Annotated in this window: 48 protein-coding genes, 1 other RNA gene and 1 pseudogene; 31 read left to right on the plus strand and 19 right to left on the minus strand. The window is 44.6% G+C overall.

The genetic code is table 11. The features are described from left to right. From AAV90_RS12640 to AAV90_RS12645, 3 genes are all read left to right on the plus strand, one after another. On the plus strand, positions 1–549 hold a 549-nt coding region (locus tag AAV90_RS12640), incomplete at its 5' end, for a M56 family metallopeptidase (protein ID WP_046499774.1). 108 nt (positions 550–657) lie between these two features. Then, positions 658–789, plus strand: coding sequence for a hypothetical protein (locus AAV90_RS15750; protein WP_423229779.1), 132 nt, complete (start codon positions 658–660; stop codon positions 787–789). 193 nt (positions 790–982) lie between these two features. Further along, positions 983–1,258, plus strand: coding sequence for an Arm DNA-binding domain-containing protein (locus AAV90_RS12645; RefSeq protein ID WP_046499776.1), 276 nt, complete (start codon positions 983–985; stop codon positions 1,256–1,258). A 382-nt stretch (positions 1,259–1,640) separates the two neighbouring features. Here the strand turns inward: AAV90_RS12645 and AAV90_RS12650 are convergent, their stop codons facing one another. Beyond that, the gene (locus AAV90_RS12650; RefSeq protein WP_046499777.1) at positions 1,641–2,168 is read right to left on the minus strand and encodes a gamma carbonic anhydrase family protein; all 528 of its coding nucleotides are present in this window, start codon (positions 2,166–2,168) and stop codon (positions 1,641–1,643) included. A gap of 186 nt (positions 2,169–2,354) precedes the next feature. Between AAV90_RS12650 and hslO the strand changes: the two genes are divergently transcribed. Next, on the plus strand, positions 2,355–3,239 hold the full coding sequence (hslO, locus tag AAV90_RS12655; RefSeq protein WP_046499779.1) for an Hsp33 family molecular chaperone HslO: 885 nt from the start codon (positions 2,355–2,357) through the stop codon (positions 3,237–3,239). 31 nt (positions 3,240–3,270) lie between these two features. Here hslO and rpmB read toward each other — a convergent pair whose 3' ends face one another. Beyond that, positions 3,271–3,459: a 50S ribosomal protein L28 gene (rpmB, locus tag AAV90_RS12660; protein WP_046499781.1), complete on the minus strand. Its 189-nt coding sequence runs from the start codon at positions 3,457–3,459 to the stop codon at positions 3,271–3,273. A gap of 125 nt (positions 3,460–3,584) precedes the next feature. Here rpmB and AAV90_RS12665 point away from each other — a divergent pair, with 125 nt between their 5' ends. The 4 genes from AAV90_RS12665 to AAV90_RS12680 all read left to right on the plus strand — a co-directional run bounded on the left by AAV90_RS12665 (position 3,585) and on the right by AAV90_RS12680 (position 8,316). Beyond that, the gene (locus AAV90_RS12665; RefSeq protein ID WP_046499782.1) at positions 3,585–3,950 is read left to right on the plus strand and encodes an Asp23/Gls24 family envelope stress response protein; all 366 of its coding nucleotides are present in this window, start codon (positions 3,585–3,587) and stop codon (positions 3,948–3,950) included. Between the two features lie 13 nt (positions 3,951–3,963). Continuing rightward, on the plus strand, positions 3,964–5,586 hold the full coding sequence (locus tag AAV90_RS12670; RefSeq protein ID WP_052729784.1) for a DAK2 domain-containing protein: 1,623 nt from the start codon (positions 3,964–3,966) through the stop codon (positions 5,584–5,586). Positions 5,587–5,668: 82 nt separating this feature from the next. Continuing rightward, positions 5,669–7,711, plus strand: coding sequence for an ATP-dependent DNA helicase RecG (recG, locus tag AAV90_RS12675; protein ID WP_046499786.1), 2,043 nt, complete (start codon positions 5,669–5,671; stop codon positions 7,709–7,711). Positions 7,712–8,043: 332 nt separating this feature from the next. Next, entirely contained in the window at positions 8,044–8,316 is a 273-nt protein-coding gene (locus AAV90_RS12680) for an alpha/beta-type small acid-soluble spore protein (protein WP_084691599.1), read from the plus strand. Positions 8,317–8,372: 56 nt separating this feature from the next. Here the strand turns inward: AAV90_RS12680 and gpr are convergent, their stop codons facing one another. The 3 genes from gpr to AAV90_RS12695 form a co-directional block, all read right to left on the minus strand. Further along, on the minus strand, positions 8,373–9,332 hold the full coding sequence (gene gpr, locus AAV90_RS12685) for a GPR endopeptidase (protein WP_046499787.1): 960 nt from the start codon (positions 9,330–9,332) through the stop codon (positions 8,373–8,375). 61 nt (positions 9,333–9,393) lie between these two features. After that, positions 9,394–10,104 carry a formate dehydrogenase subunit gamma gene (locus tag AAV90_RS12690; protein WP_242847565.1) on the minus strand — a complete coding sequence of 237 codons (711 nt, stop codon included), beginning with the start codon at positions 10,102–10,104 and terminating at the stop codon, positions 9,394–9,396. After that, positions 10,085–11,092 (minus strand): 4Fe-4S dicluster domain-containing protein, encoded by a 1,008-nt coding sequence (locus AAV90_RS12695; RefSeq protein WP_046499791.1) that lies wholly within the window; start codon positions 11,090–11,092, stop codon positions 10,085–10,087. The genes AAV90_RS12690 and AAV90_RS12695 overlap by 20 nt, the downstream gene beginning before the upstream one ends. 519 nt (positions 11,093–11,611) lie before the next feature. Between AAV90_RS12695 and rsmD the strand changes: the two genes are divergently transcribed. Then, positions 11,612–12,184, plus strand: coding sequence for a 16S rRNA (guanine(966)-N(2))-methyltransferase RsmD (gene rsmD, locus AAV90_RS12700; RefSeq protein WP_052729785.1), 573 nt, complete (start codon positions 11,612–11,614; stop codon positions 12,182–12,184). After that, entirely contained in the window at positions 12,181–12,648 is a 468-nt protein-coding gene (locus AAV90_RS12705) for a hypothetical protein (protein WP_052729786.1), read from the plus strand. Before rsmD ends, AAV90_RS12705 begins: the two co-directional genes overlap by 4 nt. A 12-nt stretch (positions 12,649–12,660) precedes the next feature. Here AAV90_RS12705 and ylbJ read toward each other — a convergent pair whose 3' ends face one another. Next, positions 12,661–13,893 carry a sporulation integral membrane protein YlbJ gene (gene ylbJ, locus AAV90_RS12710; protein WP_052729787.1) on the minus strand — a complete coding sequence of 411 codons (1,233 nt, stop codon included), beginning with the start codon at positions 13,891–13,893 and terminating at the stop codon, positions 12,661–12,663. A gap of 58 nt (positions 13,894–13,951) precedes the next feature. Between ylbJ and AAV90_RS12715 the strand changes: the two genes are divergently transcribed. After that, positions 13,952–14,743, plus strand: a complete 792-nt coding sequence (locus AAV90_RS12715) for a patatin-like phospholipase family protein (RefSeq protein WP_242847566.1) — start codon at positions 13,952–13,954, stop codon at positions 14,741–14,743. A 28-nt stretch (positions 14,744–14,771) separates the two neighbouring features. Here the strand turns inward: AAV90_RS12715 and AAV90_RS12720 are convergent, their stop codons facing one another. Then, positions 14,772–16,073, minus strand: coding sequence for a nucleotidyltransferase (locus AAV90_RS12720; RefSeq protein WP_207642071.1), 1,302 nt, complete (start codon positions 16,071–16,073; stop codon positions 14,772–14,774). Between the two features lie 92 nt (positions 16,074–16,165). Here AAV90_RS12720 and pta point away from each other — a divergent pair, with 92 nt between their 5' ends. The 3 genes from pta to fdhD all read left to right on the plus strand — a co-directional run bounded on the left by pta (position 16,166) and on the right by fdhD (position 19,365). After that, positions 16,166–17,158 (plus strand): phosphate acetyltransferase, encoded by a 993-nt coding sequence (pta, locus tag AAV90_RS12725; RefSeq protein WP_046499800.1) that lies wholly within the window; start codon positions 16,166–16,168, stop codon positions 17,156–17,158. Between the two features lie 51 nt (positions 17,159–17,209). Further along, positions 17,210–18,403 (plus strand): acetate/propionate family kinase, encoded by a 1,194-nt coding sequence (locus AAV90_RS12730; protein WP_046499802.1) that lies wholly within the window; start codon positions 17,210–17,212, stop codon positions 18,401–18,403. A gap of 170 nt (positions 18,404–18,573) precedes the next feature. Further along, complete coding sequence (gene fdhD, locus AAV90_RS12735) at positions 18,574–19,365, plus strand: formate dehydrogenase accessory sulfurtransferase FdhD (protein ID WP_242847567.1); 792 nt, start codon at positions 18,574–18,576, stop codon at positions 19,363–19,365. An 83-nt stretch (positions 19,366–19,448) separates the two neighbouring features. On the opposite strand, the gene AAV90_RS12740 is transcribed toward fdhD, so the two are convergent. Further along, entirely contained in the window at positions 19,449–20,798 is a 1,350-nt protein-coding gene (locus AAV90_RS12740; protein ID WP_046499804.1) for a hypothetical protein, read from the minus strand. A gap of 196 nt (positions 20,799–20,994) precedes the next feature. Here AAV90_RS12740 and AAV90_RS14230 point away from each other — a divergent pair, with 196 nt between their 5' ends. The 6 genes from AAV90_RS14230 (at position 20,995) to AAV90_RS12765 (ending at position 25,365) form a co-directional block, all read left to right on the plus strand. Continuing rightward, positions 20,995–21,501, plus strand: a complete 507-nt coding sequence (locus AAV90_RS14230) for a YceD family protein (RefSeq protein WP_052729789.1) — start codon at positions 20,995–20,997, stop codon at positions 21,499–21,501. Positions 21,502–21,519: 18 nt separating this feature from the next. Beyond that, positions 21,520–21,696: a 50S ribosomal protein L32 gene (gene rpmF, locus AAV90_RS14555; protein ID WP_076982659.1), complete on the plus strand. Its 177-nt coding sequence runs from the start codon at positions 21,520–21,522 to the stop codon at positions 21,694–21,696. Between the two features lie 511 nt (positions 21,697–22,207). Beyond that, the gene (gene plsX / locus AAV90_RS12750; RefSeq protein WP_046499806.1) at positions 22,208–23,164 is read left to right on the plus strand and encodes a phosphate acyltransferase PlsX; all 957 of its coding nucleotides are present in this window, start codon (positions 22,208–22,210) and stop codon (positions 23,162–23,164) included. A gap of 34 nt (positions 23,165–23,198) precedes the next feature. After that, positions 23,199–23,444: an acyl carrier protein gene (locus tag AAV90_RS12755; protein ID WP_046499807.1), complete on the plus strand. Its 246-nt coding sequence runs from the start codon at positions 23,199–23,201 to the stop codon at positions 23,442–23,444. After that, a complete protein-coding gene (gene rnc / locus AAV90_RS12760) occupies positions 23,441–24,145 on the plus strand; it encodes a ribonuclease III (RefSeq protein ID WP_046499809.1) in 705 nt (234 codons plus the stop codon). The genes AAV90_RS12755 and rnc overlap by 4 nt, the downstream gene beginning before the upstream one ends. Positions 24,146–24,333: 188 nt before the next feature. Continuing rightward, the gene (locus tag AAV90_RS12765; RefSeq protein ID WP_046499811.1) at positions 24,334–25,365 is read left to right on the plus strand and encodes an elongator complex protein 3; all 1,032 of its coding nucleotides are present in this window, start codon (positions 24,334–24,336) and stop codon (positions 25,363–25,365) included. 74 nt (positions 25,366–25,439) lie between these two features. Here the strand turns inward: AAV90_RS12765 and AAV90_RS12770 are convergent, their stop codons facing one another. Continuing rightward, the gene (locus AAV90_RS12770; protein ID WP_046499812.1) at positions 25,440–26,819 is read right to left on the minus strand and encodes an acetyl-CoA hydrolase/transferase family protein; all 1,380 of its coding nucleotides are present in this window, start codon (positions 26,817–26,819) and stop codon (positions 25,440–25,442) included. Positions 26,820–26,999: 180 nt separating this feature from the next. Here AAV90_RS12770 and AAV90_RS12775 point away from each other — a divergent pair. After that, positions 27,000–27,971 (plus strand): annotated as a pseudogene (locus tag AAV90_RS12775) (urease subunit alpha); the annotation flags it as partial. 199 nt (positions 27,972–28,170) lie between these two features. Here AAV90_RS12775 and AAV90_RS15300 read toward each other — a convergent pair. Continuing rightward, positions 28,171–28,338, minus strand: coding sequence for a 2-hydroxyacyl-CoA dehydratase (locus AAV90_RS15300; RefSeq protein WP_207642072.1), 168 nt, complete (start codon positions 28,336–28,338; stop codon positions 28,171–28,173). A 372-nt stretch (positions 28,339–28,710) separates the two neighbouring features. Continuing rightward, positions 28,711–29,112: a transposase gene (locus AAV90_RS14235; protein WP_052729790.1), complete on the minus strand. Its 402-nt coding sequence runs from the start codon at positions 29,110–29,112 to the stop codon at positions 28,711–28,713. Between the two features lie 516 nt (positions 29,113–29,628). On the opposite strand from AAV90_RS14235, the gene AAV90_RS12785 reads away from it, so the two are divergent. From AAV90_RS12785 to mobB, 9 genes are all read left to right on the plus strand, one after another. Further along, entirely contained in the window at positions 29,629–30,408 is a 780-nt protein-coding gene (locus tag AAV90_RS12785; RefSeq protein WP_046499814.1) for a helix-turn-helix domain-containing protein, read from the plus strand. 20 nt (positions 30,409–30,428) lie between these two features. Further along, positions 30,429–31,124 (plus strand): L-2-amino-thiazoline-4-carboxylic acid hydrolase, encoded by a 696-nt coding sequence (locus tag AAV90_RS12790; protein WP_052729791.1) that lies wholly within the window; start codon positions 30,429–30,431, stop codon positions 31,122–31,124. A 1,087-nt stretch (positions 31,125–32,211) separates the two neighbouring features. Beyond that, positions 32,212–35,793 (plus strand): chromosome segregation protein SMC, encoded by a 3,582-nt coding sequence (smc, locus tag AAV90_RS12795; RefSeq protein ID WP_046499816.1) that lies wholly within the window; start codon positions 32,212–32,214, stop codon positions 35,791–35,793. 217 nt (positions 35,794–36,010) lie between these two features. Continuing rightward, positions 36,011–37,198: a signal recognition particle-docking protein FtsY gene (gene ftsY / locus AAV90_RS12800; protein WP_076982660.1), complete on the plus strand. Its 1,188-nt coding sequence runs from the start codon at positions 36,011–36,013 to the stop codon at positions 37,196–37,198. A gap of 160 nt (positions 37,199–37,358) precedes the next feature. Further along, complete coding sequence (gene mtnP, locus AAV90_RS12805) at positions 37,359–38,150, plus strand: S-methyl-5'-thioadenosine phosphorylase (RefSeq protein ID WP_046499818.1); 792 nt, start codon at positions 37,359–37,361, stop codon at positions 38,148–38,150. After that, a complete protein-coding gene (mtnA, locus tag AAV90_RS12810; protein WP_046499874.1) occupies positions 38,150–39,160 on the plus strand; it encodes an S-methyl-5-thioribose-1-phosphate isomerase in 1,011 nt (336 codons plus the stop codon). Before mtnP ends, mtnA begins: the two co-directional genes overlap by 1 nt. A 62-nt stretch (positions 39,161–39,222) precedes the next feature. Further along, the gene (locus tag AAV90_RS12815) at positions 39,223–39,867 is read left to right on the plus strand and encodes a class II aldolase/adducin family protein (RefSeq protein ID WP_242847568.1); all 645 of its coding nucleotides are present in this window, start codon (positions 39,223–39,225) and stop codon (positions 39,865–39,867) included. 69 nt (positions 39,868–39,936) lie between these two features. Then, positions 39,937–41,229, plus strand: a complete 1,293-nt coding sequence (locus AAV90_RS12820; protein WP_242847569.1) for an amidohydrolase — start codon at positions 39,937–39,939, stop codon at positions 41,227–41,229. 50 nt (positions 41,230–41,279) lie between these two features. Then, positions 41,280–41,783, plus strand: a complete 504-nt coding sequence (gene mobB, locus AAV90_RS12825; protein ID WP_084691603.1) for a molybdopterin-guanine dinucleotide biosynthesis protein B — start codon at positions 41,280–41,282, stop codon at positions 41,781–41,783. A gap of 28 nt (positions 41,784–41,811) precedes the next feature. Here the strand turns inward: mobB and AAV90_RS12830 are convergent, their stop codons facing one another. The 6 genes from AAV90_RS12830 to rnpB form a co-directional block, all read right to left on the minus strand. Beyond that, on the minus strand, positions 41,812–42,195 hold the full coding sequence (locus tag AAV90_RS12830) for a DUF4363 family protein (RefSeq protein ID WP_046499822.1): 384 nt from the start codon (positions 42,193–42,195) through the stop codon (positions 41,812–41,814). Next, positions 42,182–42,895, minus strand: a complete 714-nt coding sequence (locus AAV90_RS12835) for a DUF421 domain-containing protein (protein ID WP_046499823.1) — start codon at positions 42,893–42,895, stop codon at positions 42,182–42,184. Before AAV90_RS12835 ends, AAV90_RS12830 begins: the two co-directional genes overlap by 14 nt. A 330-nt stretch (positions 42,896–43,225) precedes the next feature. Next, a complete protein-coding gene (locus AAV90_RS12840; RefSeq protein WP_046499826.1) occupies positions 43,226–44,365 on the minus strand; it encodes an acyl-CoA dehydrogenase family protein in 1,140 nt (379 codons plus the stop codon). A gap of 40 nt (positions 44,366–44,405) precedes the next feature. Beyond that, the gene (locus AAV90_RS12845; RefSeq protein ID WP_242847570.1) at positions 44,406–45,605 is read right to left on the minus strand and encodes a thiolase family protein; all 1,200 of its coding nucleotides are present in this window, start codon (positions 45,603–45,605) and stop codon (positions 44,406–44,408) included. 429 nt (positions 45,606–46,034) lie between these two features. Next, complete coding sequence (locus AAV90_RS12850) at positions 46,035–47,450, minus strand: sigma-54 interaction domain-containing protein (RefSeq protein ID WP_242847571.1); 1,416 nt, start codon at positions 47,448–47,450, stop codon at positions 46,035–46,037. Positions 47,451–47,673: 223 nt separating this feature from the next. Then, positions 47,674–48,090, minus strand: an RNA gene (rnpB, locus tag AAV90_RS14240) — RNase P RNA component class A. A gap of 266 nt (positions 48,091–48,356) precedes the next feature. Between rnpB and AAV90_RS12855 the strand changes: the two genes are divergently transcribed. Next, positions 48,357–48,650 (plus strand): hypothetical protein, encoded by a 294-nt coding sequence (locus AAV90_RS12855; protein ID WP_046499832.1) that lies wholly within the window; start codon positions 48,357–48,359, stop codon positions 48,648–48,650. Between the two features lie 933 nt (positions 48,651–49,583). Here AAV90_RS12855 and AAV90_RS12860 read toward each other — a convergent pair. Next, positions 49,584–50,534 carry a helix-turn-helix transcriptional regulator gene (locus tag AAV90_RS12860; RefSeq protein ID WP_046499880.1) on the minus strand — a complete coding sequence of 317 codons (951 nt, stop codon included), beginning with the start codon at positions 50,532–50,534 and terminating at the stop codon, positions 49,584–49,586. A 353-nt stretch (positions 50,535–50,887) separates the two neighbouring features. Then, positions 50,888–51,604: formate/nitrite transporter family protein (locus AAV90_RS12865; protein WP_157609581.1), on the minus strand; the 717-nt coding region annotated here is incomplete at its 5' end.

The raw sequence follows: 51,604 nt of genomic DNA on the forward strand, positions 1-51,604 counted from the left end.
CTAAAATATTTTACCGCAGCTTGGCATTATTTCTCCTACTTGTTTTTGAGTACATTTTTCCTAATCCCTTATTATGCCTTGTTATCCAGGTTTGATTTGCATTTTATCCCAGACGTTGATGAATGGGTATTGCTTTCCAAAACGCTATTAAATCCATCTTCTCCTATTAACTCTGCTGCCGAGAAGATTCCAGCAATACCTGGAGAGAGTTATATAACCTATTCTTACCTTGAATTGCTCCCTTATCTTTTAATGGCCGGGACAGTGATCTTCACATTGATTATTATTGTTCAGAATTATAGGCTAAATCAGCGTATTTTCAGAGCGTGCCGGTTAGCGGATGATAAAGAGATTTTGGAGACATTTGCAAAGTGCAAACAGGAATTAGGGATAGGAAAAGAGATACCGGTATACATTTCCGCTTATATAAACACACCATTTCTCAGTGGTATCCTCAAACCCCGTATTGTATTGCCGAACATCGAATTGCAAGCAGAAGAATTACGCTATGTTTTTCTTCATGAGCTGACCCACTGGAAGAGAAATTAATTTGTTGGAGGTAAATTCCTTGCAGAACTACCATAATTAGCTTTTATGCAAGAAAATTGAATATGCTGTTTCAAGAGATGTGAGGCTCTCAATTCAAAGGACAAGCAGTTGCTTTACCTGAAATATTACGAGGACAAGACCGATTATCAGCTTTCCCTCATATTCGGCGTGACGCAGCAGAGCATCACCGAACGGAAAAACCGGATTTTGAAAAAGCTGAAAAGTCGGTTTCAGATATGAACCACCACTTTCTATTTTATCCACGCTCCTCCTGCTTCCGTAAAGGCTAACCACTTTTACGGAAAGGAGGAAAGGCTATGCCGGAAATACTGGATTTAATCGAAGCCGCCCAGCAAGGAAATGAACGGGCAATGGAAAATCTAAGCGGGACGCCGAAGGCGCACTGACAGGCCGGGCCGGAACTGTTTACGATGTGTTCATTCGATACAAAACCGACGAGGGCTATAAGACCTACGGCAAACGGGGCTTTACCTCCAAAACCGAAGCTATCCAGCATGAAGCTGAAATGCAGGTGAAACACCGGCGGCCCGGCTACCAAGCCATAATGAAAGCGGAAAACAAGAATGGAAGTGCTTGCCCCTTATCACAAGGCGGTACACCAAAGCCACAAGGAACCTTCTCAGCCGGAGAAAAAACGGCGCGGCAGGCCACCGAAAAAGAACAGGGACATGGAACGGTAACACCATGAAAAGTGTTATCGTGTTGCAATATTGTTATCAAACCTTACAAAGCGACCCCGTAAAATCTTATGGGAAGAAGAAAACGGCGAAAAGCCTGATATATAAGGCTTTTCGCCATGTAGTTATAAAACCTTATACGGCTTTGTGAGGGCAAAAGGCTGCGGAAAGTAATTAAAAAATTAATATCCAAAATTAATCTGGTTTATCCGCATCCATTACCTACAACCCCATGCCCGCAGGACACAACCACCTTTTAAAAATAGGTGCGTGATTTTACATTTAGACACTTCGCTTTCCCGCAGAAACTAAAGCAGTACCCTGCGGTTAATATTTATTTGCACTTCGTTCATAATAAAGGTCGTAATCTGGAGTAGTTTTTCTTGTTAATTCCTAATCTATAAGTTTAAGACCGGTTTTACAGCGTTGTGCCAGATCCTGATATAGTTTAACCGAGATTAAATTGTATTGAACCATTTCTTCAGTAGTTTCCCGTATAGCTTTTGCCGGATTCCCCATTGCCAACTGCCAGGCAGGTATGGTACGTCTAGGGGGAAGAACGCTTCCGGCTGCCAGAAAGCTGCCTTCCTCTAAAACACAATGAGTGGAGACGATTGCTCCCATACCGATGACTACACTGTTATGCAGGGTGCAAGGGCCATGAACGATAGCAGCATGTCCAATCAGGACATCCGCTCCAATATCGGCAACAGTTTCCGGTTCGCTGTGCAGGACAGAATTCTCCTGAATATTGGAGCCGTTTCCTATAATAATAGTTCCATAATCTCCGCGTAAGATCGTTCCGGCACCCACATAGCAATGTTGTCCAATGCGGACGTCTCCAATGATGACCGCTTGGGGATGGATAAAGCTGGTCTCATCAATTTGTGGTCTCTTCCCTTCATACTCATACAATGGCATGTTTAATTACCCCCTTATGCTTGATTATAATACATTATATAAAATTGTAATATAATGTATATGATACCACTTCAAGCTTAAACTTGGGAGCTAACGATAAAAAAGTTTTTTCCTCCAACGTGTATGGCTTTGATTTTAATGATATTGTGGGTATAATTACGTTGAAGCCATAGAAAGGAATTTATTATGAATAACCGTGACTATCTGCTAAAGATAATGGATGAAGGGCAAAATATTAGGATTTTTTTAGCCAATACTACGAACCTGGTTGAAGAAGCGCACCAGCGTCATAATACTTCGGCAACTGCTTCCGCAGCTTTAGGGAGGGTGCTAACGGCTGCAGTTATGATGGGCAGTGATTTAAAGGGTCAGGAGGATATACTAACCCTGCGTATAAATGGCAACGGCCCAGCTGGGACTGTCTTGGCCACGGCTGATTCCCAGGGAGGGGTCAGGGGTTTGATTTCGGAACCGCAGGCAGATCTTCCCTCGCATGAAGGTAAACTGGCGGTAGGAGAGCTGATAGGCCAGGAGGGTTTTTTGGAAGTGATTAAAGATTTAGGACTTAAACAGCCCTTCGAAGGCAAAGTTCCGCTTCATAGTGGCGAAATTGCCGAGGATCTGGCCCATTATTATATGCTGTCAGAACAGATACCGGCTTTAGTATCCCTGGGGGTTTTGGTAGCCCCGGATCTACATATTAAAGCGGCCGGAGGCCTGATTGTGCAAGCCTTGCCGGGGGCCAAGGATGAGATTTTAGCTCAGGTTGAGGGGAATATTCTGCAGCTGGGAAATATCAGCCAGCTTATTAACGAGGCCAGCGATCTTGAGCATTTGGCAAAACAGATTATGCAAGGAATTTCTTATACCGTCTTGGCCCAACAGGAACTTGATTTTCGTTGCTCATGCTCCCGTGAAAAGTTAGGGGCGATTCTGTCCACTCTAGGTGAAGAAGAACTGAAAGATGCCGTTGACAAAGATGAGACTATTGAAGTGGTTTGCAACTTCTGCAAAGAAGCCTACCATTTCAGCCCCGGGGAAATAAAGGCCCTGGAAGTCCAAAAGCCTTAGATATAATATCCAAGGCTTAATTTATAAGGATTTATAAAGCTCTTTGAACTTTGCCGGAGCGCAAACAACGGGTACATACATTCATCTTGGTCGGTGTATTGTTTTGAATAACTCTTACCCTCTGAACATTGGGTTTCCACTGACGGTTGGTTCTTATATGGGAATGGCTGTATTTCTTACCAAAGGTAACGCCTTTTCCACAAATTTCACACTTAGCCACAAATTTGCCCCCTCTCTATTGCAGTTGCACTTAAACATTTTATCAAAAGCAAATAGAAAGGGCAAGAAGAAGGAATAAATATTGTACTGTAGAATTAAAATGGTGTTAGATTGGAGGGATTTAGGTTGTACAAAATCAAATCTAATGAAATAGGAGATATCACGGTTGATAAAGAGGTCGTGGAAACTATAGCTGGTTTAGCGGCTTTGGATTGCTACGGATTGGTAGGTATGGTAGCACATAATATTCAAAGCGGGATTACCAATATGCTGGGTATGGAATCAATCCGTAAAGGTGTGGAGGTTAAAAACAGCAGTGAAGGGCTAATCGTAGATGTTCATGTCGTAGTCGGCTATGGCATAAAAATATCGGAAGTAGCATCCAACGTTATCCAGAAAGTAACCTATGTACTGGAAAAGAGCGCAGGAATACCTGTGGCCGGCGTTAACGTCAATGTAAAAGGGGTCAAGGTGGTTAGAGACTTATTATAGGAGGATAAACGAGTTGAGTTTGCATAGTATTACCGGGAATGACCTGGTACGGTGTGTTAAAGCAGGTTGTATTAAACTTGAACATAACCGCGACCAGGTGGATGCCCTTAATGTATTCCCAGTGCCTGACGGCGATACAGGAACAAATATGTATTTGACCCTTTTGTCGGCTGTAAAAGAAGGCGAAAAACATAGTTCAGAACCTCTGGGCAAAGTGGCCAAAGCGATTTCCATGGGTTCTTTGATGGGGGCGCGGGGTAATTCGGGGGTTATTTTGTCCCAGATATTCAGAGGTATTGCCAAGGTATTGGAAGGAAAAGAAGAAGCCAATGCCCAGGATCTGGCACAGGCTTTGAAGGCCGGTTCCGATACTGCTTACAAAGCGGTCATGAAGCCGGTGGAGGGAACTATTTTAACAGTTATTCGTGAGATTGCCCGGGCCTGTGAAAAAGAGGCCGAGGTTGGCCGTGATATTATGGAAACATTGCTGGCAGGCTTGCAGGAAGGGCATAGAACCCTGGAAAAAACGCCTAATATGCTGCCGGTTTTGAAAGAAGCGGGTGTGGTGGATTCAGGCGGTCGGGGACTGCTTTATTTCCTGGAGGGTGCCATTGACGGTCTGGCCCAGGAAAAAGAAATCCAACTGGATACCTATATGGAAAAATTAACGATGAGCCCAGCGGGTTCAATTATTTCAGGTGATATAGACCTGGATTTCCAATACTGTACTGAGCTTTTAATCAAGGGCGAAAATCTTGATCCGGATGATGTTAAGGATCATCTTAAGCCCCTAGGTGATTCGATGCTGGTGGTAGGTGGGGATGAGATCCTTAAGGTGCATATTCATTCCAATCATCCGGGCAAGGTTTTGGAAACTGCCCTGCAATTTGGGCACTTAAGTGATATAAAAATTAACAATATGTTGGAAGAGGTGCACGAGAACCGGCATAATTTCGCTGCTGAAAAGCCTGATTACGCCAAAAAAATAGGTATAGTGGCAGTAGGAGCCGGTGATGGGGTTATCGGTATTTTAAGCAGCTTAGGTGTCGACATCGTGGTTCAGGGGGGACAAACCATGAACCCGAGTACCGAGGATATCTTGATTGCCTGTAACGAGGTTTCTGCTCCGGAGGTCATAGTTTTGCCAAACAATAAAAACATAATTATGGCTGCGCAGCAGGTTAAAGATATCTGCTCCAAAAAAATTAAGATCGTTGCTTCCCGTTCGGTGATGGAGGCAATTAGTGCCCTGATAGCGTACAATCCGGAAGGCGATTTGGAGGAGGTAGCCGCAGCCATGGCTGCGGAAATGCAAAAAACCAGTTATGCTGAGGTGACCCAGGCCGTTAAAGACTCTGCCATCAACGGTCTTAATATTGAGGAAGGCGATATTATCGGCATGGTCGACGGTAAGATCCGCTTAAAGGGTGTTACTGCCGATGATGTAGTTTTAGATCTGCTCAAGGAAATGGCAACCGAGGAGAGCGAATTGATCACTCTGCTTTATGGCAACGGCGTGGAAGAAGCTGCAGCCGAAGCCTTAAAAGATGAAATTTCCAGGTTATATCCGGATTGTGATGTGGAAATGCACTACGGGGGCCAACCCCATTACACCTACCTCCTGTCAGTGGAATAACTGCCAAGAGGATGACTTGTTGACAACTTGGGATATTGCATAGACAGGGGGCGGCCCCTGTCTATGTGTGTAGGTGAGGAATATGGATCGACTTTGGGAGGAAATCCAGTACGTTAAAGGTGTGGGACCGCAGAGAAGCCGGGATTTGCATAGGCTGGGAGTTGAAAATGTTTTCGACCTTTTGTGGCTGATTCCGCGCGCTTACTTTAACCGCTCCCGGATTGATCCTATTGCCAGTCTGCCTCTCGATGTACCAGTCAACATCCGGGGGCGGGTGATTAATACTTCCCAGAACAGAACCGGGCGCGGTTTCCATATATTTAAGGCAGCGGTTGAAGACCAAAGTGGAGTTATAGTAGCCACGTGGTTTAATCAGCCTTACCTGGGAAATGTAATCAAAACTGGTCAGGATATATTCCTTTCCGGCAAGGTTAAGGACAGCTACCGTATTAAGGAATTACACGTTAGCGAATACGAAATTATGGCCGGCGGCGACCTGGATATAAATGTGCTGCCGATCTATCCGCTTACCGGAAGCCTGAACCAAAAAATACTGCGCAAAACCCTGCATGGTGTGCTTGAGCAGTATCTGAGTCATTATCCGGAGCTGTTAAGGCCGCAGATCAGAAATCAATTGGGTTTTATAGGAATTGACCAGGCTTTCCAGAACATACATTTCCCGGAAAACACTGAGGCGTATCTTAAGGCCAAAAAGCGGCTTGCTTTTGAGGAGCTTCTGCTCTTTAGACTCTTATTAAACAAGGAAAAATCCTGGTTAGAACTTAACCAACAATATATCATTCATCAAGAAAAAACCGAATTGGTTAACCAGGTACGTCAAAAATTGGATTTTGCACTAACCTCGGCCCAGGAAAAAGTGTTGCTGGAGATATTTCGGGATATGGAGTCGGCTCAGGTGATGAACCGCTTGCTGCAGGGCGATGTGGGTTCGGGAAAAACAGTGGTGGCGGCATTGGCTATGGCCAAAGCGGTCGGCAGTGGCTACCAATCAACTCTGATGGCGCCCACCGAAATTCTGGCTGAACAGCATTATAATTATTTGCAGCGTTTTTTTGCCGAAACTGATATCGTCATCGCCAGGTTGACAGGAGGAATCAGTCCGGGTGAAAAAAAGTTGGTTTTGGAAGCCGTTTCTTCCGGGGAGATAAATATAGTAGTCGGGACTCATGCCCTTATTCAGGAGGAAGTTAAATTTAACAATTTAGGGTTGGTTATTATCGATGAACAACATCGATTTGGGGTGCGCCAACGGGCGTTACTAAGCCAAAAAGGTCAATCCCCGGATGTACTCGTCATGACCGCCACCCCCATACCACGAACCCTGGCTTTGACGGTGTATGGAGATTTGGATATTTCCATTATTAATGAAATGCCCCCCGGCCGAAAACCGGTAAAAACCCGCTATCTGCCGCGATCATACCGTCAGCGGGCGTATGATTTTGCGCGTCAGCAATTGATTGCCGGTGCACAAGTCTATGTTATTTGTCCGCTGGTGGAAGAATCAGAAAAACAGGATTTGCTGGATGCCGTTTCCCTGTATGAAGAATTATCCACCACGGTTTATCCGAATTTTAGAGTGGGCTTACTGCATGGACGTATGAAATCTACCGAAAAAGAGTATATCATGCAGGCATTTAAGGGTGGACAAATACAGGTTTTGGTTGCCACAACGGTCATTGAAGTAGGTGTGGACGTTTCCAATGCCACGGTAATCATCATTGAACATGCAGAACGTTTCGGCCTTTCGCAGTTGCACCAGTTGCGAGGGCGGGTAGGACGCGGTTTACGCCAATCATATTGCCTGCTCCTGGGAGAAGCTCGAACCAACGAAGCGATAAGGCGATTTAAAGCCATGGAGGATAGTAAAGATGGTTTTGAATTGGCCAATGAGGATCTTAATATCAGAGGGCCAGGTGATTTTTGGGGAGTAAAACAGCATGGACTGGATGAATTAAAGGTAGCCAGTTTAATAAGGGATGGAGATTTAATAGAACTAAGTGCCAAGGTAGCCCAAATGGTGGAGCCTGAGCTACTGGAAAGCAACCTCTTAAGCTCGTATATTGCAAATAAATTCAAAAAAAATCAGGAAATCGCCAGGAACTGAAATCTAAAGCACAATTTCAGATTTTTGTACCACTTAGAATAAAGTTTTTTAATAAAATTACTAAAATTATTTATCCTAATACTGCAAGCCTAAATGAGTTTGCAGTATTTTTTCGTTAATTAATAAAAGGAAAGGAGACAGGATATTGAAGAAGAAAGGCGCCCCAAACAGCCAAGGTAATAAGGTTATTGAAAAAATAAAATACGAAGTCGGTCAAGAAATGGGTATCAGTCCCAAAACAAAAAATAAAAAGTCTTGAAAATACTTCTAGCATATTCATTCTTCTCAGGGAAACAATAAGACTACACCAAGCAAGAAGGAGGTGAAAATAAATGGCAAGTAGAGGCAACCAGATATTAGTTCCTCAGGCAAAAGCTGCAATGGATTCCTTTAAATTTGAAGCTGCCCAGGAAGTAGGGGTTAACCTGAAACAGGGTTATAATGGTGATCTTACTTCTCGTCAGGCTGGAAGCATCGGCGGTCAAATGGTAAAGAAAATGGTTTATGATTACCAGGCTAAACAGGCTGGCGGTTCTGCCCAGAGTATGAACATGACTCAGGATCTGAACACCATTAAGCAGCAAAACCAAAGTTCCAAGTACTAACTGAAATAATAATCAATTACCAATAATAGACAAGCGAAAAATCGCTTGTCTATTTTTTAGGTCGCATAAAGCTCCAGCTGTTCACTCGATATTCCCGGGAAAAGCGATTGGGCAACACCCATAGCTATTATTCGGGACGTGTTTTCAATAATATCATCGATTTCTTTCGGTGTTACCTGTAAGCTGCCGCCAAAAAAGGAAAGCACTTCTTTTACAGAATTACTGGCTTGAGCGTCATTAAAAAAGGCCCCTTCTTCACGACAGTATCTTTGTACGGCCTGATGAGCAATTATTGCGGCATTAACAATGGTAGGACAGCCGATGGCAACAACTGGAATCCCCAGGGAATCTTCATTCAAAGCCTCCCGGGCGTTACCGATACCTGCCCCGGGCTGAATACCGGTGTTAGACATTTGGATGGTGTTGCCAATGCGTTCCACGTTCTGAGCCGCCAGGGCATCAACTACAACCAGCAAGGCCGGTTTTACATTATCAACGATGCCTTTGACTACTTCATAAGTTTCCAAGCCGGTTATCCCCAGAACGCCAGGTGCTATGGCGGATACAGGACGCATCCCTTCTACCAGGGCTTCAGGTGCATATTGAGCGTAATGACGGGTTATGGGACTGTACTCGATAAACTTGGGGCCTAATGCGTCAGCGGTAGCATGCCAGTTGCCTAATCCTATCAACAAAACCGTGTCCTGGGGGGATAGCCGCTTATTGAGTAAAATCTCCATGCTTTTAACGATTGCCTCGATAATCTCATCCTTGACATACGGATCATTGATTTTTAATGGGGGTGATTCGATGGTGACGTATGTTCCGATCGGTTTGCCCATGATCTGGACGGCCTGGGGATCTTTAATCGTAATAGTAGTTATTTTTATATGTTCCATTTGTTCTACCTGTTCTTCTACGCCCTGAATCTCCTGACCCGTATCTCCACGAACCAAATCACGCGCTTCCACAGCCAGATCAACATTAAGATTAAAATGTTTAATTAAATCATTCACAGGCTGACAACCTCCTTTAGGATATATTATCAGCAATATCCATGGATAATATTCCCGCCTGTTAAATCACTTCTCGATTTTCTTCCGCAGATGCAGATAGGGGGATATCAATTTGTTCATCTGTTAAATCCAAATTCAGCTTACTCCACCATTTACCATGTCTTTGCCGTACGTAATCAGCCGATATCCAGCCCGTAAACATACTGGCAACTAAAGGCCGGTTAGCTTTGATTAAAAAGGCACCCAGGTGAGCAATAATTGTCAGCAATAAAATAACCGTGAACAGGTTGTGAATCTGGGCGGTCCAGAAAACCACTTCCGGTGGTAAATAATTACCGGGCAGGTTTTTATATACCTTAATAATACCGGTAACGATTAAAACCAGTATGGATAGTGCGGTTACCACAAAAGCCAAGCGCTGCTCCGCCAAATATTTGTCGCTGTCAGGCTCTTCGGCCAGTCCTAATATTGCTGCAAATATCTGCATTGATTCTCGCAGATCGCCTTTTTTGGGGATGATGTCCCATTTTTTCGTTATGCTTAAGTAAGCCGCGTAATAAAACACTACAAAAATCAGCATGGCGGCTGCCCAATAGTGTATATGCAAGGTGATTAAAAAATCGCTGGACCAGCCCAATCCCGGCAACTGATCTACATAGTACCTTTTATAGATCGGCATTTGGCCAAAACCGCTGAAAAATAAAACCAATATAGACAAGGCCGTTACCCAGTGGGTAAAGCGTATGGCTAAATTATGACGCATTATTTTCATCGCTGTCATCTCCCTTCATGATCTGGTAAGCACTAAGTCCCGCCGCCATTAGCCCTGCCAGGGGAGCTATAACCATCCCTTGGGCAATCCCGGCCGGTTCATCCAGGGGGTTTTTAATATCTGTAGACATATGAATTTTGCCGGGTTTTTGATCCATATCCTGGGACATTATGGCTTTATTAATAGCATCAAAGGAAACTGTGGAAATATAATACGTCAGGGTGCCGCCGTTTTCGGTATCACCATATATATGGCCGTTATTTTTTTGTACCCACTGACGAGCATATCTTAGCATTTCTTCCTTAGGGCCAAATGTTATGGCTCCCCGGGGACAAGCACTGACACAGGCCGGTTCCCGGCCCGATTCCAGCAAGTCGTAGCACATATCGCATTTATACATTACACCGCCTCCCACATAATCGGGAGCCACCTTTCTATATAGGCCTACTCCGGCCTGCCGTTGCGGAATATGCCAGGGACATACATCTCGGCATTTGGCTCCTCCAAAACAGCCCTGGCTGTCTATAACCACTGGCCCGGCCGGAGTTTTGTCGTTTACCCCAAAGGGACACAAAGTAGAACAAGGCGGGTTTTCGCAATGCATACAACGGCGGGGAAGGTGTACCTTTTTTTTCTGCCCGTTATACTCTACTACCAGGTTTTGCACATAAGTCCAGTTATAAGGGGTAAGGCGATTAGTCAAGTTCTTTTGTTCAGACCAATCCTCATGCTTTTTTTGAGGCCAGTAATCAACGATGGGCTTTTCCGGGACAGGAAAATTATGCTCATTTTTAGACCGGCAGGCCAGGGTACATAAGGGGGTATCCAGATGAGTGCATCCATCACATTTATCAACATTTATAACGGTAGCCCATTCTGAATCAGCTGCAGATTGAGCCATAACCTGATTAGTTTTGGTTAGAACTGCTGCGGCTGCGACACCCGACAAGGCAGTTCTTTTTAAAAATGATCGGCGAGTAATCTCCAAACCGTTCTCCTCCTTCAAGAAAAATAGAATACGGGGGTAAGGTATATGATTATTTTATATTTCTATCCTGTTCTTGGCAACTATAATTTTTAAATAGGTTTTTGGGTGCTGCCGCAGGGGGTTAACTTAATAATAGAATTTAATAGACACAGATTAACACAGACTCTGCGGGCACTAACGGTTGCTATTAAAGCTGCTGTGTTAATCCGTCTGTTCTATGTTATCTGTCTCTATTGAAGGCGCGTTAATCCGTGAAAATCCGCGTGATCCGCGTCAATTCCTACTAAAACGCCGGAAAAATAAAATGGCGACTTGCGCCGCCATTTTGGGGAGAGGAGAATTTTGTAAAGTTGTTGGGGAGGGTTTGTTTACCAGGTTTTAACCTGGTACTTATATCATTGCCGATATTAGATATAATATACATTAATCAGAAAAAAAAATAATAGATTGGTTCAAAATTGTGACTTAAAAAGAAGGTAATTTAAGCCTAGAATCGAAATTGAAAAGGAGAAATGAATTTTGCGAGTTATTGCAGGATCAGCCCGGGGCAAAAGATTAAAGGCTCCGGCAGGCTTACATACCCGTCCAATAACTGATATGATCAAAGAGGCCTTGTTTAATGTATGGGGACAGGAAATAATTGAGGCCAGTGTATTGGATCTATTCGCCGGCAGCGGTAGTGTGGGTATAGAAGCCCTCAGTCGAGGGGCTGGTCGGGTAGTAATGGTTGACAATGATAAAAATGCTATCCAGGTTATCAAGGAAAACCTGGCTAACTGTGGTATTAACGTTGGCTTTGAAATATTTTTCAACGATGTATTCAAAGCGGTCGACCTATTAAACCGTCACCAGGAGAAATTCGATTTTATATATATCGATCCACCTTTTACAAACGATAAAATTTTTGCTCAGATTATGCAGTTATTAGGTGAAATAAAAGTTTTGGCCAGTGATGGCAGTTTGGTTATAAGAACGAAAAAACAAAAGGAAATGGCCGAAAGTTACGGTCATCTGTACAAATACCGCTCAAGAATTTACGGAGAATCATGTTTGCACTACTATACTTGGACAGAGGAGGATTCTAAGATATGATGGAAATTTATCGTATATTAGATGAACTGGAATTATTGCTCAAAGGCAGCCGGAAAATTCCTTTGACCGGTGGCAAATCCTTGGTGGAAACCAATCGTTTTCTCGATCGCTTGGATCGGATACGGGCAGTGCTCCCCGAAGAACTGGATACCGCCCGCTTAATTATGGCCGAAAAAGAGAGAATTGTAAACGAAGCCTGTGCCGAAGCCGATAAATATCTGGAACATTCCAAGGATCATGTTGCCCGTCTGGTGGATGATAATGAAATCACCAAAAATGCCATGAGTGTAGCTGAGGAAATTGTTGCCCGGGGTGAGGAACTTGCCCTGCAAATGCGCCAGGATGCCAATGAGTATGCCGATGGAGTATTGTCCCATATGGAAATTGTATTACGCAAAGGTCTGGAAACTATTGAGCAGGGGCGGGAAGAAATCAGACAGATTTTGGAAAAAGATGATGTGTAGCCGCGCGTATCGCTAAGAAGATTTGCTGGTTCGCAATGCAGCCGCTAACAGCATTAGCGCAAGAATAATGCCTGCTACGCCTATGGAGATTAACGAGAATGTCCAGGCATTGAAGGCATACAGTATTTTATAATAGGGAATAGAGTTAACCCCAAGACTGCCTATGCCATGGATTAAAGCAATTTTGTAGGCCAGCACGGTAATAAGACAGGATAAGACCACCTGGATCAAGCGGGATAATATATAAAATGATAAGCGTACGGGCATACCTGCCATGATGCTCATAATTTGGGCAATAATTGACAGACCACTAAAAGCCAGTATAGCACTAATGACGATTAAGACTGCCAGCATCTGGTGCTCCGTAATGCTGCTGACAGCAGTCTTGATCCCCAAAGTCATTTCCATGATACCCATACATAGACCGTATGCCTGAGGATAACCAAGGCCAAATGTTCCCAACAGTCTCATAACCGAGGCTGCCATTAAATCGATAACCCCCCCATTGGAAAGCATACGGGTCACTACGGAAAACACCACGATAAAACCACCTACCGCCATAACGTTGCCCAGACTGGATCTGACGGCATCCCCCAGCATTTTGCCTATACTCTCCGGCGGAGCTGGAGAATCTGGGGTTAAAGACCTATATGCTTGACTAAACCTTAACCCGAGTGGCATACCTTTATCTGGGCCTGGTTTTCCCCTGAATCTCCATAAAAACCCCACCATTAGATTGGAAATATAATGAGCCAGGGCTAATAAATATCCTGCGGCCGGATTGCCGAGCATACCTACGCCTACCGCTCCTAGAATAAAGAGGGGACTTGCATTGTTGGTAAATGAAAACAGGCGCTCGGCCTCTTCGCTGCTTAGCATATCCTGTTCATATAATTTCCTGGTCAGCACAGCTCCGACCGGGAATCCCGAAGTAAATCCCATGACCACTACCAGGGAACTGCATCCCGGCAATCTGAAAAGAGGACGCATTATGGGTTCCAACAAAACACCCAGAAAATGAACCAGACGTATTTTTACTAATAATTCTGCCACAATAAAAAAGGGGAAAAGTGCTGGAAGAACGGTCGCATACCATAAAATTATACCTTGTGAAGCGGCCTGTACTGTTGCCTCGGGGTTTATCAGCATAAAAAGTGACACCAAAAGTATTATAATGATAGTTAAGGGTATGGATAACCTGCCCGCCATACGATACTCCAATCCAGAAAATTCAATGAGGGCCATTGTCTTTCCTGTATGTATATGAAAGGGGTTGGGGTTCTTAGAACAAGGAGGTATGCGATTGCTTGAGCAGGATAAACCGGTTGTTGCCCTGGTTTTGGGGGCCGGGAGTGCCCGGGGGTTGGCTCATATTGGGGTGCTTCAGGTATTAGCGGAGGAAAAAATACCCCTTGATTTCATCGTAGGAAGCAGTATGGGAGCTATGGTAGGGGCTATTTATGGCAGCGGTGCGGATATCTATTTACTAGATAAGATGGCCGAATATTTAAATACCAGTAGTATGCTGGATGTTCAGGTACCGCACTATGGATTTATAGCCGGCAAAAGGATAAACGCATTTTTACAACTCTTAACCAAGAATAAAAACTTTGACCAATTAAATCCGCCGGTTTTAGTCGTAGCTACCGATCTGATTTCCGGAGAACGGATTGTATTTGACGAAGGTCCGGTAGCTGAAGCAGTAAGGGCGAGTATTTCTATCCCTGGTGTTTTTACCCCGGTACGCAAAGAGCAGATGGTGCTGGTGGATGGCGCGGTTATTGATCGGCTTCCGGTGGAAGTGGCCCAATCAAGAGGAGCCGATATCGTAATAGCTGTGGATGTGACTTTTGGCCCGGGGCGCAAGGTGGCTATTAATAATACCCTGGATGTTATCCTGACATCCCTGGATATTATGCAAAAATATCATTTTGACATGATCGGCTGTCAGGCTGATATTCTCATACAACCAGCCGTAGGACAATATGCTTCCCAGGATTTCGAATATGCTCGGGAAATAATTGACTTAGGGCGGAAGGCGGCTTTGGATAAAATCGCCTCTATACAAGAACTGCTTAAGGAACGTAAGGGTTAGCCGGGCAGCTCAAAATATAGGTGAAAATCTACGGGATTCGCACCGGTGAAGTGGTAAAATCCTGCCCTCCCCTTCGTTCTCGAGGGTTAGGGTAGAGCAGAGTGTAGATATCCGTGGATCTAATATCCAGATCCAGCATGGCCTGAGTTAACGGGTCACTTTTATCCTGATGTAGTTTTTTAACGTTACTGCCGCGATTTAATACCGGTAGATTAGTTTTGTCTTTTATTTCTTGCAGGATTTTTTGTCCCTGTGTCGAAAAGCCTAAGATATGTAAATAATTGGGGCCCAACTCATCAAATGCAGCTATCTGTCTGGCCTGTACGTCCAGCAATATGTAAAGGAGGGTGCGGTTGATACGGGCCAGGGAATAACGCTTTGACTTTATGTAGTGCTTTAGTTCTTCCAATGTACCATATAAATTTGCTCCCTGTAGGATGCGATTTTCCAGGCCTTCAGTAACTTCATAAATCTCTGCTAGTTCCTGAGCTGAGGAACAGCGTAGTTTTAGCAAGATGGATTGCTCCAGTGCATTCATACTTATTGGCGCGCGTCCTGCCAGAATTTCATGTTCCAGACGGTGCAGACTGGTAAGGGGCATCGTTTCCACCAAATATTCCCTGTCTGCCTTATCCAGCAGGCATGACCTTATAGCACTGGCACTGGCCAGCGGTCCCAGCTCGGTAGAATGATATCCTGTTCCTTGACGCATAATGGTTATTGGTTTGATTGCCGACTGCTCCTCAGCGAGTACATGCAGGTATTCCAGGGCCAGAATGTTGTTGGGCATAAGGAGCAGATGTTTTAATTTGGGATCCGGCAGGAGTGATTGCAGAGCCAGGGAGCGGGCACTCGCGAAACTGATTCCCGTTGCCAAGTGTTTTCTTAAGCATTCCTGATATGCCGGGCTCTCATCCACCAGGTAGTCAGCCAGATTCTGCAGTTCTTCCAGGTTGCCGCTTTCGCTGCCGAAGGCCAGGTGGCTTACCACCCCGGTACGCTGCAGCAATTGGATGGCACCCCGGGCAAAATAATAGGCACTGCGTACCGCAAAGCAAAAAGGCAGCTCAATCACCAGGTCGGCCCCAGCCTTAAGAGCCATTGCCGTTCGCGACCATTTGTTACATAGAGCCGCTTCACCCCGTTGCAGGAAATTACCGCTCATCACTATTACAGTGGCTGAAAAGTGTTCCTGCTGATGGGCTCGTTGTATAAGATGCAGATGTCCGTTATGAAAAGGGTTGAATTCGGCGATTATTCCCAGGACGGCCATAACAAGCTCCTTTATTGGTATTCTAATATCATAAGCGTATTTCGCAAAAATTACCACCTAATGCATTCATTTATGCAATACTTTATGTTAAAATCTAGCTGGAGAAATAACGTTAAAAGAACGGTTTATTAAATTAGGGAGGCTGAAGGATGAGTTTATTAGCAGAGATTAAAGAAAAAGCATCGCAAAAGGGTAAAACGGTGGTTCTTCCTGAGGGAACCGAAGAAAGAACCCTGATGGCCGTCAAGGAAATCGTTGACGCCAAAATAGCCCGCCCGATCCTATTAGGCAATGAGGGCGAAATAAAGGATCTGGCAGGAAAAGTAGGAGCCGATCTGTCCGGCGCAGAAATAATCGATCCGGTTAAAGCTCCTTTTTTTGATGACTTTGTACAGGCATTTTATGAAATGCGCAAAAGCAAAGGCGTTGATCTGGATAAGGCTAAAGCCGCCATGCTGGATCCACTCTTCTTTGCATCCATGATGGTACAAATGGGTAAAGCAGACGGTGAAGTAGCTGGCGCGGAAAACACCACCGGCAATGTTTTAAGACCTGCCCTGCAGATTATAAAAACAGCACCTGGTATTTCTGCTGTTTCCGGTTCATTTATTATGATCGTTCCTAACTGCGAATTCGGAGAACAAGGCATATTTGTATTTGCTGACTGTGCAGTTACCCCCATGCCTACGGCTGCTCAGCTAGCTGAGTTTGCAAAGACATCTTCTGAGACCGCTATTAAACTTTGCGGAATTAAGGAGCCCAAAGTTGGAATGCTGTCTTTCTCAACCAAAGGCAGTGCGAGTCATGAAGTCGTTGATAAAGTCGTTGAAGCAACCAATATTGCCAAAGAGAGATTCCCGGAACTGGCAGTAGATGGTGAGTTACAGGCAGATGCTGCGATGGTGCCCAAAGTTGGTTCTTCCAAAGCTCCCGGCAGCCTGGTGGCTGGTCAATGTAATGTCCTGGTATTCCCTGACTTACAAGCTGGTAATATTGGTTATAAACTGGTGCAAAGACTGGCCAAGGCAGAAGCGATTGGACCTATCCTCCAGGGCATGGCCAAACCTGTTAATGACCTGTCCAGAGGCTGCAGTGTAGAAGATATTGTAAATACTGTAGCCATGGTAGTTATGCAAGCCTAAGACGAAGTTCGTGAATTTTAATTATTTAAATAATAAGGAGGCATATAATTAATGAAGGTTTTAGTAGTTAACGCCGGGAGTTCATCAATTAAATACCAGGTATTTAACATGGAAGATGAATCCGTTCTGGCCAAAGGTTTAGTAGACAGAGTAGGCATACCTGGAACGACCCTGGAACACAAGCCCATCGGCAAAGACGAAGTAATTATAAAAAAGGATCTGCCTGATCATACGGCTGGCATGAAACTCGTATTGGAAGTTTTGACCAATAGCGAATACGGTGTAATTAAAAACATGGATGAAATATCTGCTGTAGGCCATCGGGTTGTTCATGGCGGTGAATCATTTGCTGAATCCGTAGTAATCGATGATAAGGTAAAAAAAGTCATCAGGGATTGTTTTGATATTGCACCTTTGCATAATCCCCCGAATCTTATGGGAATTGAAGCCTGCCAGGAATTAATGCCTAATGTGCCGCATGTGGCTGTCTTTGACACCGCTTTCCACCAGACCATGAAACCGGAAAATTATCTGTACGCTCTGCCCTATGATGCTTATGAAAAATTCAAAGTCCGCAGATATGGCTTCCATGGAACTTCTCATTTTTATGTAGCTCATCGGGCTGCCGAGATGTTGGGCAAAGCCTACGAAGATTGTAAGATCATTACCTGCCACCTGGGCAATGGCGGCAGCATGGCGGCTATCAAAGATGGTCAGGTTATCGATACCACCATGGGCTTTACCCCTTTGGAAGGACTGGTCATGGGTACCCGTTCTGGTGATATAGATCCGGCTATCGTTTGGTTCCTTATGGACAAGCTGGGCATGAATACCTCCGAAGCCAACAACTACTTTAACAAAAAATCAGGTATGTTAGGACTGTCCGGCGTTTCCAACGATCTGCGCGATGTTTTGGAAGCTGCCAATTCCGGCAACGAAAGAGCCAAAATCGCCCTGCAGGTATACTACAACAAGGTTAAAGGCTATATCGGCAACTATATAGCTAAATTAAACGGCTGTGACTGCATAATCTTTACTGCCGGGGTAGGCGAAAATGGTTATGACGTTCGTGAGGCCATCTGTTCCGACATGGATTATCTGGGTATTAAAATGGATGTTGAAAAGAACAAGGTCAGAGGCAAAGAAGTGGATGTCTCCGCTGCAGATTCCAAAGTTAGAATATTTGTAGTTCCGACCAATGAAGAACTGGTTATAGCCAGAGACACCAAGAGACTGGCTAATTAATCATAATTTAGAAATACAGATACTGTTTGCCAATTTTTAAGCGGGATGCAAATCCCGCTTTTATATTATTATCCAAATAATTGCTTCGCCAAAGTTTAATAGTTTTATGCTTAATCACACCTGTCCGGCAGGACAGCGCGGCATAAATGATAGCAGGAGGAATGAATCTGGTGGATTTACCAGCCCTGTATGAGAAAAGAGAATTACGATTATTTGAAGATAATAGTCTGCAAACTGTTATTGATACGGTGGTTATCGAAACCCATCTGACCATCCTGGTCAATGATAATGAATTTGCCACCTTGGTGTGTTCGCCGCAGGCTTATACGGAATTGGCGGTCGGCTATTTACTCAGTGAAGGTATTTTAGAAACCTATGAGGATCTGCGTTCTATAGACTGTGACCAGGAACAGCGTATAGTAAAAGTATATACTGCCCGACCGCTTGACTTACAGTCTAATCCAGGTTATCGCCAGATTAATAGCTGTGCGGGCCGCGGCCAGTCAGGTTTGCAGATAGACAGCCAGGGTCTTGGGGCGGTCTTCTCCCAGGAAACATTTACCCCTGAGCAGCTTCTGGGTATGTTGCAACTATTGGAAAAGCGGGGAGAAGTTTTCCGACTAACCGGTGGGACGCATAGTGCGGCCCTGGGATGTGGGGGGGATCTTTTGATTTCTTATGAGGATATTGGCCGCCATAATGCGGTTGACAAGGTGCTCGGGGCAGCTTTTTTGCAACAGATTGGGTTTAATGACAAATGTCTGGTTTTAAGCGGGAGGGTTGCCTCCGAAATACTTCTAAAGGCCGCCCGTCAACATATACCCCTGGTCTTGTCCCGGTCTGCAGCGACCAGTTTAACCGTTGAACTGGCCCAAAGTATGGGTATTACCGTAGTGGGATTTGCGCGGGGCACACGTTTTAATATATATTCTTGTCCAGGTAGGATAAAGTTTAATTATTAGCAAACCCTCTGCCCAGGACTTGAATTCCTTTTTTAAAAGCTACTTTTTGGCGGTATGGATCGTTTCTTTGCTGACCGCCAGTATTATTTAATGCCAGCCTCTGTCAAGAAGCTCTCAAAATCCTCTGCCTGATAAAGCTGATGGGCAGCCAGCATAAGTTTGGGGGCATGGGTAGTACGCAAATATTTGGGGTTAAGATCATTTATTCTGACGCGATCCAAACCATCGGCATCCTTAAAGATATGAAAAAGACGGATAGTATCATCGGTCGATTCCAGTTCGTATTTGTCTAGTTGTTTAATAGCGCTTATATCAGCAACCGCATGGTTTTCAATAATGAATCTAAGGTTTTCGGCTCTGGCTTCTTCAATCGGGTTAAGTAGTTTTTTGTCAAGCATTTTGCGGTAGCTGGCCAGGCCGTGTTTTGTATCATAACCATCCGTTTTACGTCCTATATCATGATAGATAGCAGCCTGGCATAATAAGCGGGTATCCATCTGGGAGCACTGCTCAAGATAGGCGAGCATCAAAACTAACAACAAAACCCTTTTACTATGACTGAGGGCGTGAATACCGCGCGGGTTGTGAAACCAATCCGGTTTTATCTGGCGGGCATACAGCTCATATTGCCGGGTAATTCCCGCCGAATGCATCTGGGGAATAAACTCGTTAATTTTTATTAAATCCAGTTTTTCAATATGCTTAACCTGGTAAGGATCTACAAGGGCCTGATTATTAAGCCTGTCATCTACAAAGCTATGGATATACTCCGACTGCACCCGACCTTGATAAATATCTCCGACCGGTTTATTTTTTAATGCATTCTTAACTGCCGTATTTATATCTGTATGCCAGGTATTTACTTTATGGGGGGTCAATTGACCCGCAGCCTGACTGACAAAGACCGCAACATACCCTTTTTCATCGGCTAACGGCACACCGGCCTTGGCCCCCTTGTATTTACCTGCCTTTTTTTTGAATTCCGCCGGGAACACTTTAGAAGCCAGCTCATTCGTTTTTAACAGGTATTCATAGAGAGGGTATTTGTCAGTGTCGGCTATAAAATCGAATACCTCCATAAAAGCATTCGGTGCCAGTTTGGGATTGATCAGGGTTATAAATAATTTAAAATCTCTTTGGGCAACTGCAGCATTCAAACCGTTTTCGATAAGATTGATCTGTTCTTTGAGTTCGGCCGGATTATGGGGGATTCCTTGCAATTCCAGAAAAATGAAATTTTTATAATAACAATAAGGACAGGTGGCGTTCAACGGATTATAATATAAATCATCTGCTGACAGATCTGCCGCCTCGATAGAGGCTTTTATCGGCTGCCAGAAAAAATCATCGGGCCGCACTGGGCTTGATTCCAGCTTACTAATAGGTATAAGCGAATTCCTTAAGATGAAGTCATCAGAGAATTGAATGTCCAAAATACTCACTCCTGCCTGGCCTTGATCCTTGATTATATTGTATTCGGTACCCGCTAATCTTATCCTGCCCTTTAATAGGGGTATATTCAACCAATATTTTAACATAATAGTGTTTTTTATATTAGGCAAGTCGTTTATTGACAATAATAAGACGGTAAGACTATAATTAATCTGGTGTTTTTATGAGGTGTTAAATATGAAGATTAACCTAGCAAGGCTAAAATTTCGGCCCCAGGAGAGTGAAACATTTTTTTTGCATGCTCCCGGGCCAAATGAGATCCTCCAGGATCTGGGGGGGAAGTTTCTTGATCAGGTTACGGTTGAACTGGTAGTAGAGAATACCGGACGATTATTTTTAGCACATGGTAAGGTTCAAACCCGGGTTCAACTGCAGTGTTCACGTTGCTTAAAAGAATGCAGCTACCCTATCTTTACTGATATTGAAATGGAACTGGTAAGAAGCACAAGCACCGCAGCCGAAAATATTAGCGAAGATGAAGATTGCGTTTTTTTTACCGGTGATATAGCTGACATATCAGCTCCGGTATACGAAGCCATTTACTTAGCTATTCCCATAATCCCTTTATGTAAGGAAAATTGCCAGGGACTATGCTCGATCTGTGGAATCGATAAAAACACGGGGGATTGTACCTGTGTCAATGAAGATATTGATCCCAGATGGGAAAAACTCAAGAATTTATAGCCGGAAGGAGGTATAAAGATGGGCGTTCCCAAAAGAAGACATTCACATTCCCGGACGAATAAACGCCGCTCCGAGTGGAGAAAGATAGATGCACCGGGCCTGGTTCAGTGTCCGCAGTGCCACGAGTTAAAAATGCCTCATCATGCATGCTTGAATTGTGGTTACTACAAAGGCAAAAATGTCATAGCAAAATAACTGAAATATCAGAAACCGACAAAAAGTAAGCGACAGCCTACCGGCTAGGAACTTACTTTTTGTTTTTATTAAAACTTTTGCCAACATAGTGCTGGAGGGGTTAATATTAATAGTGCCGTAAGGGTGATTTACTCAGTTTAATTAAACCCGGATTTACATTGAATTATCTTTAATTAACAATACGCTAACTGCGCATCAACGTATATATTCAAAAATCAAGATCATTGTGGGGGAGATTTAGCCCCAATACCGTAGCGGATGCTTTAGCTTCCGCTGGAAAACCCATTATCAGATATGTATTAGAACATACTATTTGCGATCATTTGCCCCGGTAGCCGTAGCTTTAGCTTTCCCATCTGTATCAAGCTATTAAAGTTGCGGCTTGCGGCCATGGGGGGTAATTTAGAAAAATGACCCTAAGCTATGATGAAATCTATTAATAATAAAAAAAATTTGCCTTTTGAGATTATTAAAGATACCCTTTACTAAAGATATATGAGGAGGATAGACGATGAGATTAGCCATTGACGTAATGGGCGGTGATTATGCACCACGGGAAATAGTTGCCGGTGCTTTGCAGTGGGCTGAACAATCAGAGGACACGCTCCTGCTGGTAGGCAATGAATATCTAATTAAAGAAGAACTCCAATTATACCAGTATCCGACCGAACGGTTGGAGATTATACCGGCTTCCCAGGTGGTGGAGATGAATGAATCGCCGGCTTCTGCCCTGCGCAAAAAGAAAGACGCCTCTATTATTGTCGCTACCCGTTTGATCCAAGCAGGTCAGGCTGATGCCGTTGTATCCTGTGGGAGCACCGGCGCCCAGTTGGCTGCTGCGATCTTTATACTAGGCCGCCTGGAGGGCATTGACCGTCCTCCGATTGTGGCCTCTATACCGAACCAGGCAGGAAGCTACTCCCTGGTCGTTGATGTCGGTGCCAATGTGGACTGCAAGGCAACGCAGTTGTTGCAGTTTGCTTTATTGGGTAAAGCTTATGCATCTATTGTGATGCAGCTTGGCAACCCCCGGATAGGCCTTTTGAATAATGGAGAGGAGGAAGGCAAAGGCAATAGTTTGGCTATTGAAGCATACAAATTATTAAAGGATCAAAAGGATCTTAATTTTGTGGGCAATATCGAGGGTAGAGACCTGTTTGCTGATAAATGCGATGTTATTGTCTGTGATGGTTTTATTGGCAATATCGTTCTTAAAAACATGGAAGGGCTGGCAGCCCTGGTAGCTCAGGCCTGTATTGCAGAACTGGGCAGGCTGCCGGCATTTTTCGAACGGTTTGATTATACCCGGGTGGGCGGTGCGCCTCTTTTGGGCGTGAACGGTGTCAGTATCGTTTGTCACGGCAGTTCCAAAAGGGAAGCAGTATTTAATGGTATCAAAACTGCGACTGAATGTGTTAAAAAGGATATAATTAACCAGCAAAAAATAGTACTTCAAACGACTGTATAATATAATCGTATTAGAATCTAAGGAGGTTGTGGCAATGCAGGAGTTTTTTGAAATTGTCAGAAAAATACTAGCTGAACAATTAAGCCGGGATGAATCTGAGATTACGATGGAGAGTACCTTTGAGGAGCTGGAGGCCGATTCCATAGATATAGTGGAAATGATTATGGCCCTGGAAGATATTTATAACTTAGAATTCCCGGAAGACGACCTGGAGGATTATTCGAATCTGGGAGATCTGGTCAAAGCCCTATATGAATATTTGCAACAGGTGCAAAAATGAAAACCAGGAGTGTAATTAAAAAGTTTCTTCTCAATCAGGATATTTCCTACGAAGATGAAGAAATAATGGAGATGGCCTTGATTCATCCGTCTTATGCCCAGGAACAAAACAATCATCATAACAACCAGCGTTTGGAGTTTCTGGGTGATGCGATTTTGGACTTCATCGTGGCCGAATACCTATATAATCATTACCCGGATAAAGCTGAGGGCGACCTGACCCAGATTCGGGCCCGGGTGGTTTGCGAGAAATCACTGGCCGAAGCGGCCGGACGGATTAATCTGGGCCAGTATATACTATTGGGCCGGGGAGAGGAAATGTCAGGCGGACGCCAGAGAAAATCGATTTTGGCTGATACGATGGAAGCTATAATAGGAGCCATATATCTGGATCAGGGAATTGAAGCCGTGCGCATTTTTATACTAAAACACCTGGAAAAAACGATTAAGGCAACAGCGGAGGGAGATTATCAGGATTATAAATCCCGTCTGCAGGAGATTGTTCAGGCCCGCAGCCGTGATAATGTCTATTATCAAATCATCGATGAGGACGGGCCGGCACATGCCAAAGTGTTTGTGGCCGGGGTTTTCCATAATAACAGACTATTAGCCAGCGGACAGGGCAAGAGCAAAAAAGAAGCCGAGCAGAATGCGGCTGAAAAAGTTTTCAAAGATCCTGGTATATTGGATGAACTGCTATAAAAGCGCGACCCTAAAGACGGTATAATCGGCTGGAATAGTGGTTTTTTTAGAAAAAACAGGTTATGTGATGCGTTTTAAACCTTGAAAATGCGGTTGATTAAACAACCCGGACGGTGCTTTTTCCTGTTGGGGATATAAGGCGAAAGAACGTCATGGTATCATAATTTTTCTAAGCGGAGGTTTAAAAAATGAAACACTACAATATCCCCATTTTTATCCCTCACCTGGGCTGCCCCTATGATTGCATATATTGTGACCAGAAGAAAATAGCAGCCCAGGCGCAGATACCCACCGATGATGCGATAATCAGTACTATTAAGCAGTACTTAAGCACCATACCACCCACTGCGGAAGTCGAACTGGCCTTTTTTGGCGGCAGCTTTACGGCCATTCCTATCCCCGAACAGGAAGCATTTTTAAAGCTAATCCAGCCTTATCTGGAGTCAGGCAGAATCCAGGGAATTAGAATTTCTACCCGTCCGGATTGTATAGATGCGGATGGACTTGACCTGCTCAAAGGGTATGGGGTTAAAACCATTGAGCTGGGGGTTCAGTCACTTGATGATGAAGTATTACAGCTATCATCCCGCAGATACAAGGCTCAGGATGTGCGCGTGAGCTCAGCTCTGATTCAGGAAAAAGGTTTTAAACTGGGCATCCAACTGATGATAGGGCTTCCCGGGGATACTTATGAGCGGGATATAAAGACGGTTAAAGAAACGATAGAAATGGCTCCGCAGATGGTTAGAATCTATCCCACCCTGGTGATTGCAGGTACCCAATTAGATAAAATGTGGCAAGAAGGAAAATATCAGGCATTGTCACTGGAAGAGGCTATTGCTGTATGTAAAGATATGCGGCTGCTGTTTTCAGCAGCATCTATCCCCATCATTCGCATGGGCCTCTATCCAGATGAAGAACTGCGCGGCAGCGGAGTCATTAAAGCCGGACCTTTTCATCCAGCTTTTGGCGAACTGGTGGAACAAGCCATTTTTAGAGATCAAGCCGAATCAGCCCTCCGTCAGCATATTAATCGCTATGGTTCGGCCGAAAGATTGTATATTAATATAAACGAGCGCGACCTCTCTAAATTATTAGGCAGAAAAAGATCTAACCTTAATTACCTAAAAGAGCTTTTTGCCTTAAAAGAATTGCAGGTTAGAATGCATCCAGCCCAGGAAAGAAATTGGATCGACATAAGCCGGGAGGAGACTAATTAACGGCCGCAGGGACGGAAAATTTTGCCGGTTAATACCGGCCGGAACCAGCGTCTCTGCGGCTGTCAGAAATCTTTTTAGCTTATTTTATTGGTGCGCCGCCAAATCTTACGTTCTTGGGCGGCTTTAATGAGCTCATCCCTGAAGTCAGGATGGGCGATGGATATAATTTTTTCAGCCCTTGCCCAGGTGGAGGTACCCTTTAAAGATACCCAGCCGTATTCTGTAACGATATAGTTTACCATTTGGCGGGTTACGGTAGTAATAGAACCGGTATCAAAAGCAGGCACGATCCTGGAGACCAGGGTGCCATCCTTGCGGGTATGGGTGGAAGGCAGACAAATAAAACTGCGTCCCCCTCTAGACCAGTAAGCCCCATTAACAAAATCAGACAACCCACCGTTGCCGGAAATCTGTCTAAAGCCAGAGCTCTCTGCATTGACAGAGCTATACAGATCTACCTGCAGTGCCTGATTAATCGAAATCAGGTTATCGATGCTGGTAAGCCGAGCCGGATGGTTGACATATCCAACATTGCATGAAGCCAGGGCAGGATTATGATCTATCCAATCAAAAAGTTGCTTGCTGCCCAGAGTGAAAGTATAATTGATTTTACCAGGGTCGATGGATTTGCGCATGCCGGTCATTTTACCGGATTCCCACATCTCCATATAGGCATCCACCAGCATTTCCGTCCAGCCGCCCAGATCCTTAAGGTCTGTTTCATTAATCATTTTTCCTAATATATTGGGCATAGCTCCGATTCCTAATTGAATACACTGACCGTCCCGCAGATGCTCGAGGACATGCCCGGCAATTTTACGATCGGTATCAGAAACAGGAATTTCTGGTAAATGGGTTAGTTCCGGGTTGTCACCTTCGATTATATAATCTACCTGTGAAATATGCAGGCTTTCGTTGCATCCACCTAACGCAACCGGAAGGTTCTCGTTTATTTCCACGATAGTGTTATAGGCACTAAGTACCTGGGCAAAGGAAGTAGAGTTATGTACGCCCCAGTTAAAATATCCGTTCTTATCCATAGGTGTTACCTGTACGACAAATACCTTGCGTCGGCTGGTACCTACGTTAGGAGGATCTTCATAACCGTCTGCAAAGTATTTTTCGGATTCACCGTAAGCCACTGGGTGGTAGAATACCCCCTGACACTGTTCCTGCATCATTCTGCTGACAATGCTGAAATGCAAGTCCATATAGGTGAATACCTCTCCCTGTGGATCACGGGTTACTACTTCCGGCAGAGGTGGAACGGTGGTGGAAGCCATGATCTTCACATCTTCCAGTTCATCTTTGCGTGCTGCCAAGGCTCGGTCGAAGGCCACCGGTTTGCCGTTAAACATTCCGTAGTCCACCCAGTCACCTGACTCCACAATTTTAGCCGCTTCTTCAGCGGTACGAAGTTTGTCCTTATACATCGCTAAAAAATCCCTCGCCATAAATTATCGCCCCCCAAATTTGTTAATAATTACAATTATATTATAAAGGAAGAAATATAAAATAATTAGCAAATTATGGGATAATTTTGTTAATATAAACAATTCAGATAATTAGAGATTAGAATTTACAATAACGAAAAGAAAGGTCTAAAGTGTCGAGGGGACGGTTCTCTTGACACCCTCCACACCGATACCCTTAATGAATCGGGGTTTGTCGAGGATACTATGGAAGCCATCAAAGGCCGAACTATCCATACCTTTCACACGGAAGGGGCCGGAGGCGGGCACGCGCCGGATATTATCCGCATGGCCTCCCTGCTTAACGTTTTGCCCTCTTCCACCACCCCCACCATGCCCTTTACTGTGAACACCGTAGATGAACACCTGGATATGTTGATGGTCTGCCATCACCTGGACAAACGGCTACCGGAGGACGTAGCCTTTGCCGCTTCCCGCATAAGGCCAGGAACCATCGCTGCGGAAGACATCCTGCACGATATGGGCGTGTTCAGCATGATGAACTCCGACTCCCAGGCCATGGGCCGGGCGGGTGAAGTTATCATCCGTACCTGGCAGACGGCGGACAAGATGAAGAAACAAAGGGGATTTCTGCCTCAAGACAGTTCCCGCAATGATAATTTTCGGGTCAAAAGGTATCTGGCCAAGTATACTATCAACTCGGCCATAACCCATGGCATCTCCTCCTACGTGGGCTCCCTGGAAGCCGGAAAGATGGCGGACATAATCTTGTGGCAGCCAGCCTTATTCGGAGTCAAACCGGAGATGATCATCAAAGGAGGTTTTATTATTGCCAGCAAAATGGGCGATGCCAATGCCTCTATACCCACTCCTCAGCCGATCCTATATCGCCATATGTTCGGAGCCTACGGGCAGGCCAAGTATTCCAGCTGCTTTACTTTCGTATCTAAATCTTCTTTGGAAAAAGGCTTATTGGAAAAGTTGCGCTTGCAAAAGCAGCTGGCTCCCGTTTCCGGATGCCGGGCCATATCCAAAAAAGATATGGTTTTCAATGATGCCACCCCGCGGCTGGAAGTCGATCCCGAAACCTACGAAGTACGAATGGATGGAGAGCATATAAGCTGTACTCCTTGTGCGGTTCTTCCCCTGGCGCAGCGCTATTTTCTCTTTTAATTTAATGATAAGCAAAACATATAAATTCGGCATGGTAGCAAAAATCCTGGGTAATGGAGGCGATTGTTTAGAAAAGACGCTATCAGCTATGAAGAAAATAATCTACAACCCAGTTTTGCCCGATAGGTAAGGGATATGTATATTCACTGCCCGGAGAAATCAAGCGCCGGGCAGTGAAAAAGCATAGTTGGATATAAAACTAGGCTAGCATCTCTATCAGGTCTTCAATCCGGGTCCGCAGTGCTTCACTGTCCTGCTGGCTGTAATCGCTTTCGATATGCAAGGGGAGGCCTTTATTCTGCAACAGCTCTTTCACCAGATAGCTTTTAGGATAGGAATTTGCTTTTTTCAGATCAGTATAGCACAAGATGGAAAATAATGGTTATACATACTCGATCCAAGAAATTGGGTCGAAATTTCGTGATATTGAGGAATGTGCGACCGGTGAGGGAAGGGTATCTAACCGTGATAATAATCAACATAGCATCAACCTGATTTACCTAAAGCTCAGCCGGTATAACCCGATTCCTAAACTCTTTGAACCTTCCGGCACGCAAATTCTATGTCTGGGAAAGAAATGGGCGGCGGATCATGGTTTTTCGTCACCCCCAGATTCAGATGCACTAGTATCTTCTTGATGACAGCTTGGTCTTCGATAATGGATATGATACGCATTCGCCCACAGCATTTTGGACAAAGCAACGGATCACCCTGCGGGCACTACTGATGTTCCCTTTGGTCACCTTAATGTCGCGGTATAATAAACCTTTTGAATCAAACGAGCCCAAATCCTGCGTAGTTCCTTTTTTGTAATATCGGAATCAACCGGCACCGGCGTTTTAATATCAATATCAGTTTTTGTGCGCATTCCCCGTGACTTGTTGGAATAGTATCCGTAATACCTGACTATCTGTTCCCCTTTATTGGGAATATGGGTGACAAGTCTGGCCAGCCAGTCTAACGCAGTAAAGCTTTCCCGAACACTGCTGTTTTTCCCTTTGTAGATTACACGGGCTAGGCCGTCGGGTACTGCGGATGACGGTATATAGAACAGTCTTTCCTGCGAGAGGGGGGCTCTTATAATATATTGGGCCAGTTTCTCCAGCCCTCCCCGCTCCTCGGTCTGATGGCGATTCCACAATATATATTGAAGCCGCTGTGATGCCAGTTCATCATATTCTCAATAATATTGTTGTTTATTTTCCCCGCCTTTTCCGACGTCCATGGATGGACTAGTGCAGCGGTGCCACGGATGGCAAAGAGCTGCCAGCATTCTGAATACTTCCAGGCGAAACAAGTCTATGAGGCTTGAAGCATCCGGTGCAGTCCCTATCATAAATTCTCTATCCCCGGCAAAACATCCGTCTGTTGCTATGATGTGCAGGTGCGGGTTGAAGTTTAAAAAATCCCATACGCCCGCCAGTTCTTCAAAATGTGCTTCTACACACCGGTAATACTGGTTTTTACGAGGGGTTTCCGAAGCCTTAGTTTTTTATCGGGTAAACTTGAGCTATAATAAGTTTAGATTGGCTTAGGCAGCGAAGGGTGTTCATGTCCTTTACTGCCTAAGCGTGGTTTTTCGGACTTCGCCGGCTAGCTTGCATTCAATCTAAGCGTTGCCGGGGCGATGGAATAATACTGGATAAGGGTAAAGGGTATGAAGATAGTTAAACCATCCAGAACATTAGATAAGTATGTAAATGCATACTATATTAATGATGGAAGCAAAGGAGCCTCTAATCCAAGGCGATTTTTCGCCGGGTCTGAAAGCTATTTAAAATTCACTGGAAGTAAAGGAATCCTTTCCGGTCAGACTACTTTGCCCATAGACCTAAATAATCCTGCCGCCGGCTTAGGAGTAGCAATTTCCTTAAAACCAGGAGTTATTTTTGATGTTTTTAATATTCCTTCCAATCATCTGACCAATGAAACAATCGACCTTGAACTCATATCAGGCAGCTCTTATCAAAACATGCTTGAGCAGATATTTAAAAACTTCTCGATATCAAACTGTGTCCAGGCAATAGAATCCTTTTTGACTTCAATCCTCGATGAAAGGATTGAATATAGAAGGAAAAAGACGATCGAGCTGGAGAAACTGCTCATAAACCCTGCCTTTTCAGTTTCTGATATTGCCAGAACGGTTGGTTATAGCAATAGAAATTTGCAGAGAATGGTCAATATGAATTTTGGCATGAATACAAGCACGTTCAGACGTGTTCATAGATTTGAAGGAGCCATGCAAATCATAAGCAATAAGGCAGGCGGGATACCCTGGCAGGATATTATTTTTAGGTGCCATTATAGTGATCAGTCTCATTTCATAAGAGACTTCAAAGCGTTTACAGGATATACTCCCGCTGAATACTTGGCAGGCAATCCGTCCGATTCATTCAATCAATTCACCGGTGCTTCCCTGTATAATCAAAATAAATAAAAATACAGGGGGCAGTTATTATGAATAAGCATAGTGAATGGGTTTCCAAGGAAAGCAACCAGTTAATCTTAAGTAGTTTGAAAAATACCGTCCTAGAATACCTTGCCGGGAAAAATGAGCCAGGCGATCCGGAACTAATCAGCCAGGCCTTCCACACTGAATACAACAGATTATTGTCGGAAAACAGAAACTGGGTTGAAGATGAACAAAGTGAGTTTCATCTCCATTTTATGGCTTTGCTCCTGGCGGGTTATAAAGAAATATTGAAAGTCAGCACACAGGAGGAAGCCTTGGCTGTCCTGAAGAAAGCCGCGATTGATTCGGTTAAAGATGACATCCAACAAGGTGTCAGATATGCACTGGACTATGCCAATGATCCTATGCGTGTGCTGGTTGAGGCCTCAAAAGAACGCGAGGAGATGTTTTTTGGCAGAACATTTACCTTTGCCAGAATTTGCGACGATGAGGAAAGGTACCATCTTCATGTGCAAAAATGTTTCTATCACCGATTTGCGGTTTACCATAGTGTTACCGAGCTCATGAATATTCTTTGTGAATGGGACTGGATATGGGCTGGGGCAATTGATCCGGAAAGGCACGGATTCAGATTCAGCTTACCCACTACCTTGGGATATGGAAATGACGTATGCAGGTTTTATTTTGAAAGGGCCGGTGATTGTCAATGTGGAATGGATCTGCCTTCTGAGCAGGAATAATCCTCTGAGCAGGAATAATCATAAGGAGGAAGGCAATTTTGAAATTCATAATCATCGGTTCAGGCGGGTGTGTAAGTATCCCCAGACCCACCTGTTAATGCCGTATATAAAATTTATATTCAAACGATTGAACGGGAAATTGTAATAGCTCAAAATACAGTCACGATATTGTGCATTTTGTTTTCCCATAGCTCATTCTTGTTTTGCAGATGCCCACATAACTTTGTTTCCGGCACTCCTGATACTTCTAGTGGTAAAGGGGTAGCCAAAAACACACCAATCAATACGGACCTGGCCGGAAACCGGGTGGCCATAGCCATTGCCAGCAACTGGGTTTTATTTGCGGAGACAGCTTTGAAGAGTATGTACTAGACGAGATCAGTGTAAGTGGTCTAGATAATTATGTAACAAAAATTATGATACAGGTAGAAAGACGAAAAATACTTTGAAGTATGACTGCATCCTTAGCCTACCTGAAAAAGCAGGGACATAAACTGGCCATGGTCAACCCGTTTCACGGCGGGATACCCTTTCCCCCAGTTGCACATTCCGCAATATCATAAGGGCCCCGACCCCATTTACCTTATCAAGTATGTATAACCATTATTTTCCATCTCATGGTATACTGATCTGGAAAAAGCAAATTCCTATCCAAAATTTATCTCGTTAAAATTTGTGCATAATAGTTCTTAGGTGTAGTGTTATCCTTATTCAAACTCTTTAAGATTGGGCCATTTGGAGAAGGCAAAATAGAACAATAGTATTAAATTTATCGGTGGTATTCCCATTAGCAAAGTTAACCAAGGAGTAAATCCGGTAAAATAAAACTATCATTTATGATAGTTTTATCGTTATTAGTGGTTTTATCTTTATCTAATTGAGACTTTTGCATAATTCAAAAAATAACTAAGGATGCTTTGGAAAGCACAATATATAGCACTCTCATATTCCTGAGGCTACTATATATTGATCGCCTTTTTGGAAAGAATTAATTATGCAAAAGTCTCAATTAGGTAATGGCAGGATTTTCGGTCTTGGCAGTTAAAATATACAAAGGGGATTACTATACATAACTGGAGGGTAGGCCTTGTACCTAAAACGCTTGGATATTAAAGGGTTTAAGTCTTTTGCTAATGAGACGGAAATTATTCTGGAGCCTGGCATTAATATTATTGTGGGGCCAAACGGATGCGGAAAAAGCAATATTGCTGATGCTGTTCGCTGGGTTCTGGGTGAAGGTAACGTGCGCCAACTGCGGGGTCAAAAAAACGAAGATATAATATTTAACGGTACTGATAAACAGAAGCCGCAGGGAATGGCTATGGTCGATATGACTATCGACAATTCGGATCATATGCTCCCGGTCGAGTATGGGGAAATAACCGTAGGCCGGAAGTTGTTCCGCAGCGGGGAAAGTGAATATTTGCTCAACAAATCACGGGTGCGCATGAAAGATATTGTTAATCTTTTTACTGGAACAGGTTTAGGCAAAAGGGGTTACTCCATCATCGGTCAGGGCGAATTGGAACAGGTATTGAACGGACAAGCCTTTGACCGGCGTTTGATACTGGAGGAAGCATCAGGGAGCATCAGATTCCGGCAGCAAAGAGATGAAGTGAAGCAAAGGATTGCGGCTACGACTCAGGATCTGCAGAGACTGGCAGATATCATTGGCGAGCTGGAGATTCGTATTGTTGAATTAGAACATAAATCTGCCAAAGCCCAAAGCTATCTAAAAATCTGGGAGGAATACTGCCTGGCGGACAAGGAGTTTATGGGTCAGGAGATTAAAAAAATAAGACAAAACCTGGGTATAAAAAAGGAGGAACTGACTAAAAAAACCGCCCACCAGAACACGTTGTCGGGTGACCTGGAAAAATTACAGAAAGAACTTCAAGAGGCGGAACTTTTATTGGAAGAACACCGCAATACTTTGACCGCGCTGGCTGAGCAAAAGCACCAGTTAGAGGCCGAACTGAGCCGCCTGGAATCAGAAGCCAAGTTAGGACAGGAGAGAATACACAACTACTCCGAAAGAATGTTGATCGCCACCCAGGATGAACAAAAATACCAGCAATTGCTCCTGGCATTAAACCAGGATCTGGATAAACAGATTGATGATTATAACAACGAAAGAGAAAAATGGCAGGAACGCCAAGCTGAGCTGGAAGAACTCAACCGTGAGATCCTTGAATTAGAGTCAGCCATCCAGGGCCAGGCAGATTTATTTGAACTGCAGCGGGAGCAAATGTTTGAACGAGCCAAGCGGGAAAGTGAACTAAAAAATAATATATCAGACCAGGAAGAGAAGATAAAAAAAGCCCGCGAAAAAAAAGAACGGCTACAGATGCGGCTGGAGGATAATCAGGCTAAACAGGACTCTGAACAGAAAAAACAGCAAGCCCTGATCGAACAAAGGCAAAAACGCCTTAACCAGCAGGAGCAAATACAGGTTCAGCTAGACAGCTTGACGAGTCAGCAAGCAAAGCTTAATGACGAATTTACTCAGCTGGAAAAAGAACATCAGGAGATTAGCCATAGCATTATAAGTGTTGAAAACAAACTGTTGGGGCTTGAGGATCTTAAACGGAAATATGCAGGATATTCCGAGGGCGTTAGGGCTGTTTTGCAGGCTCATTCCCAGGGAGAGAGAAGCTTAAGAGGAATAAAAGGATTGATGGCGGATATAATTAATGTCCCTTCAGGTATGGAGATGGCCATTGAAACAGCAGCCGGCAAAGGGCTGGAAAACATCGTGGTAGCTAAAGCAGAAGACGCCAGGGAAGCCATAGCTTTTTTAAAAAGACAACGCTTGGGGCGGGTAACCTTTTTGCCCCTGGATGTTTTAAGGGTACAAGCATTTAATCCCCGGGTTTTAGAGGAACTCAATCGCCGGGAAGGGGTATTGGGATTAGCCTCCCAGCTAGTTAAGTATGATCCGCAGTATAAAAAGGCGGTCGATTATCTTCTGGGCAGGGTGCTGCTGGTCAGCGATCTGGACTGTGGCTTGCAGGTGTTTAAAAACAGCCAACCTTCCTTGCGGATTGTAAGCCTGGAGGGTGATTTAATAAATGTGAGTGGTGCCATGACCGGGGGTTCTGCGGCCCGCCACTCCAACAGCCCAATGATGCGTAAAGGGGAGGAAAAGAGTCTTAACCGGCAGCTTGAACAGCTTTTAAGCCAACGTAACTCCAATTACCAGCTCCAAGAACAGATGTCCGAGCAGATTAGGAAGCTGGATGAGGAATTATTAAAGTACAAGAACATTATGGCGGAAAATGATTTTCAAATCCAGTTAATTACGAACGAGCTTAATACGGTTAATAGCCATCTGGAACAGATGGTAAATGAAAATCAAAATAACCTAAAGGAAATTAAGACCCTGCAAATATATGCTCAGGACTTGCAAGAAGAATTGCTGCGGTTTAAACAGGATTATAGCTTAATGTGTACCGACAATGCCAGTTTTGCTGAACAGACAGAAGCCATGAAAGACACCCTGCAAAACGAACGGCGTGATTTTGAAATCAGAAGAGAACGCTCTCTCTCCCGCCAGGATCAATTAAATATGAAAAAAAGGGAACTGGAGAAACTGGAAAAGAACCTGGCACAGTTTCAGGAGGTTCAGCAATCTTACCAGCAGTCTATTGAAGAAGCTCATAAACTCAAAGAGCACCTAATTGCAGAGAGTCGCAAACAGGTAGAAAATCTTGATTTAAACCAGGAACAGTTGCATAACCAAACCGAAGCCTTAAAGCAGTTAAAAATGATAATCATAAGCCATCAGGAAAAACTTCAGTTAGAAGGAGAAGAAAAAGAACAGCTACGACAAAGGCTCAAACCGATGTTAGACGAAAAAGCCGCCCTTGAAGGAGAGATACGTTCTCTGGAAATGCAGATGGTGCGCCTGGAATCAGAACTAAAAGCCGTTCAAGAAAAATGGCAGGAAAAATACCAGTCGGAATCCCCTGACATCTGTGCAAAAGATTTGAGCCCTGTAGAAATGCGAGAACTCAAGCGTGAGATCGAATCCCTGAAAGATAGAATTGATGCCATAGGCCCGGTTGATATAGAATCAATTCAGGAATATGCTGAGTTAAAAGAACGCTATGATTTTCTCCGCCAGCAAAGTGATGATTTAATTGAAGCCCGGCAGTCTTTGGAAAAGCTGCTTACTGAGACTGAAAAGGCCATGGCCAAAAATTTCAGCCAATTTATGCTTTTAGCCAACGAAAGCTTCAAAAGAACATTTACCGAAATATTTGGCGGTGGTGAAGCCAGTTTGGTTCTGGAAGAAGACAGCCATTACCTGTCGGCAGGAGTAGATATCGTACTCAAAATGCCAGGTAAGCGCAGTCAGCCCCTAAACTTATTATCAGGTGGGGAAAAGGCCTTGACCTGTATCGCATTTATCTTTGCATTGCTGCGATTGCGTCCGGTTCCTTTCTGTTTATTGGACGAAATTGATGCGGCCCTGGATGAAACCAATCTTATGCGTTTTACCCAATTTCTGAAAAATATGGCCGATGAAATACAGTTTATAGTCATTACCCATCGCCAGACAACGATTGAGGCGGGCAGCAACATCTATGGCGTAACCATGCCGCAACAAGGGATATCGTCGGTATTATCTATTAACGTTAGCGATAGTATTAGTATGGCGATATAATAAGAGAAGAAAAAGATTATTTTGACCTTGAAGTTTATGCATCGCGCTGATTTTTAAAAGCATTCTTTAATTGAGAAGCGTAACTACTTATGCAAAGCGGCGTCAAAGACCTTTGGCGGGGTTAGGGAGAATTACCCTAACGCCTCACTCCTTACTTTTCAAGAGTGGCTGTGGCTCCCGGCAACGGGGATATTTTAATTATAAAGGTGGTCATGATATGGCGTTTTTTGATAAATTCAAGAAAAAGAAGGAAACCCAGGAGGATTTTGAGCAGACCCATCCGGTAGAGGAAGCGTTGGAGGAGGAAAAAATTGAAGTTGAGGCAGACTGTGCTGAGCAAGATTCTGCTGAGAAGGAAAAAGATTTTACCGCGAAGCCCGAATCTGAATCGGAATTAGTATATATAGAAAAACCACCTGCTGGTTCGGAATCGGTCGGCGAGAAGGAAACGTCTGACGAAATAAAGCTGCCTTCTCCAGAAAAAAACAAAAAAGGTTTCCTGGAACGCTTTAAAGTAGGTTTAACCAGGACTCGCCAGAATATCGGGGGTAAGATCGATACCCTAATCAAAAGCACCCGTAAAATAGATGAAGACTTTTTTGAGGAACTGGAAGATATTCTTATCCAAGCTGATGTGGGTATGAATACGTCTATTGAACTTGTAGATAAAATACGTACGGCGGTTAAAAAGCAAAAAATCAACGATCCGGCTGAAGTGACGGATTTAATAAAAGAAGCTATCAGGGAGATACTGGATACTGAAGAAGTGCCCTTAAACATAGCCGATGAAAAACCTACCGTTATCCTGGTGGTAGGAGTTAATGGGGCTGGCAAGACAACCTCTATTGCTAAGCTGGCTAACCGGTTTAAAAAGCAAGATAAGCGCGTAATCCTGGCCGCAGGCGATACCTTTAGAGCCGCTGCCATTGATCAGTTGCAAATCTGGGCAGATCGGGTGGGGGTGGAGCTGGTTAAACACCAGGAAGGAGCCGACCCGGGGGCGGTAGTATTTGATGCTATTAGTGCCGCTAAGGCCCGTAAAGCTGATATACTGATTATTGATACGGCGGGCAGGCTGCAGAATAAAGCCAACCTGATGAAGGAAATCAGTAAAGTGAGAAAAGTCATTGAGAAAGAAATCCCCGCGGCTCCACATGAGGTTTTGTTGGTATTGGACGCCACTACCGGGCAAAACGCCATAAGTCAGGCCAAAATATTCAAAGAGGCTACCGGGGTAAGCGGTATCATCCTGACTAAGCTGGACGGAACCGCCAAGGGCGGAATCGTCATTGCCGTAGCCCGGGAATTGAGTATTCCCGTCAAAATGGTGGGGATAGGGGAAGGAATCGAAGATTTAAGAGAATTTTCCCCGAGTGTCTTTGCCCAGGCAATTTTCGAAAGTTAGCGACCCCAGACTCAAAGGGAACAATTTTACCACTGACCCGGCACGTGCAGAACTGAATGCCAGAGAGCACCGGCAGTTGCCGGGGGATATTTTTAAATTGTTATATAAAAAATGCAGGCCGCTGATTCTTTAAAATGATTAATAAATTGGAGGTTTTTAAATGCCAAGGATTGCTGTTATAGGCGGAACCGGGGTATATGATCCCGCATTACTGGATGAGGTTAAAAAGGTTACAGAAAAAACCAGATTTGGTGAGGTAGCGGTTATGGTGGGTAAATATCGGGGTGAGGAAATAGCTTTTATTCCCCGGCACGGAGCCGACCACAGTGTGGCTCCCCACCTAATTAATTATCGGGCCAATATTATGGCCCTAAAACAGCTGGGGGTTGATTGCATAATGGCTACGGCTGCGGTCGGGTCTCTGCTGCTGGACTATAAGCCAGGCGAATTTGTTCTGGCCGATCAGTTTCTGGATTTTACCAAGGTGCGCAAGCATACTTTTTATGAAGGCGGGGCAGATGGGGTAGTGCATTGTGATATGACCGTACCTTATTGTCCGGAACTCCGGCAGGCGATTATAAAAGCCGGGCAGGAAAAGGGTCTGACCATTCATAATGGCGGTACTTATGTATGCACGGAAGGGCCGCGCTTTGAAACGGGGGCGGAAATTAAGATGTTTCAACAATTAGGCGGCCATGTGATTGGCATGACCAGTGTGCCGGAAGTATGTTTAGCGCGTGAATTAGGTATCTGCTATGCCAACCTTTCCTTTGTCACCAATTATGCCGCCGGTATATCCCCGGGAATCCTTACCCATGCCGAAGTAGTGGAGATGATGCAGGGAAGTATTAACAATATCCGTTACTTGATAATGGAAAGCGTGGGATTAATAAAAGAAGCCAGATCCTGCGATTGCCGCCGGATACTACAGGAAAAGAGAATGAACCAATGATAGACGCCATATATTGGGAAAACGAAGCAGTCGTTATTCTGGATCAGAATAAACTGCCGGGCCGGGTAGAATATATCCGCTGTGAGGAACACCATGCCTTAGCCCACGCCATTAGAATTTTACAAGTACGCGGAGCCCCTTTGATTGGGGTAACGGCGGCTTACGGTCTGGCCCTGGCGGTAATTAAATACCGGGGTAGCCGCTCGGATTTAAAGGCATATTACGATGAAGCCGAACAACTCTTTGCCTCCACCCGGCCTACCGCAGTCAATCTTTTCTGGGCCATCACAAGGATGCGCGGCGTTTTTGACCGCTTGGCTGACCAAGATGTTGAACAGATCGGCGCGGCCCTGTTAAATGAAGCTCAGGCTATGTTTGTGGAGGATCAAAACATAAACATCAGCATAGGCAATTATGGTCAAACCCTGTTACCGAAAAATGCCCGGGTATTGACGATCTGCAATGCTGGGGCTCTGGCTACCTGCGGTTATGGGACTGCCTTGGGTGTAATCCGTTCTGCCCAGCAGCAGGGTAAGATCAGTCAGGTATGGGCCTGTGAGACCCGTCCGGTTTTGCAGGGAGCCAGGTTGACGGTGTGGGAGCTTATGCAGGATAATATTCCCGTTAAGCTTATTACGGACAGCATGGCCGCCTATGTGATGGGCCAAAAGGAGCTTGATGCAGTTATAGTCGGAGCTGACCGCATTGCCGCTAATGGGGATACGGCCAATAAAATTGGTACTTACGGGCTGGCGGTACTGGCCGCTTATCACCAGATTCCCTTTTATGTTGCCGCACCTATGTCAACGGTTGATCTTAGTATAAGCAGTGGCGAACAAATACCGATTGAGGAGCGCAACCATGACGAAGTTCGCAGGATGCGCGGGGAGTATATCACCGTACCTGAAGTAGAGGTTTTTAATCCCGCCTTTGATGTTACCCCGCAAGCCCTAATTAAAGCCATAATAACGGAAAAAGGAATAGTCACCCCGCCTTTTTTTACTAAATAAAACTAAAATCCAGGGTATAATAAACAAAACCCTTAATACGGCTTGAGAGAAGAGGAATGGAAATGAGATATTTGCAGGATAGAAAAGCAGTGCTGCGTACCGCCCGGGAAATATATGAACAAAAACTGGTTCCAGGTACCTGGGGCAACGTCAGTCAAAAAGTTAAAAATGAATCGTTTTTACTGATAACCCCCAGCGGTATGGATTATCGTTTGATGACGATCGAAGATATTATCCTTTTGGATATGGATGCAAATGTTATCGAAGGGGAACATAAGCCTTCCATTGAAACCCAGCTGCATATCCATATATATAAAAGCCGCCCTGACGTAAGGGGGGTTGTCCATGTGCACAGTACCTATGCCAGTGCTTTTGCGGTAGCCAACAAGAGCATACCGGTAATACTGGAGGAAACCGCTCAGGTAATAGGCCATCCGGTCGAAGTAGCTCCATATGCCCGCTGTGGCTCCCTGGATCTGGCCCATCAAGCTGTTCGCACCTTAGGGGATGGGCAAGCCGTGTTACTGGCTAATCACGGCTTGGTTGGAGTCGGGGTCGATGTTGAGCAGGCTTTAAATGTTTGCAATATCGCTGAAAAAACCGCCATGGTAAGTCTTTATGCCAACACCCTGGGTCAGGTAAAAGAACTGGGTCGGGAAGATATAGATATATTGCGGCAGGAATTTTCCTGTTATGGTCAATCATAGTTGTATTACTTTATTGTAGATTGACGGCCTAGCAACGGAGAACAAGCCATAATAAAGGAGGTACTGTTCTTGAGCATATTAATAAAAAATGCCAATATCATACCCATGACCGAGGCAAACAGCGTAATAGAAAAAGGCTATCTCGTAATTGAAGATGATCGGATTACGGCGGTCGGCAGTCAGGAACCGCCCACCGGCAACTATAACCAGATAATTGATGCTACAAATAATTTGGTGCTGCCTGGTTTTGTAAATGCCCATACCCATGCAGCTATGACCCTCTTAAGGGGCTATGCTGATGATCTGCCTCTGATGGAATGGCTGGAGACCAAGATATGGCCTCTGGAAGCCAAGCTGACCAAAGAAGACGTATATTGGGGTACTATGTTGGCGATTGTGGAGATGATAAAATCAGGTACCACCTGTTTTGCCGATATGTATTTTTTCATGGATCAGGCCGCTCAGGCCGTTGAGGATAGCGGGATCAGGGCTGTCTTATCGAGAGGCATGGTAGGGTTAGGGCCGGAAAACCAACAGGCTCTTAAGGAGAGCCGCGAGTTGGTGAGGGATTGGTCGGGAAAAGCCCAGGGCAGGATTACTTTTAAGCTGGGACCCCATGCCCCTTATACCTGCCCGCCCGATTATTTGCATAAGGTAATGGCATTGGCGGCGGAGCTGAATGTCGGTCTTAATATACATATAGCCGAAACTTTAACTGAATTTGAAGATATCAAGAGAATCTATGGGCGTACGCCGGTGGCGCATTTGGATCATCTGGGCCTTTTTGCTTATCCGACCGTAGGGGCTCACTGTGTGCATATTACTGAGGAGGAAATTCAAATTTTGGCTCAACATAAGGTGGGTGTTGTCCACAACCCGGAAAGCAATATGAAACTGGCCAGCGGTATTGCTCCGGTACCGGCCATGCTAAAGGCGGGTATCCCTGTCGCCCTGGGAACCGATGGAGCTTCCAGTAACAATAACCTGGATATGCTGCAGGAAATGCGCAGTTGCGCCCTGCTCCATAAGGTTAATTCCTGTGACCCCACGGTAATACCTGCCTATAAGGCCCTAGAAATGGCGACAGTAAACGGCGGTCAAGCCCTAGGGCTACCTGAAGTTGGAATTTTAAAGCCAGGGTTTAAGGCAGATCTTATCTTGGTCAGTCTGCAGGAAGCCCATATGATACCGCGCTATGATATTATTGCCAACCTGGTCTATGCCGGCCAGGCTGCAGATGTGCAGACAGTCATAATAAACGGACAGATAGTAATGGAAAACAGAATTATTAAAACCTTTGATGAAGAAAATGTCTTAACCCAGGCCAAACGTGCCGCCGAACGGCTGGTAAAACAGGTATAAAAAAGTCAGTGTCCAACAGCTAGGCGCAGTTTAAATTTTTACATCAGGAGGTGGGGACGCTGATTCCCGTGATTAGTTTTGTGGGCAGGCATAATTCCGGTAAAACCACATTACTATCCCAGGTTATTAATCATTTATCCCAACTGGGTTACAAAACGGCCGTAGTTAAACATGCCCCGCATACCTTAAATATTGAACCACGGAAAGACTCGGAAAGGCTTTATCAGGCAGGAGCGGATTTCGTTATGGCAAGTTCTCCTGAACTTGCCATAACATATTGCCGTCAGGAACAAGAACTTGATTTTAGTGAGATACTAAAGCAGATTCCAGAGGATATTGATTTAATTATTGTGGAGGGGTTTAAAAATGAACCGCTCGATAAAATTGAAGTACTGCGTCAGGAAATTGATCCGGTGCCCATGCTATTGCCAAAGACCCGGGCCTTGATAACTGATATTAATATGCCGGTTGATCTGCCCGTATTTAGCTTCAGCCAATGTGCAGAAATTACCGATTTTATTCTGCGATTTTTAAAGGTTGACCTACCTGGCTAACACATTGGGGCAGTGATCTGCCCCAATGTTACTCAGTCAAATTATCTAAATATTTATTGATTTCGCCCAGCTCAGCCAGAGCACCACCCTTGTCATGGGCAGCGATAAACCCCTTTAGACGCCCCAGGCTCACATCTATACCGGTTATGGCATTCATTTCGGCATGGTATTCAAGCCTAGGAATGAGCTTGTTCCATCTCACTTCCAACTCATCCAAATCAGCTGAGGCATTTGTCCACTTTTCAGCTTCTATATTGCTGGCCAGTAAAGATTTGTAGTGGTAGACCTTATTCTTGTTGTCCTGGGAACCGAGTTTGTAGATTCCCCCCTGCATGATTACGACAAAGACCACTAGTACTAATAAAGGGATCATATAACGAATAATCTTGTTACCGATATTATTTGCCTGCATTATTTTCCCTCCGAGCCTGATCTTTATATAAATCCAGATATAGATTGCCAGCCCCGTCCAGGTAAGCCAGGAATACGTCAGAAATATGTTTTATGTTGTTTTTATTTAATTCCTTGCGCAGCCATTTACGATCCACCTTGGATTTCTGCAGGTTTTCTTCAATTATGACCCCGTCATAAATTAATTCTGTTCCCAAGCCGTTAGGCTGGGTAGGAAGGTTCATATCCTGAGGAGTTACCGGCAAAAATTCAGGTTTAAGTAAAACGGACAGCTTGCCATTAGTCTCAATTACCCCGAAGGCCACCTGTTTCAAGTCAAAAATACCTTTATCCCTTAGTTGTTCCAGAATGTCCGAAGCTGTATAACGGATTCTGCGCAGGGCTTCCTCCATGATCTGACCGTCCATAATAACGACACTGGGCTCACCTAACAGGTAATTAGTAGCGAGCCTTGATTTTAGGGTTATAAGCTGCAGGATTAAAACGGTAGCAGTCCAGGTTAATAGCCCTATCCAGTGGGGCCAGGCCCGGCTGCTCAGATCCACCGATAAGGAAGCGGCGATTGAACCAATCGTTATGCCGAGTACATAATCAAAAAAAGTAAGTTCGCTGATTTGCTGTTTACCAATAACCCGGGCAAAAATCAACAAGCTGAAAAAAGCGATCAGGCTTCTTGCCAGAACCACCAGACCTTCATTCAAAACGATCACCCCATTAATTGATTCCCTGCCAATATTATGACCTTTTCTTTGCCAACTATACAAAAGTGCGAGGGAGGACGGTTCTCACATGTCAAAATGCAAGACCTGGTTGAGAAAATCTTAACAGCCTCTCTAGTTGTTAATAATAAGGAATCAAGTGAATCTGTCCAGTGAGAAAGGAAGGGATAGAGGTTTAAAATAAGCATAAAGTCTGATAAGGCCATATTGGCAATGATTTTCAAAGGTAACAGCAAGTATAACCTGTTCTGGACAGAGAAAGCCCCGTCCAGAACAGGTGAATTTCAGCTAAGCCAGCCCAGGTGGGGTATCTTATTCCTTTAATATATCATTGGCGATAACCAACCTCTGTATCTGGGCGGTTCCTTCAAATATCTGCATTATTTTGGCATCCCGGAAATATTTTTCTACTGGATATTCTTTACTGTAACCATAGCCGCCATAAACCTGAACGGCATCTGTAGCCACTTTCATAGCTGCATCACCGGCCCAGCATTTGGCCAGGGATGACATTTGGGTATAGGGCAAGCCCATATCCTGAAGCGCACAGGCCTTTTGATAAAGAAGTCGAGCGGTTTCAACCTGCATGGCCATATCCGCCAGGATAAACTGGATAGCCTGGAATCTACAAATGGGCTGGCCAAACTGCTGCCTCTCCTTGGAATACTTTACGGCACATTCAAATGCTCCTTGAGCAACCCCTACCGCCATAGCTGCGACAACTGCCCGGGAGAGATCCAGCGTCTTCATGCAGATTTTAAAACCTTCGCCCTCTTTGCCGAGCAGATTTTTGCTGGGCACCCTTACATCTTCAAAGATCACCTGGGTAGTGTTGGAACTGCGTATGCCCAACTTGTCTTCTTTGGGGCCGATAGTTATACCGGGAGTATTTCTATCAACCATGAAAGCACAGTGACCTTTATAACCCAGCTTTTTATCCAGGGTGGCAAAAACGGTATAAAGTCCGGCGACTCCGCCGTTGCTGATAAACTGTTTGGTGCCGTTTAAGATATAATCATCTCCGTCTTTGACGCATTTGGTGGAAAGTCCTCCGGCATCTGAGCCGGCCCCGGGTTCAGTTAAACAAAAAGCAGCCAGATCGCCTTCGTTCATACGGCCATAAAACCATTTCTTTTGTTCATCATTGGCGGCAACATAGACTGGGTCAGCTGCCAGCAAGGTACTGGCGGCCAGGGTGGTAGCCAGCCCGGCATCACCACGGGCTATTTCTTCAACTACAATTCCTTGAGACAGATGATCCAGCCCGGAACCTCCGTATTCTGCCGGTACACCGATCGTCATTAATCCCAGATCATGGAGTTTTTTAACCGTATCATAAGGAAATGTATCTTTAGCATCCCATTCCTGGCAATAGGGGAGAATTTCATTGTCCGCAAAATCACGGGCCATCTTTTTAATCATTATCTGTTCTTCAGTCAAGGTAAAATCCATTTTAATATTTCCCTCCTTATTTTTAAATGCAGTAGCAAACTTAAATATCTCTCGTCCAAAGGGAGGCCATGGCCGGTCCGCCGCCAACACAGAGCGAAGCCCCGCCCAGGGTAAGCCCCAGACGCTCCATTTCATAGTACAAGGAAACAATGATGCGCAGGGCGGTACAGCCTACTGGATGCCCCAGAGCAATACCTGATCCATTGTGATTGCATTTGTCCATGGATAAATCAATATTAAAATCGTTTTTTAGCATCCGGCCTACGCCAATAAACTGGGCCGCGAAGGCCTCATTGATTTCCCAGTATTCAATATCTTCATATTTGAGTCCGGCTAGCTTGAGTGCTTTAGGGATAGCTACAGCCGGACCTAAACCCATAAGCTTGGGTTCTACGCCTTCGGCGGTAATGCTGATCATTTTCATTAAGGGTTTAATTCCTAATTCACCGGCCTTGGATTTAGACATTACTATAACGGCAGCAGCTGCATCATTTATTCCGGAGGCGTTGGCAGCCGTAACGACTCCGCCTTTCTTAAAGGCAGAAGGCAATTTTGCCATTGATTCAAGGTTGGCATCGGGAATCATATGTTCATCGGTAGCATATAGGGTAGTGGCTTTTCTGCTTTTTATTTCTACAGGAACGACCTCCCGCTGAAAAATGCCTTCCTGGACTGCCCGGGTGGCCCGCTGATGGCTCATTAAGGCCAGCTCATCGCACTCTTCACGGGTGATACCGTAGAGTTCAGCTACGTTTTCAGCGGTAATACCCATATGTCCGGGAACCATGCCATCAAACAAACCATCTAGCGTAATTACGTCCTCGATACTGCCGTTGCCCATGCGATATCCACTGCGTGCCTTGGTTAGCAGGTAAGGCGCATTGGTCATGCTCTCTGTTCCGATTACGAGGGCAATATCGGTTTTTCCCAATTGAATATTGTTGCAGGCAATCTCCAGAGCTCGCATTCCCGAAGCACAATTTTGATTTACATTACAAGCATTGCTGCGTACCGGAAGTCCCAACGCCATGGCCACCTGGCGGGAAGGCAAAGAACCCTGGGCGTGTGGGTATACCTGACCCATTACCAGTTCATCAATCATTTCGACCGCAACCCCGGCCCTTTCAATCGCAGCCTTGCCAGCAGTAATGGCTAATTCTTTAGCACTAACATCCTTAAGACTACCCAAAAATTTGCCGATGGCGGTTCGACATGCACTTACGATCACAACTTCTTTCACCTGATCAAACTCTCCTTTCCAAATAAAAAATCCTAAGATTTGAGCAAGACCTAAATGGTTATGCCCGATACTTGAAGCAAATATTGCTTAAATTGCAGCGCCAAAATAAGCAATGTATCCATTTAAATTGCAAGAATTGTGCCAATATTATAAAAAATATTCAGGACTCAAGAAACTGGCTTTTGCAGCTTATAAAGTGGCATAAAAGAAGTGGGGGTATAGCAATTTGAGAATAGGATTGTCAGCTAAATATCCATAAACCCATGACGGTCAATGATGGGGTGATTCTTAAGAATATCTCAATATGCGAATACTTTTGCAAGGTTGCAAGAAGATGTGAGGTTAACAACAAAAGAAGTGTTTTCTATATGCCTTTACTCAGGCAACGTTGTTAGAGTGCATTGCGGCAATGCTTAACTGCACCGAGTTTTAAAGGTTATATTTTTTTAATTTGCGGTAGAGTACGGAAGGGTGAATGTCCAGCATTTTGGCAGCGAGGGTTTTATTATCGTTGCAGTATTTTAAAGAGCGTATTATCATCTGATGCTCCAGGTTTTCCAATGCCTTGTTCAACGGCAGGTTAATATTAGGATCCAGGTTTTGCTCAACGTTATTCTCAATCAGGGTCGGGAAGTGATGTTGCCTGATAGTTGATTCATTATCAATGCAGGCTAGATTAATAGCCCTTTCCAGTAGATTTTCTAATTCACGAATGTTTCCGGGCCATTTATAAGACTTTAAAAGGGATAAGGCGTCACAATCGACTTCGAAGCGCGGGGTATTAAGCTTGCGGCTGAGTTTATCCATAAAATGATTGACCAAAAGAGGAATGTCTTCGCTGCGATCCCGCAGGGGAGGCAACATCAGGGTTACTACATTGAGGCGAAAATACAGGTCTTCCCTAAATTTGCCCTGCAAAACCGCTTCCTCCAGGTTAACGTTGGTAGCGGCGATAACCCGCACATCAGCAGTAATGGTGTGACTTCCGCCTACCCTTTCAAATTCGCGCTCCTGAAGAAATATCAGGAGTTTGCTCTGCATAGCCAGGGGCATCTCACTGATTTCGTCCAGGAAGATAGTACCGTGCGCAGCCATTTCTAATTTACCTTTTTTACCGCCTTTTTTGGCCCCGCTAAAAGCCCCTTCTTCGTAACCAAATAATTCTGATTCCAGTAGGTTTTCTGGTATGCAGGCACAGTTGATGCGTACAAAGGGGGCAATGCGGCGCGTGCCGGCATTGTGAATGGCTTGGGCAAACAATTCCTTCCCGGTTCCGCTTTCACCAATAATTAAAACATTGGAAATGTTGTTGGCAACCTGTTTAGATATGGCCTTTGGTTTGGAAATAGTGGAACTTGAACCAATAATGTTATCCAAGGTGTAACGCGTTTTGTAACCGGAATTTATAGGGTGGATCTCTGCATCCCCGGAATCTGGGGAACTGAAATAAGATGCCATATTTATAGCCGTGGACATATCCAAAAACAGGCTTTTGGACATGGCACCTACAATCTGACCCTTGTCATAAATAGGCGCCCGCATGGCTACCATTTTTCGACCCTTAATGGAACAGATTTCACAGAGGTTGCTTTCACCCGATTTAATGGTTTCAGGTAAGCGGGAGCGAGGCATAATAGCCTCGATTGGTTTTCCAATGCTTTCCGATTTATCAATTTCCAAGATATTGGCTAAGGTCTGATTAAGATATATTACCCGGCAATGGTTGTCTATATAGATAACACCCGTATAAGGGTCTTCAATCATCAACTCTAGCTTTTCCAGATGATATGTAGCATCAGTAACATGTAGCCCTTCCAATGCCATACCCTTCTTTCTAACATGCATTATTAAATAAAATTTTTTCCTAATTATAAATATACCATATCAAATGCAAGAATATTGTCAAAATTATGGCAAATAATCATTCTATTTGGGGTGAGAGGTGAGAATAAAAGGGATTGGAGTATAGAATAGGGGAAGGCAATCCTATCCGAGAGTAGCTTTCAAAGATCTAGGAAAAATAGGTTTATAAAACGCCAAAACCGCCAGTTAAGGCGGTTTTAGCGATGAAACAAGCAAATCTATAAGCGGAGTTCTGTATTTGATAGTCATCTATCTGGGATGTCAGTTACCTGGCACCTCTAGCGACCTAACCCGGGAACAGGCGGGCAACCTTATGTTCCTCTATTCGGTCTTGCTCCAGGTGGGGTTTGCCTAGCCAAACAGTTACCAGTTTGCTGGTGAGCTCTTACCTCACCGTTCCACCCTTACCGTTAACGAAGGTCACAAGCCAGAAGCGCTCTTTTATCCTAACTCCGATCTCTAAGTTCTGTCCTCCGACTTCCGACCTCTGACCTCCGTTACCGGCGGTTTATTTCTGTGGCACTTTCCTTGGAGTCGCCTCCACTGGACGTTATCCAGCACCTTGCCCTACGGAGCTCCGACTTTCCTCGGGTAAAATACCCGCGACTATCTGATTTACTTGCTCAAATATTATACATCAAAACAGGAATTTATGCAAAAACCCCTTTTTAAACTCTGTAAATAGATAGAAATGTGTAATAGTATGCGATAAATAAAAAAAAATTAATGCTTGGCAGGAATATGCTTGCTTTTAGAGAACTAATATTTATAGATAAACGGATATATATATCCGCGCAGAGTTTTTATTTGGCTCAGAATATCCTTGTTTAAGATTAAGCTTAGTAATAGAATAATAAACAAGAGCAATAATTTAAGGGGGGTGAAAAGGTGTTAGCTGACAATCCACTTTTTACCATCTTGCTGGTTGTAGTAGCAATCTACATATTTTTGAAATTTTGCGGATGGGCAAAGGGTTTCCAATTATCCGGTCAATTGCGAAAATGGGTGTTTATCCTAACCGGCTTAGGCATGGTAGTATTTAATTACTTGTATGCCAAGGGAAATGCTCTAATTCATGCTACCGGTGATTGGAGCGGAGCAACCATAGCATTGTTGGCATCCCTAATCTGGGTATTTATATTTGCATTTGCCTTGATGGCGGAAACCAAACCTAACGAATAATAAATCAATAAAGGCGGCATGCGCCGCCTTTTTGCATTTAACAGGTAAATAGACGCGGATCACGCGGATTTACGCAGTTTAATAGACACAGATAACACAGATAAGACAGATTTACACAGCAACCTTAATAGCGACCGTTAGGGAGCATCAGTAGTACCCGTAGGGTGCAACCTTAATTATGAACGAAGTTCATATCAGTAGTCCCCGCAGGGTACAACCTTTGGTCGCTCCGATGTAGCGGAAGCTTTAGCTTCCGGTGGGAAGCAGAGCTTCCCCGTATGTATAGCGAACCATATAGTAAGAAAATAGATTTTTAATAGACGCGGATCACGCGGATTTACGCAGATTTACGCAGTTTAATAGACACAGATAACACAGATAAGACAGATTTACACAGCAACCTTAATTATGAACGAAGTTCATATCAGTAGTCCCCGCAGGGTACAACCTTTGGTCGCTCCGATGTAGCGGAAGCTTTAGCTTCCGGTGGGAAGCAGAGCTTCCCCGTATGTATAGCGAACCATATAGTAAGAAAATAGATTTTTAATAGACGCGGATCACGCGGATTTACGCAGATTTACGCGGTTTTAATAGACACAGATAACACAGATAAGACAGATTTACACAGCAACCTTAATAGCGACCGTTAGGGAGCATCAGTAGTCCCCGCAGGGGGCAACCTTTGGTCGCTCCGATGTAGCGGAAGCTTTAGCTTCCGGTGGGAAGCAGAGCTTTCCCATCTGTATCACGCAACATTTTCAGAGGTGGTTGTGACCTGCGGTTATGGGCGGGTTAGTAAGGAAATAGACGCTGATCACGAGGTAACCTTAATATCAACCCGGCACTCAATAATGGAAGAGGAGATTATAAAGGAAGCGATATCGGTGCCCCGCAAGAAGGCATCCCTTGCTATCCAACCTATTAAGTGCCGGGCTATGTTTCTGCAACGATTTTACCTGTTTCATCCAGAACGTAATCCCCGAGTCCCGCGAGTTCAGATCTAAAGGCAGTCGAGGCTAGTATCTCCATAACTGCTTGAAATTCTGGTTTATGTAGATCCTCTTTTCTCAAAACCAGTTCGTAGCGTTCTTTTTGCAGGGGAATAAATTCAATACCTCTCACCATCATAGCCGCTTTTTCGTTACCCAGGGCAAAATCCGCATCGCCTCGGGCAACTGCGCTGGCCATAGCTTGATGGGAAGTACTTTCTTTTTCATAACCGTTAATCTCGTGCCGGTTGAGTTTCATCTGATATAAATGCTCATCCAGAAGAACCCTGGTACCGCAACCAGGTTCCCGGTTAATAAAACGCAGTTCGGGTCGGGCCAGATCCTCCCAGCCTTTAATATCCAGCGGGTTGCCCTGGGACACATAGAAACCCTGTTGGCGCATGGCCAAGTGAATAATTACGGTTGGGATACCAGGGACGATGCGTCGAACATAAGGAATATTGTAAATGTCTTTGTCACTATCCCAGAGATGAATACCTGCCATATCGGCGTTCCCATGATAAAGCTGTAAAAGGCCTGCAAAACTGCCGGCATTATGCCGAAAAGCCCGGCAGCCTTGAGGATGTGTTTCCAAGTGACGGCAAAGTATGTCTAAAATCAGATCCTGACCGCAGATGACCAGACCCGGGGCATTAAACGGGTATTCCTGGCGGGGAGGTTGCAAATCGGATGGCATGGTTGCTCCTGTTTCTGCCATATTAGATTTCTTGCCTTGCCTTATGTAAGCTTCAATATCTTTCTGTTCTATACGAATCTTGCGGCCTATCCGATAAGCCGGAAGTTCTCCGCGTTTAACCATTTCATAAACGGTTAGCTTGCTTATTTTAAGAATATTGGCAACTTCCTCCGGGGTTAAAGAACTATCTTCCCTCATCATAATGAATTACCTCCAAATCTTAAGTAATTTTAGCACAATTCAAGTAAACTGGAAAGCAATTCAAGGGCAACTCCCAAATTGAGTGCTGACCACAACCAGCCATAAAAAAGCAGTGTAATTTGGCTGCAGATAGCGTGTTGCTAATTTAAGATTAAATCTGTGCCAATCATATTAAAAGTCCCCTGCGGGGACTACTTATGCTCCCTAACGGTCGCTATTAATAAATATGTGTCTGATTAATCCGCCGCATTTATTTTTTAATTAATAATCCCCAGTCTCGCCCCGTGGGGCTAAGACCAGGGATTTAATCAGGAAAGGCAGCTTATAAATATTGGCCGGCGCTAATCATTTTAGGCTTTAACGCCTTTATCCTGAGCAACCTTGGCCGCAGGATCTCTCAGATAAACAAACCAGTAGGCCATACCAACGAAAATAGCTCCGCCAACGATGTTCCCCAGGGTAACCGGGATCAGGTTGGCATTAATAAAGTTGCCGTAGGTGAAAAATTGGGCAACCGCATCAGGTGTCATTTTCATAGCTGTTGCAGTGGCTTGGGGAGCTGCGTTGGCAATGGTAAGGCCCATGGGAATAAAGAACATATTGGCCACGCAGTGCTCAAATCCGCTGGACACGAAAGCCATGATGGGGAAGAAGATGCCAAAGATTTTGCCTACCACATCTTTGGAGGCGAATGCCATCCACACAGCCAGGCACACCAGCCAGTTACAGCAGATACCACGGAAGAAAGCAGCACTCCAAGTCAAAGACATTTTGCCCTGGGCTATTCCTACCGCCTTGGCACCCATGCCGGAAATAGCCAGCGCGCCGGTAGCATCTTTAGTACACCAGTACATACCTGCAAAAATAATATATACGAGTAACAAGGAGCCGGCAAAGTTAGCAAAGTAGACGACTACCCAGTTATAAAAGAGGCCGCCCCAAGTGGCTTTACCGTTTAAAACGGCGGCCATACAGGCCATGTTGTTGCCGGTAAAAAGTTCTGCCCCGGCGATTACGACCAGCATCAGGCCGACCGAGAAGACGGCGCCAAATAAAAATACATTCGC

It is taken from the genome of Syntrophomonas zehnderi OL-4 (assembly GCF_000983115.1).
GTDB lineage: Bacteria > Bacillota > Syntrophomonadia > Syntrophomonadales > Syntrophomonadaceae > Syntrophomonas_B > Syntrophomonas_B zehnderi.

Coding starts and splice junctions, on each gene's coding strand:
- AAV90_RS12860 (WP_046499880.1), bottom strand. CDS start 50,534: ATGAGGGAAGATAGTTCTTTAACCCCGGAGGAAGTTGCCAATATTCTT.
- rnc (WP_046499809.1), top strand. CDS start 23,441: ATGAAAACCAGGAGTGTAATTAAAAAGTTTCTTCTCAATCAGGATATT.
- pta (WP_046499800.1), top strand. CDS start 16,166: ATGAGTTTATTAGCAGAGATTAAAGAAAAAGCATCGCAAAAGGGTAAA.
- AAV90_RS12755 (WP_046499807.1), top strand. CDS start 23,199: ATGCAGGAGTTTTTTGAAATTGTCAGAAAAATACTAGCTGAACAATTA.
- AAV90_RS12830 (WP_046499822.1), bottom strand. CDS start 42,195: ATGCAGGCAAATAATATCGGTAACAAGATTATTCGTTATATGATCCCT.
- ylbJ (WP_052729787.1), bottom strand. CDS start 13,893: ATGGCCCTCATTGAATTTTCTGGATTGGAGTATCGTATGGCGGGCAGG.
- rpmF (WP_076982659.1), top strand. CDS start 21,520: ATGGGCGTTCCCAAAAGAAGACATTCACATTCCCGGACGAATAAACGC.
- AAV90_RS12705 (WP_052729786.1), top strand. CDS start 12,181: ATGATGGAAATTTATCGTATATTAGATGAACTGGAATTATTGCTCAAA.
- mtnP (WP_046499818.1), top strand. CDS start 37,359: ATGCCAAGGATTGCTGTTATAGGCGGAACCGGGGTATATGATCCCGCA.
- AAV90_RS12840 (WP_046499826.1), bottom strand. CDS start 44,365: ATGGATTTTACCTTGACTGAAGAACAGATAATGATTAAAAAGATGGCC.
- AAV90_RS12730 (WP_046499802.1), top strand. CDS start 17,210: ATGAAGGTTTTAGTAGTTAACGCCGGGAGTTCATCAATTAAATACCAG.
- AAV90_RS12690 (WP_242847565.1), bottom strand. CDS start 10,104: ATGAAAATAATGCGTCATAATTTAGCCATACGCTTTACCCACTGGGTA.
- AAV90_RS12650 (WP_046499777.1), bottom strand. CDS start 2,168: ATGCCATTGTATGAGTATGAAGGGAAGAGACCACAAATTGATGAGACC.
- AAV90_RS12770 (WP_046499812.1), bottom strand. CDS start 26,819: ATGGCGAGGGATTTTTTAGCGATGTATAAGGACAAACTTCGTACCGCT.
- ftsY (WP_076982660.1), top strand. CDS start 36,011: ATGGCGTTTTTTGATAAATTCAAGAAAAAGAAGGAAACCCAGGAGGAT.
- AAV90_RS12680 (WP_084691599.1), top strand. CDS start 8,044: ATGGCAAGTAGAGGCAACCAGATATTAGTTCCTCAGGCAAAAGCTGCA.
- hslO (WP_046499779.1), top strand. CDS start 2,355: ATGAATAACCGTGACTATCTGCTAAAGATAATGGATGAAGGGCAAAAT.
- AAV90_RS12815 (WP_242847568.1), top strand. CDS start 39,223: ATGAGATATTTGCAGGATAGAAAAGCAGTGCTGCGTACCGCCCGGGAA.
- AAV90_RS12785 (WP_046499814.1), top strand. CDS start 29,629: ATGAAGATAGTTAAACCATCCAGAACATTAGATAAGTATGTAAATGCA.
- AAV90_RS14230 (WP_052729789.1), top strand. CDS start 20,995: ATGAAGATTAACCTAGCAAGGCTAAAATTTCGGCCCCAGGAGAGTGAA.
- plsX (WP_046499806.1), top strand. CDS start 22,208: ATGAGATTAGCCATTGACGTAATGGGCGGTGATTATGCACCACGGGAA.
- AAV90_RS12850 (WP_242847571.1), bottom strand. CDS start 47,450: ATGCATGTTAGAAAGAAGGGTATGGCATTGGAAGGGCTACATGTTACT.
- AAV90_RS12765 (WP_046499811.1), top strand. CDS start 24,334: ATGAAACACTACAATATCCCCATTTTTATCCCTCACCTGGGCTGCCCC.
- recG (WP_046499786.1), top strand. CDS start 5,669: ATGGATCGACTTTGGGAGGAAATCCAGTACGTTAAAGGTGTGGGACCG.
- AAV90_RS12790 (WP_052729791.1), top strand. CDS start 30,429: ATGAATAAGCATAGTGAATGGGTTTCCAAGGAAAGCAACCAGTTAATC.